Origin of the sequence: Zeimonas arvi (assembly GCF_008039575.1) — a bacterium.
Classification (GTDB): domain Bacteria; phylum Pseudomonadota; class Gammaproteobacteria; order Burkholderiales; family Burkholderiaceae_E; genus Zeimonas; species Zeimonas arvi.
This window is the reverse complement of sequence record NZ_VDUY01000005.1, coordinates 278,584-334,466: the sequence shown is the minus strand read 5'-3', so window position 1 is coordinate 334,466 and position 55,883 is coordinate 278,584. Positions and strand designations below refer to the sequence as shown.

Sequence of the window (55,883 nt, the reverse complement as noted above, 5' to 3'; positions counted from 1 at the left end):
CAGCGACGTGGTCGCGCCACCACTCGAACCCGGCAAGCAGGGTCAGCAGCAAGGCGACTAGCACGGGGATTTCGAACTCGTTCTCGATGAGCTTGCGACGCTGTTCGTCCACCGATTGGCCCGGCAGGCGAAGCGGCTTGTCTTTCAGTGGGGATCGGCTTTCCGAGACCGGCCAACCGAGACCCTCTCCGGATTCGGCGCCGCCTTTCACGGATCCAGGCAGTCCTTGCACGACCTCGCTCATGCTGCGCGCACCCCAAGCTGGTACGAAACACTCTCGCCATCCACCCGCACGATGCGGCGGTTCACGAGCCCGTCGAACAGAGTCCGCACCTCCTCTTCCGCGAGCTGCTTCTGAAACATCGACGAGATCGTGTTCATCAGGGTCCGCACCGTCTTCGGCCTTGCCGCGCCGCGTCGCTGGAGGTCCGTTATGACGGCCGACGTTCGCTCGCAGAGCGGAGCCGCTGCTGGCGCCTTGAGGATCGGGATATCTGCGATGGCAGCCGACCGCGCGGCAAACACTTTCCGACCCTTCAAGTGCGTGATCAGAGGGTCGAAGCCGGAGTCCTTCGAGATCACGTGAAAGAAGACATCGCGTTCCGCCGCCGCAATCAGGCCGATGTGGAAGGCGATGTGGAAATCGAGGGCGTTCCTGCCGCTGCCGGAGATGCGAACGTACTCGGCTCGCGAGCCGAGCCCCTGCATCGCCTCCGCGAAGTCGGTTGCGATCCGCGTCTGGTTGGCGCCGACGAACGCCTTTACCCTGAAGTGCTCGGCGTCGAGCAGCGCGAGGTCCGAGGGCTGGACGCTCTCGAAGTCGATCATCACGTAGTTCGTGCGCAATGGCTTCTCCCGGAGTCAGGCCCGGAGGCGCATACGCTGCCACGCCCCGAAAGCCGAGTGATAGCGGGAGGACCATGTCGCACCAATCATGCACCGACCGACGGCGCCGAAGAACCGATCGTCGCCCTTCCAGCAGCAGTGGCGCCGGCCGGCCACCCGGCACGCGGGCGCCCTTCGCGGTCATCAAAGCCACTTCGCGTCCAGGCAGTCACCGCATCTCGAACAGCTCCTGGTGAAACCGCCCTGCGGGCAAGCCCATCGCCTCGAGGTCGTGTCGCAGCGCCCGGCCGAAGGGCGGCGGCCCGCAGAACCAGACATCGGCGTCGCGCCAATCCGGCACCGCGGAAGCAAGCCTCGCGGCGTCGAGCCGTCCGTCACGTTCGTCCCAGAGCACGTGCAGCGCCACGCCGGCGGCCGCGGCGTCTCGCTCGATCAACGCGATCGCGTGCGGATCGAGCGTGGCCGTCGGGTGGAACAGGTCGATGCGCCGCCCGTCCGGCTTCAGCGCCAGGGCCTTCATCCGCGCGATGAAGGGCGTGATGCCCACGCCGGCGCCGATCCAGACCTGGCGCCCGGCGCTGCTCTCGAAGTCGAAGCGCCCGTAGGGCCCCTCCACGACGACCGGGTCGCCGACGTGCACCCGATCGCGCAGCGTGCGCGTGTAGTCGCCGATGCCCTTGATGACGAAATCGATCCGGCCGTCGCCGGCCCAGGCCGAGGTGATCGTGAACGGATGCGCGCCTTCCTTGCGGTCGAGCGTGAGGAAGGCGAACTGGCCTGCGGCGTGGCCCGGCCAGCGTCCCTGCAGCGCCACCACCAGCTCGACCACGTCGAGCGCGTCGTGGCGGATGACCTTCGCGATCTCGCCGACGACCCGCCGATCGACGCCCACCCGCCGCAGCAGCGCGCGGACCGCGGCGAAGCTGCCGGCCAGCAGCATCGCGCCCAGGGCGATACCGAGCACGCCGGCCCACGACGCATAGGTCAGCAGCACCACGGAGTGGAAGGCCAGCACGAGGTAGGCCAGGCTCAGCCAGCGATGCGTGCGCAGGAAGGTCCGATACGGGAAGCGCTTCCAGAGCGCGAGCACGATCAACACCACGGCGGCGTAGAAGGCCCACTCGCCCATGTCCTCGGCCAGCCCGCGCCACTGGGCCAGCGCCTGCTGCAGGGAGCCTTCGGGCAGCGCAGGCCGGGCCCCGCGCTGCGGACGCTCGACGAGGCCCGCGCCGACCAGCCACTTCGGGCCGTTCGCCAGCAGCCAGTGCGCGATCGCGGCCGCCAGCGCCGCGATGCCCAGCCACTTGTGCAGCCGATACATCTTGTCGAGCCCGCCGAGCCAGGGCTCGAGCGCCACCGGGCGCAAGGCCAGCACCAGCGCAAGGCTCATCGCGCCGATGGCGAGCACGCCGGTGGCCTGCACCAACAGGTTCCGCCAGCCCAGCCAGTTGGCGGGCAGAGTGTCCGCCGCCGGGTCGCCGAGCCACCACAGGAGCAACAGCGCCAACAGGACGGCAGTCAGGGCGAGCTTGATGTTCTTCATCGTTGACGCCTCCGGCGCCTAGCCATGACATGCGGTCCAGTGTCGCCCGCGGCGATCGCAGCCCCCTTGACTGACGTCAGACGGTGGGCGGGCGATCGCCGGCTGCTTCAGCTCACTTCTTCCACTCGACCAGGATCTCGCGATAGCGCGTGGGGCCCACGTTCTTCGCGCTGTGCGTGACCGGCACGCGGGCGCCCTTCGCGGTCTCGGACACCACCTCGAGGTGGCCGTCCTCGAGCTTGAGCTGGTAGACGGTGCCGGTGGGCACGGGCAGCGTGCCGAGGTCCTTGCCCTGGTCGTCGAAGACCTGCAGCGACGAGCCTTCGATGGCGTACCACATGTACTCGTGCTCGTGCGTGTGGATCGGCGTTTGCTCGCCAGGCTCGAGCACGAAGTTCCACACGATCACCTTGTCGTTCTCGAACAGCTTCTCGGTGCCAACACCTGCCATGGTCTTCTCCTCGGGTCGGGGCGAATGCTTCCCGGCTCGGCGCCTGCGCCCCGCCAGGCGCGCCGGTCTCCGTACCGAGTGTACGCAGGCGGTCGTCAACGGCGATTCCGGTTTCGGAGAAATCGAACCGGAACGCGCGGGCTTCGGAACGCGAAGGCGCCCCGGCGCTGCGCAGTTCATTCGCAACGCGAAGCCGCCGCGCGGCTCAGCGCGACGACGCAGCCGCGAGCTCCGGATACTGCTCGAGCTTCTGGTACAGCGTGGCCCGCGCGATGCCCAGGCGCTTCGCGGCCTGCACGCGATTGCCGCCGGTGGCGACGAGCGCGGCGCGGATCGCGGCGCGCTCGAGCTGCGCGATGCGCTCGGGCAGCGGCGCGTCGGATGAGTTGGACGGATCGGACGCATCGGATGCGCCGAATGCTCCGGATGCGCCGAGCACGACTGGCACCTCCGTTGCGATCGCGCGGTCTAGGGCAACGAGCCCAGCGACATCGTTCGCGACAGGTGCCAGGCCAACGCGTGACGCTGCCGACGTCATCTGCGCCGCACCCGGCGCGTCGGCCGGCATCGCCTCCAGCTCCGGCAGGACCTCCCGGAACGCGTCGAGCGTGAGCCGGATGCCGTCCCACAGCGAGCAGGCCCGCTCGAGCACGTTGCGCAGCTCGCGCACGTTGCCTTTCCAGGGCAGGCGCGCCAGCGCGTCGATGGCCTCGCGGTCGATCTCCTTGGGCTGCATCTCGTTGTCGAGCGCGATCTGCTCGAGCAGATGCTCGCACAGCGGCTCGAGGTCCTCGACGCGCTCGCGCAGCGGCGGCAGGCGGATCGGCAGCACGTTGAGCCGGTAGTACAGGTCGGCGCGAAAGCGCCCCTGCTCCACCAGCTGGCCCAGGTCGATGCTGCTGGCGGCGATCACCCTTGCGTCGAAGCGCGTGACCGCGTTCGAGCCCAGCGGCTCGAACTCGCGCTCCTGCAACGCGCGCAGCAGCTTGGCCTGCAGCGCGAGCGGCATGTCGCCGATCTCGTCGAGGAACAAGGTGCCGCCGTCGGCCAGCTTGAACTTGCCCTCGCGGCCGCGCTTGTCGGCGCCGGTGTAGGCGCCGGGCGCCACGCCGAAGAACTCGGCCTCGAGCAGCGTCTCGGGAATCGCGGCCACGTTGACCGCAATGAACGAGTGTCGCGCCCGCGACGAGGCCGAGTGGATGGCCTGCGCGAGCAGCTCCTTGCCGGTGCCGGTTTCGCCCAGCAGCAGCACCGTGGTGTTGAGCACCGCGGCGCGGCGCGCGCGGCTCTTCACGTCGAGTGCGCGCTCGCTGTTGCCCACGAAGTTGGAGAAGGTGTAGCGGGTGCGGCGCTGCCGGGCCAGCTCGCTCTGGGCCTGCGCGAGCTCCGTCTGCAGGCGCGAGAGCTTGCCCATGAGCGGCTTGAGCGACTCGACCCGGTCGTAGAGGATCAGGCCCACCGCGCCGATCACCTCGCCCGATTCGTCGTGCACCGGGAAGCGCGACACGATGTAGGTGCCGGCCTTGTTCTCGAGGATGTCGAGCAGGATCGGCTTGCCGGTGTCGACCACGTGCCGCATCAGCGTGTTGGGCACGATCTCCTCGACCGGCCTGCCGATGATCTCGCCGGGATCGTTGAAGCCCAGGCTCTGGATGTTGCGCTGCCAGCGGTCGTCGATCCAGACGATGCGCGCCGACTTGTCCACCACCAGGATGCCCTCGCACATCTCCGAGAGCTGGTCGAAGAAGGTCTGCGCCGCGAGCCTCAGCAGGCGGTCGGAATCGTGCCAGGCGTCGAGCGTTCGGGGCATCGGGCGATCATAGCGGAAGGCCTTGCGAGCGGCCGGGCGCAGGCGGATCATTGCGCCTTCCGCGATCACGGCGTCCGCCCGGCGCGCCCCGAACCCAGTGACCCGCAGCCTGCTCTCGCCCGAACACCTCGCGCTGATCGAAAGCGGCGTGGGCGTTTCGATCGCCTCGCGCGACGGCGGCATGCTGCCGAACCTGGTGCGCGCGCTCGCCGGCCGGGTGGAGCCCTCGGGCGAGCTGACCGTGTTCCTGTCGGGCAGCGACGGCGCCGGCGTGCTGGCCGACCTGCGCGCCAATGGCGAGATCGCGGTGGTGTTCAGCCGCCCCGCCACCCACCGCACGCTGCAGTTGAAGGGGCGCGGCGTGACCATCGCCCGGGCCCGGCCGGCCGACGCGGTGCTGGTCAGGCAGCGGACCGAGGCGATGGTTGCCGAGCTCGAGTCGCTGGGCTACGACGGGCGCTTCGCGCGCGTGCTGCTGTCGTTCGAGCCAGGCGACCTGGTCGCCGTGCGCTTCCGGCCGGAGAGCGCCTTCGACCAGACGCCCGGGCCGCGGGCCGGCGCGGCGCTCGGCGAGCCGCGCGCAGCGATCGGCGAGAAAGGCGCGGCACCCGGCGGCGCGGGCGCCGCGGCCGGCGGCGCGCCGGATGCCGCGCCGGCAGGCCAGGAGGCGGTCGCGACCCGGATCCCGCCCCGCCCGCCGGCGCGACTCGACGCGATCCGCCAGTGCCTGGAAGGGGCCGCGCCCGCGGTCATCGCCACCTGCGCGCCCGACGGCGCGCCGAACGCGAGCTACCTGTCGCAGGTGCAGTACGTGGACGCGCAGCACATCGCGCTGTCCTTCCAGTTCTTCAACAAGACCCGCGCCAACGTGCTGGCCAACCCGCGCGCGCGGCTGGTGGTCATCGACCCCTGGCGCGGCGCGATGTACCGGCTCACCATCCGCTATCTGCGCACCGAGACGCAGGGGGCGCTGTTCGAGCACATGCGCGCGATGCTCGAGAGCATCGCCTCGCACACCGGCATGGCCGGCGTGTTCAGGCTGCTGGGCGCCGACGTGTACCGGGTGGAAGACATCGAGCTCGCCCACGGCGAGCCGAGCCCGGCGCAGTCGGGCCCGAATCGCCTGGCGGCGCTGCGGATGGCCGCGACGCGCATCGCGGCCTGCAACGACCTGAACACGCTGCTCGACGAGACGCTCGCCGCGCTGCACGAACAGCTCGACATCGCGCACTCGATGATGCTGCTGCTCGACCGCGCCGCGCGTCGGCTCTACACGGTGGCGAGCCGCGGCTACTCCGCGTCGGGCGTGGGTTCGGAAGTGCCGCTCGGCGCCGGGGTGGTGGGCGTGGCGGTGCGCGAAGGCACGCCGATCCGGCTGTCGCGGCTCACCGAGGCCTATGCCTACGGGCGCGCGGTGCGCGAGGCCGCCGCGCGCGAAGGTCTGGACGGCGCTTTCGAGACCGAGATCCCCTTCCCCGGGCTGGTGGCGCCGCGCAGCCAGCTGGCGGTGCCGATCCGGATGGCGGGCGACACGGTGGGCGCCCTGCTGGTCGAGAGCGGCGAGGACATGCGCTTCGGCTACGACGACGAGGACGCGCTGGTCACGCTGGCGGCGCTGCTGGGCCAGACCATGCACGTGCTCCGGCAGCGCGACGAGGGCGAGCCCGCGGCCGTCGCGGCCGTCCCCGATGCCGGCGCGAGCACCGGCGCGACCGGCGCCGATGCCGCGACCGTCGCGGCGGCTTGTCGCGACGAGCCGATCGCCGTCAGCGGCGAGCCAGTCACCGTGCGCCACTACCCGATCGACAACAGCGTGTTCCTCGACGACGACTACCTGATCAAGGGCGTTGCCGGGGCGGTGCTCTGGGCGCTGGTCTCGGACCACGTCACCCAGGGCCGCACCGCGTTCAGCAACCGCGAGTTGCGCCTGGACCCGCGCGTGCGCCTGCCGGACGTCGGCGACAACCTCGAGGCGCGGCTGGTGCTGCTGCAGCGGCGACTGGTGGAGCGCCGCGCCTGCGTGCAGGTCGAGAAGAGCGGCCGCGGGCGCTTCTGCCTGCGGGTCACGCGGCCGCTCAGGCTGCTGCAGGTGCGCTGAGCCGAATCACCAGCGCTCGGCGATGCGCAGGCCGCCCACCGTGGCCGCCACGGCTGCGACAGTCGCATCGGCCGCGCCGTCGGCACCGGCCGAGGGCAGTCCGAGCGCTTCCGACAGCCGCCGCCAGTCTCGCAGCACCAGCCGCTCCCGGGCGATCTCCAGCGCGCCCGCGAAAGCCCCCGGAGGCGCGTTCTCGCGCATGCCCGACAGCATGCCCACGCGGTCCGGATGCGGCAGCGCCGGCAGGAACCAGTGCAGCGCGCGCGCCATCAGCATCGGCGGGATCGACTCGACGATGGCCGCCTCGATCCCCATCAGCGCCTCGTCCGGGTACTCGGCCCACAGCACGGGCATCAGCCGGGTCTCCTCGTAGTGCATGTGCTCGAAGTTCTCGGCCACGAACAGCGCGAGCCGGCGGTACAAGGCCAGCACGGCCATCGGCCGGTCGGCCGCGGTGCAGCGCTCCACGATCGCCGCCTCGCGGCGCAGCGCGGAGATGGCCTGGCCGTGCGAGACGTGCTCCTCGGCATTGCGCTCGGTGACGCCCGGGCGGCGCGCCTCCAGCGCCGGCAGCACGAAGCGGTTCTCGTCCTCGATGTGCAGGTCGCAGAGCTCGAGCAGGTCGCGCAGCTGGCCGATCGCGCCGGCCACTTCGTCGTCGTCGGCCGGATCGGCCCGCCCGACGCGCGCCAGCGTGTCGGTCATGTAGAGGCGCAGCGCCTTGTGCACGCCCGCATAGAGGTCGAAACGCCCGGCCTGCTGGGCATCGGCGAGCGCGGGCTCGATAACAGCCTGGTCCATCTGGGTTGACTCCTTCGTGATTGATGTCAGGGCGTGCTCGCCCTGGATTCGTTCGATCGCGAAGGCCCCTGCCGTCGCGATGAAGGGCAGTCTATGAAGGGCGGCGCGCGGCCGCTCGTAAGAATTGGCTCACGGATTCGTAAGAACTTCTTAAGCTCCGGCAGAATGCGCGGATGCACATCGCCGTCATCGGAACCGGCATCGTCGGCACCTGCACTGCCGCCTGGCTGCAGCGCGACGGCCACCGCATCACTTTCCTCGATCCGCTCGATGCCGGCGAGGCCTGCTCCTTCGGCAACGCGGGTTCGCTGTCGCCGAGCGCCTGCCTGCCGGTCGGCATGCCGGGCGTGTGGAAGAAGGCGCCGGCCTGGCTGCTGGACCCGCTCGGGCCGCTTACCGTGCGCGGGTCCTACCTGCCCGCGGTGCTGCCCTGGCTTTTGCGCTTCGTGAGGCACTCCAAGCCGGCGGAGGTCGTCCGGATCGCCACCGCGCTGCGCGGCCTGCTGGCGCCGATCTTCGAGAGCTACCAGCCGCTGCTCGAGCACGCCGGCGCGCAGGCGCTGGTGCGGCGCACCGGCTGCCTGTACGTCTACTCGTCGCGCGAGGTGGCCGCCCAGTGGAAGTGGGGGATGGACCTGCGCCGCTCGCTCGGCGTGGCGCTGCGCGACGTGGATCGCGACGAGCTCGAGTCGCTCGAGCCCGACCTGAAGGGCGCCTTCCGCTTCGGCATCCTGGCGCCGGAGAACGGCTCGACCGTCGACCCGTCTGCGCTGGTCAAGGCCTTGCACGCCCGCTGCCTGGCCGACGGCGCCGGGCACCTGAAGCGGCGCGTGACGGGCTTCGCATTGCGCGACGGGCTGGTGCAGGCGCTCCGGCTCGACGGTGCCGAGCCGCTCGCGGTCGACGGCGTGGTCGTGGCGGCCGGCGCCTGGTCCGCGCGGCTGGCCGCCCAACTCGGCGCGCGCGTGCCGCTGGAGACCCAGCGCGGCTATCACGTCACGGTGAAGAGCTCGAACCTGGCGCTGCGGCATACGGTGATGGCGGTCGAGCACAACCTGATGGTCAACCCGATGGCGATGGGCCTGCGACTGGCCGGCTCGGTGGAGCTGGCCGGCCTGCGCGCCCCGCCCAACTACGCGCGCGCCGACGTGCTGCTGCGCAAGGGCCGCGAGCTGTTTCCGCACCTGGACGCCAGCGAGACCACGCAGTGGATGGGCCACCGCCCCTGCCTGCCGGACAGCCTGCCGGTGATCGGCAGGGCGCCGCGCGCCGAGAATGCCTGGCTGGGCTTCGGCCATGGCCACGTGGGCATGTGCGGCGGCGCGACCACCGGGCGCGAGATCGCGCACCTGGTGGCGGGCCGCACGCCGCAGGTCGACCTCGCACCCTTCTCGCCGCTTCGTTTCCATTGAAAGGACACCCACGATGAGACTGCTCGCCACGATCGCCGGCTGCATGGCGCTTGCCGCACTGGCACTCACGCCCGCCCCCGCGGCCGCTCAGGCCTGGCCGACCAGGCCGGTGCGCATCGTGGTGCCCTTCCCGCCCGGCGGCAGCACCGACCTGCTGGCGCGGCGCATCGCCGAGAAGCTCGCGGCGCCGCTCGGGCAAGCGGTGATCGTGGAGAACAAGCCCGGCGCCGGCGGCACCGTGGGCGCCGATCACGTGGCCAAGTCGCCGGCCGACGGCCACACCTTGCTGGTGGGGGTGACCGGCCCGAACGCGATCGCGGCCACGCTATACGCGAAGCTTCCCTACGACCCGGCGAAGGACTTCGACCCGGTCACGCTGATCGTCAGCGCGCCCCTGGTGGTGGTGTCCAACGCGAACGTGCCGGGCGCGACGATCGCCGACTTCGTCGCGCATGCGAAGGCCAACCCGGGCAAGCTCACCCACGGCTCGCCGGGCAACGGCACCTCGATGCACCTGACCGGCGAGATGTTCGCGCTGGCCTCCGGCACCAGGCTGAACCACGTGCCCTACAAGGGCAGCGCCGGCCCGCTGCAGGACCTGCTCGGCGGGCAGATCGACGCGATGTTCGGCGACGTGCTGGTGGTGCTGCCCCACGTGAAGGAAGGCAAGCTCAAGGCCTACGCCGTCACGTCGAAGCGGCGCCACCCGATGCTGCCCGAGGTGCCGACGATGGCCGAGTCGGGCTTCGCCGACTTCGAGGCCCTCTCCTGGCAGGGCCTGTTCGCGCCGGCCGGCACGCCCGCGCCGGTGCTCGCGAGGCTCAACGAGGAAGTGGTGAAGATCCTGCAGAGCCCGGACATGCAGGAGTTCTTCGCCTCGCGCGGCTTCGTCGTGGCGGGCAACTCGCCGGCGGAGGCGAAGCGCTTCGTTGCGGCCGAGATCGAGAAATGGGGACGGATCGTGAAGGCGTCGGGGGCGCGGGTGGAGTAGACGGGCCGTCGGAGCAGGCAGGCCCTGCGCGACTGGGCATTCCCGCCACCAAGGTCTATACTGCGTTTAAACATTCACTGCCCATCGGAGGGGCTCATGTCCGAAGCCTTTCTCGACATCAAGAAATGGGGCAACAACCTCGGGGTTCGGCTGCCCGCGAGCGTCGCCAAGGCGGCCGGGCTTCACGTCGACCAGCGGGTTCGAATCAGCGTGGAAGACGGCCGCGTGATCATCGAACCCGCCGAACCGGCAGGGCCCAGTCTCGAGGAGCGTCTCGCGCGCTTCGACCCCGAGCGGCATGGCGGCGAGGCAATGGCCGGCGCTGTCCCGCTGGGCGCCGAGCGCTGGTAAGCGCAGCCGCACCGCGCAGCCATCAGCCGCCCCTCGCCGCCCGCCATGCCTCGCGCACCCGCCGCCGCCAAGGAGCCGCCGCGCGCGGCGCGCTACCCCTGGACGCCGGAGCGGCAGGACGTCGTCTGGATCGACTGCAACCCGCAAGCCGGCCGGGAGATGAAGGACATCCATCCCTTCCTGGTCCTGTCGCCGCGCATCTTCAATGCGAGGACCTCGCTGGTGATCGGCCTGCCGATGACCACTGCCGAGTGGAACGCCGACAATCCGTTCGCGGTGCCGGTCGGCAAGGCGGCCGGGCGCAAGGCCGGCCGCACCAGCTATGTCCTCTGCCACCAGCCCAAGTCCTTCGACTGGCGGGTGCGCGGCGCGAGCCCGCACCCGCTGGGCCGGCTCGACGACCCACTGTTTCGCGAGGTCTGCGAACGGCTCAACCAGATCGTCCAGCTCGCCTGAAGGCGGGCCATCCCGCCCAGGCGCAATCCATCCCCGCAAGCCACGCCCGATGAACGTCCCGCCTTCGTTCGCCAGCCCGTTCGCACCGACTGCACCGACTTCTCCGGCCACCGCCGGAAGCGGGGCCGCCGCCCGCATTCCCGGCCAGCGCCTGCTGCACTCGCCCGGCCCCACGCCGATTCCCGACGAGGTGCTGTCGGCGATGCACCGGCAGTCGATGGACCTGGCCGACCCGCGGCTGGACCGCATCATCGAGGCCTGCGAGACGGGCCTGCTGGCGCTGCTCGACGCGCCCGGCTGCGACGTCTACCAGTACGCCGCCAACGGCCACGGCGCCTGGGAGGCGACCATCGCCAACCTGGTCGCGCCCGGCCGGGCGGTGCTGGTGCCGGGCACCGGCCACTTCTCGGAGTCGTGGGCGATCCAGACCGAGGCGCTGGACCGCAAGGTGGTGCGCGTGCCCTGGCGGCCCGGCTACCCGATCGACCCGCAGGCGGTGGAAGACGCGCTGCGCGCCGACACGGCCGGCGAGATCTCGGCGGTGTTCGTGGTGCACACCGACACCGCCAGCAGCGTGAGCAACGACCTGGGAGCGATCCGCGCGGCCATCGACGCGGCCGGCCATCCGGCGCTGATGGTGGTCGACGTGGTGGCCTCGCTGGGCGCCGCGCCCTACTCGATGAGGGCGCTGCGCGCCGACGTGACCATCGGCGCCTCGCAGAAGGGACTGATGCTGCCGGCGGGGCTGGCCTTCGTGGCGGTGGGCCCCCGGGCCGAGGCGGTGGCGCGGGCCAACCCCACCCCGCGCTTCTACTGGGACTGGCGGCGCCGGCGCGACGCGATCGGCTACCGCAAGTTCTGCGGCACGCCGCCGCAGCAGATGCTGATGGGGCTGGAAGCGTCGCTGGCCTTGCTCTTCCGCGAGGGCGTCGGGCAGGTGCTCGCGCGCCACGCGCGGCTGGCCGGCGCGGTGCACGCCGCGGTGGCTGTGTGGCGCGAGGGCGGCGCGATCGACTTCTTCTGCAAGGTGCCGCCGGCGCGCTCGGTGTCGGTGACCACGATCTCGGTGGCCGAAGGCGCGGACCCCGAGGCGATCCGCAGCCTGGCGCGCGAGCGCTTCCAGGTGGCGGCCGCCGGCGGACTGGGGCCCCTGGCCGGCAAGGCCTTCCGCATCGGACACCTGGGCGACCAGAACGAGGCGACGATCCTGGGCGCGCTGGGCGGCATCGAGGCCGCACTCAGGGCGCTGCGCATTCCGGTGGGCCCGGGCGCGGCGGCGGCAGTCGCCGCCCTCGGCGCCGCTCAGCGCACGTAGAGCACGCGCATTCCCAACTGACGCCCCCCGGCGCGATCGAGCACCCGAACGGTGACCTGCCGGCCCTCGAAGCCGGGCGGCAGGGGCAGCTTGCCCTGCAGATGCCGGTAGCGCTCGAGCTTCACCGGCAACGGGTCGAGCGTGATCGTCTCGGCGCGGCCGCCGCGGCTGCCCGCCACCACCAGCTCGACCACACCCTCGAAGGCCTTGCCGTCCTTCTGGTCGCGGGTCAGCAGCACGTGATAGTCGAGCTGGCCGGCGTCGTTCCCGAAGTTGGCCGCGCGCACCGCCACCGCGCCGCCGCGCGGATCGGGCGGCAGGATCTCGGCGAACAAGGCCAGGTCGCGCTGCAGCGGCGCCACCGACTCGCGCGCCGCAGCGAGCTCGGTCGAGAGTTTCTTGTTCTCGGCCTGGGTCGAGGCGATCTGTCTGGCGGCGGTGTCGGCCGCAGCGCGCGCCTCGGCGGTGGTCTTGTCGAGCTCGGTCTGCAGGCGCTGGCGCTCGGCCTCGAGCTGGGCCGCGTGGGCCTGCAGTCGCTGCGACTCGGCGGGCGTCAGCCGCGGCGGCAGGTAGTTCTCCTCGGCATAGAACAGGCCGCCGGCCCCCAGCACGATGCCCAGCATCAGGATGAGCAGCCAGCGCGGGATCGGGAAGCCGGAGCGGCGACTCGAACCGTAGGGGTCGAAGACGACCGGTTTGTTTCTGCCGAACAATGCCATCGTGGGTGGGTTCCTTGTTGTCGGGGCGCGCAGGGAGGCGAAAGCCTGCCTCGGCGGCAAGCCGGTCGAGTCGCCGGCCTTGACGGATGGCCGAGTTTAGACGCGTGAGGGGGGAAAGGCCAACCGGCCGGGTCGACCTGCCGACGGGTGCAGGTCAGCCCGCGACCGTGCCCCGGGATTGCCCGAGCATCGCCCGCAGCCCCGCCAGTTTCGCCTTCGCCGCGTCCGCGCTGACCATGGCGCCGGCCTTGGGCTGCGCGTCGAGCTGCATCTCGGACAGGAAGCGCGACGGGACCTGCGGGTACTTCTCGCGGCCGCGCTTGCGCTCGCGGCACCAGGTGAGGGTGAGGCTGCGCTGGGCGCGGGTCACCGCCACGTACATCAGGCGGCGCTCTTCCTCGATGCGGGCTGCCTCGCGGCCGGGCCGGCCCTTGCCCTCGTCGCCGCCGGGCTCGTCGGCGCCGGCCGCTTCGGTCTCCTCGCGCGCCAGCCCGCCGTGGTGCGGCAACAGCCCTTCCTCGCAGCCCACGATGAACACGTGCGGGAACTCCAGGCCCTTGGACGCGTGGATGGTGGTGAGCCGCACCGCGTCGGCGTCGGCGTCCTTGCGGTCGAGCTGCGACAACAGGCTCACGGTCTGGGCCAGTTGCAGCAGCGTCGAGCCTTCCTCTTCGGCCCGCTTCTTGAGCCAGTCGACGAAATCGCTCACGTTCTGCCAGCGCCCCGCGGCGACCTTGTCGTCGGCGGTGGCGAACAGGTGGCCGCGATAGTCGATGGCCGAGAGCAGGTCGTCGAGCACCTGCGCGGCCGGCTCGCGCTGCGCGCGCCAGGCGATCCGGTTCACGAACTCGCCGAACTCGCGCAAGGGCTCGAGCTGGCGCGGGGCGATCCGCTGCTCGCAGCCCAGCTCGAACATGGTGGCGAACATCGACTGGTGGCGCTCGCCGGCGTAGGTGCCCAGCGCGGTCAGCGTCGTGGTGCCCACGCCTCGCTTGGGCGTGGTGACCGCGCGAATGAAGGCGGGATCGTCGTCGTCGTTGGCCAGCAGCCGCAGGTAGGCGAGCAGGTCGCGGATCTCCGCGCGCTCGAAGAAGGACTGGCCGCCCGACAAGACGTAGGGAATCTTCTCCTTGCGCAGCGCCTGTTCGACGATCCGCGCCTGATGATTGCCGCGGTACAGGATCGCGTAGTCGGCGTACTTGCCGCGCCGCTCGAACTTGTGCGCCTGCAGGCGCGACACCACGGACTCCGCCTCGGCCTCGTCGCTGTCGCAGGGCACCACGATCACCGGGTCGCCCGGGCCGTGCTCGGACCACAGTTTCTTCTCGTGCAGCTTGGGGTTGTGCGCGATCAGCCGGTTGGCCGCGGTCAGGATGTTCACGCTCGAGCGGTAGTTCTGCTCGAGCTTGATCACCTTCAGCTTCGGGAAGTCGGTGGACAGCCGGTTCAGGTTCTCCAGCGTGGCCCCGCGCCAGCCGTAGATCGACTGATCGTCGTCGCCCACCGCGGTGAACCCGGCGCGCGGGCCCACCAGCAGCTTCAGCAGCTCGTACTGGCAGGCGTTGGTGTCCTGGTACTCGTCGACCAGCAGGTAGCGCAGCTTCTCGCGCCAGGCGCGGGCAACCTCGTCGTGCTCGCGCAGCAGCCTGACCGGCAAGCCGATCAGGTCGTCGAAATCCACCGCCTGGTAGGCGACCAGCGTGGCGGCGTAGTCGCGGTAGGCGCGCGCGACCTGGTGCTCGAGCTCGTCGGCGGCGGTCGCGGCCGCGGCATCGGGGTCGACCAGCGCGTTCTTCCACAGCGAGATCCGGTGCTGGGCGTTGCGCGCGACCTTGCGGTCGGTGGTGCCCAGCGCGGTCTGCAGGATGCCGGCCGCGTCGTCGGCGTCGAGGATCGAGAAGTTGCGCTTGAGGCCCAGCGCCTGGCCATCGCGGCGCAGCATCTGCACGCCCAGCGAGTGGAAGGTGCTGACCAGCGGGCGCTCGGCCTCGGGCAACTTCACCATCCTGCCCAGCCGCTCGGCCATCTCCTGCGCGGCCTTGTTGGTGAAGGTGATCGCGCCGATCGCCCGCGACGGAAAGCCGGCCTCGATCAACCGCACGATCTTCTGGGTGATCACGCGCGTCTTGCCGCTGCCCGCGCCGGCAATCACCAGGCAGGGGCCGTCGAGGTAGCGGATCGCTTCGCGCTGGGCGGGGTTGAGCTGGGCGGACATCGGGGGCTGCAGGAAGGGGTCGGATTCTAACCCGGCGCCCGCATTGGCCGACCCGATTGCTGCGGTGTCCTGCGCCTGCCGGATTGCGGCGCTTATCCTGGATTCGGCGTGCGCTCGCTTCGGCGAGGGCGCCGTCGCCTCTCGCTTGTTCGACCCGACCGACGGGAGCCACCCTTGAGCGCAGCGAAGACGACCCCCGGGCGAGGCCCACACGATGCCGGCGCCGCAAGGCAGACCACGGCCGCAGCCGCGCTGCTCGTCGCTTACGCGGCCATCGCGGCACTGCCGGTCGTGCTGGCCTGGGCCCGCGGGCTGCCGCCCCGGCCCTGGCTCGACGAGCTGTCGTCCGCGCTGGCAATGACCAGCCTGATGGTCCTGGCGGTGGCGTTCGCGCTGTCGGGCCGGATCAGGACGGTGTCGTCGCCGGTGGGGATCGATGCGGCGATGCGGATGCACCAACTGCTCGCCCGTCCGGCGCTGCTCTACCTGCTCGTCCATCCGATGATGTACACGCTGCCGCTGGCCGATCGGCCCTGGGACGACACGCATGCCGCGACCCTCGCGCTCACGCCGGCCGCCACGCTCACCGGGCTGGCGGCCTGGGTGCTGTTGATGCTGCTGGTGCCGGCCGCCATCTTCCGGGATCGAATTCCGTACCGCTACGAGACCTGGCGGCTTTCACACGCGCTGGGCGCGGCAGCGCTGATGGCGCTGGGCATCCACCATGCGCTGGACGCCGGGCGGTATTCGGGCGCGGCCCCGCTGTCCTGGCTCTGGGGGCTGGCGGCGGCGCCCTGCGCGCTGGCGCTGGCCAACGTGTGGCTGTTCCGGCCGATCGCGATGTCGCGCCGGCCATGGCGGGTCTCACGGCTCGAGCGGATCGCGCCGCGCACCTGGACGCTCACGCTGCGGGCCGACGGCCACGACGGCGGCCGCTTCCGCGCCGGGCAGTTCGCCTGGATCAAGACGGGCAGCGCCTGGCGGCTGTCCGACCACCCGTTCTCGATCGCGTCGGCCCCCGCCCGTCTGCCGGAGATCGAGTTCCTGATCAAGGAAGCCGGAGCCTTCACCGCTGCACTGCCCGACACGGTCGCCCCCGGCGCGCGGGTCTTCCTCGACGCACCCTACGGCAACTTCACGCTGGAGGGCCGCGACGGCGAAGGCCTGATGCTGATCGCCGGCGGCGCGGGCCTGGCCCCGGTGATGTCGCTGCTGCGCGAACTGGCCGCGTGCGGCGAGCGCCGGCCCGTCGTGCTGGTGGTGGGCAACCGGATCGCCGAGCAGATCGTCTTCGCGGACGAACTGCGCGAGATGGCCGGCCGGCTGGACCTGATCGTGCACCAGGTGCTCGGCGAGCCGCCGCCCGGCTGGCCGGGCCTCGCCGGCCAGCTCGACCCCGACACGCTGCGCCCGCTGCTGCCCGCGCCGGCGCCCGAGCGCTGGCTCTACTTCGTGTGCGGGCCCACGCCGATGATCGATGCGGTCGAGGATGCGCTCGATCGCGCGGGCGTGCCGCTCGAGCAGATCGTGGCCGAGCGCTTCCGCTACGACAGTGGCAGGCCCGGGCGGCGCGAGCGCAGAATGATGGCGCTGTTCGGCACGGCGGCGGCGGCCAACCTGCTGGTCGCGCTCGCCTTCGCGCTCAGGAGTTGACGATGACCGAACTCGAAGCCCTCCAGAAACGACTGGAGCCGCTCTTTCCCGGCCTGATGGGCGTGAAGCTGGTGGAGGTCTCGCCCGACCGGGTGGTGGCCACGATGGCGGTGCGACCCGACCTGTGCACCTCGGGCGGCATCCTGCACGGGGGCGCCTGCATGGCCTTCGCCGACACGCTGGGCGCGGTCGGCACGGTGGTCAACCTGCCGCCGGGCGCGCGCACGACGACCACCGACTCGAGCACCAAGTTCATCGCCGGCGCGCCGGCGGGCAGCACGGTGACCGGCGAGTCCACCGCCTTTCACAAGGGGCGCAGCACGATGGTCTGGCAGACGCTGGTCAGGAACGAGGCGGGCAAACTCTGCGCGGTGGTCACGCAGACACAGCTGGTGATGGTGGATCGATAGCGTCGATCAGGCTCGGTGCCGGGCACGTCGGACGATGCCCAGGCCGACCAGCGCCACGCCGAGCAGCGCGAGCATGCCGGGCTCGGGGACGGCGAGGAAGCCGCGGATCTCGCCGCCCGGAGCGAAATTCGTGTGGATGTTCAGGTAGGCCTTGCCGGCGGCGAGCCCAGCGGCGAGTGCCGCCTCTGCGCTCGTGAGCATGCCGCCATTGGCTGTGATGAAGCCCGGATTCCAGCTCGACGCGAGCGTCAGGTCGAAGGTCTGGTCGTAGGTGCCACTGGCGACACCCAACGGAAAACCGACGAATGACGGGGTTTGCGTCGCGACGCCGGCGGTGCCCTGGTAGGGGAGCGCGGTGCAGCAATGAATGTGAGCCGCAGTCGTGTTCCCGGTCAGGCCACTGAACGACGCCTCCACCCGCAGCGTGTGCAAAGCGTCGTCGTAGGTGACGGTTGCCGTGCCGGTACCCGCCGAAGGCGCCGCCTCCCCGCTCAAGGATGCGTTGTAGACGATGACCTCGGCCGTGGCGGCCGGGGAAACCAGGAAGAGCGCGGCCGCAGCCAGCGCGATGCCTGCAAAGCGTTCGAACATCGCCTTCTCCTCGTGTGGCGCCGCGCGGACGGCTCGGGGCCGACCGTCGCCGGGTCGCATGCGGGACTCATCAAGCAACATTCGCGCCGACGAGGAAAATCAGGCACTTGCGCGACGGGCGGGGCCGGATTGTAAAGTGCGTCGACATTTCAGGCGCCAGCGCACCAGATCGGGCAGCCGTGGGAACCCTGGCCGGCGCAACGCCGGCGATACCCGGAGCGCCGCTACGAGAGTTGCGCAGTGAACTTGAGTCCCAGCGCACGCGCTACTTTCAGGACGGTATCGAACCTGGGCTTGGCTCCGGGAGTGAGCGCCTTGTAGAGGCTCTCCCTCCCGAGGCCGGCGTCCTTGGCGACCTGGGCCATGCCCTTGGCGCGCGCCACGTCGCCGAGCGCCAGAAGCAGCAGATCGGGGTCGTCGGCCTCCAGGGCAGCAGTCAGGTATTCGGCAATCGCCGCATCGTCATCCAGATAGCGCGCCGCGTCGAAGGACAGGAGCTTTCGGGCAGTCTTCGGCTTGGTCACAGGTCATCCCCAATTTCTGCGGCAATCTTCAGCGCGCGTCGGATGTCCCGCTTCTGAGTGGACTTGTCGCCAGCGTTGAGCAATACAACGATCACCTTGCCGCGCCGAGTGAAGTACAGGCGTCTGCCCCCTACCGCCCGGTGAACCGCGGCGCCCGCTTCTCCAGGTAGTGCGCCACGCCCTCCTTGAAGTCGTCGCTCCCGAAGCTCTCCAGCATCTCGACGTTGCCGACCTCGATCGCCTCGCCCAGCGTCTGGAACTGGGCCTCCCAGATCTGGCGCTTCATCACCGCCACCGAGCGCGGCGACACGCCTTCGACGATCGCGCGCAGGTACTCGCGCGTGGCGGGCATCAGTTCGGCATCGGGCAGCACGCGCTGCACCAGGCCCAGCCGCTGCGCTTCGTCGGCGCCCACCTTGCGCGCCGAGTAGAGCAGGTCCGCCGCCTGCGGCAGGCCGATCAGCCTGGGCAGCAGCCAGCTGATGCCGTGTTCGGCGATCAGGCCGCGCTGCGCAAAGGCGGTGGTGAACATCGCGCCCCGCGCGGCGAAGCGCATGTCGCAGTACAACGCGATCACCAGCCCCAGCCCGGCGCAGGGGCCGTTGATCGCGCCCACGATCGGCTTGGGAATCGTCGGAAACCAACTGTAGGTCTTGCCGAAGTCGGGCAGCGCGCTGCCCTGCGGCGGCACCGCGCGGGCCGCGGGCTCGGCCGACACGCGCTGGGCGCCCTTTTCCTGGATGTCGGACAGCAGGCCCATGTCGGCGCCGGCGCAGAATCCGCGGCCGGCGCCGGTGAGCACGATCGCGCGGACCGCGCCGTCGGCGGCCGCGCGATGCATCGCGTCGTGCACTTCGGCCTGCATCGCGCGGGTCCAGGCGTTGAGCTTGTCGGGACGATTCAGCGTGACGGTGGCGATGCCGTCGGCCACGTCGTAGAGGATGGCTTCGTAGGTCATGGCGGATGGCTGGTAGTGGGCGCGGCTACTATATTGCACGAGCTCGCGAGCCGGCCGCTTCGAATCGATCGAGCGTGCCTGGCCGGAGACGACCCGAACAGGAGACACGAGTCCATGAATCGCCCCGCCTCCGGGCGCCTGCACGACAGGGCCTGGCCCAAACGCGTGCCGCACGACATTCCCCGCCTCGAAACCACGCTCTGGGAAAACCTGGAGATCTCGGCGCGCCGATATCCGGACAAGCCTGCGCTGATCTTCTTCGGACGCCGGATCCCTTATGCGGAGCTGAAGGCGATGGTCGACCGGCTGGCGGGCTGGCTCGAGCGCGACGCCGGCGTGAAGCACGGCGACCGGGTCGTGCTGATGCTGCAGAACTCGCCGCAGTTCGTGATCGGCTTCTACGCGATCATGCGGGTGGGCGCGGCCGTGGTGCCGGCGAACCCGATGAGCCGCGCCGACGAGCTCTCGCACTACATTGCCGACTCGGGCGCGAAGGTGGCGATCTGCGCCGGCGACCTGGCGCCCCACATCGTCCGCGGCAGCGAGCAGCTCGACGAAGGCCAGCGCCTGCGGCACCTGCTGGTGGCGCGCTACGCCGACCTGATGCCCGCCGAGCCCGAGCCCGCGGACCGCCCGCCCGAGGCCTGGAACGACTGGCTGGTCGCCGACCCCGAGCTGCCCGCATGGGGCTCGCGCTGGGCCGATGCGATGGCGCTCGCGCGCGAGCCCGGCCCCTATGCCGGCAGGCCCGACGACCTGGTCGCGCTCGGCTACACCTCGGGCACCACCGGCCGGCCCAAGGGCTGCATGCACACCCACCGCACGATCGGCCACAACACGGTGGCCGGCGCGCTCTGGAGCCACGCCAGCGCGGCCGACGTGGGCTTCGGCGTGGTGCCGATGTTCCACATCACCGGCATGCAATACTCGATGCACGTGCCGATCTGGCTGGGCTCCACCAACGTGGTGCTGCCGCGCTGGGACCGCGAGCTCGCCGGGCGCATCATCTCGCACTACCGGGTCACGACCTGGACGAACATCCCGACGATGATCATCGATCTGCTTGGCAGCCCGAACATCGCGAGCTTCGACCTGAGCAGCCTGGAGCAGATCGGCGGCGGCGGCGCGGCCATGCCGCAGGCGGTGGCCGAGAAGCTCGAGAAGCAGTTCGGCCTGCGCTACATGGAAGGCTACGGGCTCACCGAGACTGCCGCGCCGACCCACTCGAACCCCTCGCAGGCGCCCAAGCTGCAGTGCCTGGGCATTCCCTTCGTGGGCGTGGATTCCCGGGTCGTGGACCCCACGACCCTGAAGGAGCTGCCGCAGGGCGAGACCGGCGAGATCGTGGTGAACGGGCCGCAGGTCTTCGTGGGCTACTGGGAGCGACCGGCCGAGACCGAAGCCGCCTTCTTCGAGCTCGACGGCAAGCGCTTCTTCCGCACCGGCGACCTGGGCCGTGTCGACGAGGACGGCTACTACTTCATCACCGACCGGCTCAAGCGGATGATCAACGCGAGCGGCTACAAGGTGTGGCCGGCCGAGGTCGAGACCATGCTGTTCCGCCACCCCGCGGTGCAGGAGGCCTGCGTGATCGCCGCGCGCGATGCCTACCGCGGCGAAACGGTGAAGGCGGTGATCGTGCTGCGGCACGAGGCGCGCGGACGCACCACCGCCGACGACATCCGCAGCTGGGCGCGCGAACAGATGGCCGCCTACAAGGTGCCGCAGTACGTGGAGTTCGTCGACGCGCTGCCCAAGTCGGGCTCGGGCAAGGTGATGTGGCGCTTGCTGCAGGAGAAGGAGCAGGCATGAAGCGACGCAGCCTCGGGGCAGACCCGGCCGAAGCGCCGCGCGCCGACGCGGACAGCGCGCAGGACCGGCTGGCCGTGCTGATCGACGCCGACAACGCGCACGCGGCGGTGGTCGACGGCCTGCTCGCCGAGATCGCCCGCTACGGCGTGGCGAGCGTCAAGCGGATCTACGGCGACTGGACCCAGCCGCAGCTGGGCAGCTGGAAGAAGGTGCTGCTCGAGCACTCGATCGTGCCGGTGCAGCAGTTCGCCTACACCAAGGGCAAGAACGCCACCGACAGCGCGCTGATCATCGACGCGATGGACCTGATGTACACGCGGCGCTTCGACGGCTTCTGCCTGGTGTCGAGCGACAGCGACTTCACGCGGCTGGCCTCGCGGCTGCGCGAGGAAGGACTGCTGGTGTACGGCTTCGGCGAGCGCAAGACGCCCTCGCCCTTCGTGTCGGCCTGCGATCGCTTCGTCTACACGGAGGTGCTGCGCGGGGCGGCCGGGGGCAAGGCCGCGGCCGGAGCGGGCCAGGCGGGCGTTGCGCCCAAGCGGCCGACGGCAGGCCGCACAGCGGAGGCGCCGAGCGCGAACGGGCAAGCGGCGACGCGCCCCGCGGGGCGCGACGAAAGTCGCGAAGGACCCAGGGCCGAGCCGCAGGCATGGCAGCCGACGCAGCAGGGTCCCGAGGCGAGCAGCGCCGACACTGCGTCGCTCGCGCCGGCGCCGGCCGACGACCCGCTCGCGCTGGTCGGCACGATCGCCAACGCGATCGACGCGGTGTCCGACGAGACCGGCTGGGCCGGCCTGGGCGCCGTCGGGCGGACCATCACCAAGCTCAAGCCGGACTTCGATTCGCGGCTCTACGGTCATCGCAAGTTCAGCGACCTGGTGCGCTCGCTGCCCGAGCGCTTCGAGCTCGACGAGCGAACGACCGGCGCCGGCAAATCCTTGTTCGTGCGGCTTGCGCCTGGGGTGGACACGAAGGCCGGCTCGAAGACCCGCGGCGGCAAGGCGCCGCGCAAGCGCAAGGCCGCAGCGAAGGCCACGGGCTGAGCCGGCGCGACACGCGACCCCACTTATGCGACAAGGAGCGGCGAAAATGTCCAGCTACGGATTCAGCACGACCCTCGACCTGCCTTTCGACGAGTCCGTCCGGAAGGTCACCGAGGCCCTCAAGGCCGAGGGCTTCGGCGTCCTGTCGGACATCGACGTCAGCGCGACGCTGAAGGCCAAGCTCGGTATCGACACGCCGGCCTACCGCATCCTCGGCGCCTGCAATCCACAATTCGCCCACCGCGCGCTGAGCGCCGAACCCGACATCGGCCTGCTGCTGCCCTGCAACGTGATCGTTCGGACCGAGGCCGACGGGCGGACCACGATCGGCTTCATGGACCCGGCTGCCGTGCTGAGCCTGGTCGACGAGCCCGCTGCGCACGAACTCGGCAAGGAGGTGCGTGAACGCCTGCTGCGCGTCTGCGACAGCCCGGCCTGAACCACGCCGCCCGGGAGCACGATCGAATGGAGTTCCGAGACTACTACCAGACGCTGGGCGTGAGCCGGAGCGCGCAGGCCGACGAGATCAAGAAGGCTTACCGCAAGCTGGCCCGGAAGTACCACCCCGATGTCAGCAAGGAACCCGATGCGGCGGAGCGCATGATCGAGCTCAACGAGGCCTATGCCGCGCTGTCGGATCCGGAAAAGCGCGCCGCTTACGATGCGCTGGGCAACCGGTATGGCGCCGGCCAGGAGTTCCAGCCGCCCCCCGACTGGAATGCCGGCTTCGAGTTCACCGACGACGGCCAGGCCAACGCAGGGGCCGAAGACTTCAGCGAGTTCTTCTCGAATCTGTTCGGCCGCGCGCGGCGCGGCGCCGCGGCCGGCGAACACCGGATGCGCGGCGCGGACCATCACGCCCGCATCCTCGTCGATCTGAACGATGCGTATCACGGCGCCACGCGGTCGATCAGCCTGCGCGGCGCCCGTGTCGACGAATCCGGCAGGGTCGTCCAGGAGGAGCGCGTGCTCAATGTCCGGATTCCGAAGGGCATCCGGGAAGGCCAGCAGATCCGGCTCGCCGGCCAGGGCAGTCCCGGCCTGGCCGGGGGATCGGCGGGAGATCTCTACCTGGAGGTGCATTTCACGCCCGATGCGCATTACCGCGTGGAGGGGCGCGACGTTCATGCCACCGTGCCGGTCGCGCCCTGGGAGGCCGCGCTGGGCGCCGAGATCGAGGTGCCGACGCCGTCGGGCCCGGTGCAGGTGACGGTGCCCGCCGGATCGCAGACAGGGCGAAAGCTGCGGCTCAAGGGCCGCGGGATCCCCGGCGATCCGCCTGGCTCGCTGTATCTCGAACTCCAGCTCGTATTGCCTGCGGCCGACACCGAGCGGGCGCGCGAGTTGTACAAGACCATGGCGCGCGAGATGGCCTTCGATCCGCGCCGCGCGACGGGAGGCTGAGCGATGTCAAGAGACGAGATTCTGAGCGGTGTCGTGATCGACGAAGTGACGCTGAGCGTCGAGGAACTCGCCCGCGCCTGCGCGGTCGAGCCGCAATGGGTCGTGATGCGCGTCGAAGCGGGCCTGCTCGGCTGCCGTCGGGTGGGCTCGGACGAGCGCCGCTTCGCCAGCGCCGAGCTGGCGCGCGCCCGGCGCCTTGCCGCGCTCGAGCGGGACTTCGAAGCGAACGAGGAGCTCGCGGCGCTGGCCGCCGACCTGATCGAGGAAGTGCAACGCCTGCGCGAGCAGCTGCGCGCCGCGAACAGGAGTCGCGAATGACCGAACTCTGGCGCCTCGACGCCACCGAACTCGCGCAGGGCATCCGCACCCGGCGCTTCTCCAGCCGCGAGGCCACCGCCGCCTGCCTGGCGCGCTGCGAGGCGGCGAACCCGAAGATCAACGCGGTCGTCGACGTGCTGGCCGAGCAGGCGCTCGCCGCAGCCGACGCGGCCGATCGCGCGGTGCGCGAAGGCACGCCGCTGGGCGTGCTGCACGGCGTGCCGATCACGCTGAAGATCAACGTGGACATGGCGGGGCGGCCCACCAGCAACGGCATCGTGGCGCTGCGCGACGCCACCGCGACCGAGAACGCGCCGGTGGTCGACAACTTCCTGCGCGCCGGCGCGGTGGTGATCGGGCGCACCAACACGCCGGCCTTCTCGATGCGCTGGTTCACCGACAACGCGCTGCACGGCCGCACGCTGAACCCCTGGGACCCGTCGGTCACGCCCGGCGGCTCCAGCGGCGGCGCCTCGGCCGCGGTGGCCGCGGGCATCGGGCCGATCGCGCACGGCAACGACTTCGGCGGCTCGGTGCGCTACCCCGCCTATTGCACCGGCGTCTACGGCCTGCGCCCCTCGTTCGGCCGGGTGCCGGCCTTCCTGCCCAGCGCGAAGGAGGAGCGCGCGCTCAGCGCGCAACTGATGTCGGTGCAGGGGCCGCTTGCGCGCAGCGTGCGCGACCTGCGGCTGGCGCTCGCCGCGATGGCCGTCGGCGACGCGCGCGACCCGTGGTGGGTGCCGGCGCCGCTCGAAGGCCCCGCGCCGGAACGGCCGATCCGCGTGGCCTTCACCGTGTCCGCGGCCGGCGAGCGGGCCCGGCCCGAGGTGGTGGACGCGGTGCGGCGCGCAGCCGGCTGGCTGGCCGACGCCGGCTACGCGGTCGAGGAGGTGGACCCGCCGGACATGGCCGAGGCGGCGAAGCTCTGGGACACGATCGCGCAAGGCGAGGCGCTGCACTTCCTGTCCGATGCGGTGGCGAAGATGGCCGACGAAGGCATGCTGACCGCCTGGCGCTACATGTGCGCGAACACGCCGCGCAACGACGCCTTCGGCCACATGAAGGCGCTGGCGCGCCGCACCACGCTGATCCGCCGCTGGCAACTGTTCATGGCGCGCTACCCGCTCGTGCTCACCCCGGTCTCGGCCGAGGCCCCCTTCCCGCAGGGGCTCGACGTGTCCAGCCAGGCGGGCATGGACCGGGTGCTGCGGGCGCAGGGGCCCCAGTTCTTCGTGCCGCTGCTCGGCCTGCCCGCGCTGTCCGCGCCCACCGGCGTGGTGAACGGCGTGCCGATGGGCGTGCAGCTCACCGGCCAGCGCTTTCGCGAGGACCTGGTGCTGCAGGCGGCGGAGGTGCTCGAGGGGCGCTTCGCGTCGCCGGCGCCGATCGATCCCGCGTGAGCCGGGGGAGCCGGAAAGATGAGCCTCGACCTCTGGCTGGTCTACTGCGCGGCGGCGATCGGGCTGTCGCTCACGCCGGGCCCGAACGGGCTGCTGTCGCTGACCCACGGCGTGCGCTTCGGCGTGCGGCGCACGGTCTTCACCGCGCTGGGCGGGGTCGCCGGTTTCACGCTCCTGATCGGGGCGTCGCTGGCCGGCCTGGGCGCCTTGCTGGCGGCCTCCGAGCAGGCCTTCACCGCGGCGAAGTGGGTCGGCGCCGGCTACCTCGTCTACCTGGGCATCCGGACCTGGCAAGCGCCCGCGATCGCGCTCGTGCCGCAGGGCGGTGGCGGCGCACCCGGCGACTTCGGCCCCCGACGCCTCTTCAGCGAAGGCTTCCTGGTCGCGGTGTCGAACCCGAAGGCCTTGATCTTCTTCGCGGCCTTCCTGCCGCAGTTCATGGAGCCCGGGGCGTCGTGGGCGATGCAGCTCGCGGTGATGGGAGGCACCTTCGCGGTGGTCGAGTTCGTCTACGAACTGATGTTGGCCGGGCTGGCGCAGCGCATCGCGCCCTGGCTCGCGCGCAATGGCCGCTGGTTCAACCGGATCACCGGCCTCACTTTCGTAGGCATCGGCGGCATGCTGGCGGCGACCGAGCGCCACTGAGCGTCGGCCCGGAACAGCAAGGCCGCGCCCGCGAGCGGCGCGAGGAATCGTTCAGATCTCGGCCGGGTCGACGTCCAGCGCCCAGCGCGCGTTGCCGGGCAGCTCGCGCAGCCGCGGCAGCCAGGCGTCGAGGAAGCGGTGAAGCGGCGGCCGGGCGTCGCTCTCGATCAGCAGCTGCGCGCGCTCGCGCCCGGCCAGCCGGCTCATCGCCATCGGCACCGGGTCGAGCAGGGTGACGGCCGCATCGTCGCCGAGCAAGGCCTGGCCCGCGTCGCGCGCCTGCGCGAGGAAGGCCAGTGCGGCGGCCTGCGTCGTTGCCTCGGCGCGCAGCAGAGCCTGGTGGCGCCAGGGCGGCAGGCCCACTTGCTCGCGCTCGGCCAGCTGCAGGTCGGCGAAGCCGTCGTAGTCGTGGCGGGCCAGGTAAGCGAACAGGGGATGCTCGGGAAAGCGGGTCTGCAGCAGCACGCGGCTGGCTCGGGCGTCGCGCCCGGCGCGGCCGGACACCTGCATCAGCGTGGCGAACAGGCGCTCGGGGGCGCGGTAGTCGGCCGCGTAGAGCCCGCCGTCGCAGTCCACCACCACCACCAGCGACAGCCGCCGGAAGTCATGGCCCTTGGCCAGCATCTGGGTGCCGACCAGGACGTCGACCTCGCCCGCGTGGGCGGCGTCGAGCACCTTCTGCGCCGCGCCGCGGCGGCTGGCCACGTCGCGGTCCAGCCGGGCGATGCGGGCACCCGGGAACAGCTCGAGCAGGCCTTCCTCGAGCCGCTGCGTGCCCTGGCCCAGGCCTTTCAGGTCGATGTTGCCGCATTCGGGGCAGGCGCGCGGCACCGGCTGCTCGCCGCCGCAGTGATGGCAGACCAGTCGGTAGCGGGCGGGGCCGCGCGAGGCGCCGACACCCGCGCGCTGCGCGCCGGCGGCGCGATGCAGCACCCGATACGCCGAGCAGTCGGCGCAGCGGCTCAGCCAGCCGCACTGGTCACAGCCGAGCACCGGCGCATAGCCGCGCCGATTGATGAAGACCAGCGCCTGCTCGCCGCGGGCGATCGTGTCGCGGATCGCGGCGACCGCCGCGGGCGCCAGCTCGTGCTGCAGGGTCTTGTGGCGCAGGTCCAGGACTTCGAGCTCGGGCAGCGCGGCATCGCCGATCCGGCCGGGCAAACGGGCCAGCCGGTAGCGGCCCCGGCGCACCGCGAGCCAGCTCTCGAGCGAAGGCGTGGCCGAGCCCAGCAACACCGGCAGGCCGCGCTGCGAGGCGGCCACGATCGCCAGGTCGCGGGCCGAATAGCGCACGCCTTCCTGCTGCTTGTACGAGGGATCGTGCTCCTCGTCGACCACGATCGCGGCCAGCCGGGGCATGGGCGCAAGGACCGCGAGCCGGGTGCCGATGACCACCCGTGCGCGGCCCTCGGCCGCCGCCAGCCAGTGCGCGGCGCGATCGCCGTCGGGCAGGTCGCTGTGCAGGATGGCCGGGCGCTCGGCGGGGAAGCGCGCGGCGACCTGGGCGGCGAGCTGGGGCGTGAGCGCGATTTCCGGCACCAGCAGCAACACCTGGCAGGCGGGATCGCGCGCCAGCACGGTGGCCAGCCAGTGCAGGTAGACCTCGGTCTTGCCGCTGCCGGTCACGCCATGCAGCAAGGTGACGCTGAAGCCGGTGCTCGCTTCCAGGACTGCGAGCGCCTCGCGCTGGGCCGGATTGAGCGCGGGCGGCGCGGGCGGCTCGGGCGGCTCGGGCGGCTCGGGCGGCTCGGCAGGCGACGCAGCCTCGCCGCCGGCACCGAAGCGGGCCCGGGCACGGCCGAAGACCGAAGCTCGGGCCTTGGGCGCCGGCGGCGTGCGCAGCAGCTTGGGCACCGCAGGCAGCGCGACCTCGCCCAGGCCGCGATGGTAATAGTCGGCAGCGAAGCGCAGGAGCTTCAGCCACGGCTCGGGCGCCGGTCGCGCGTCGGGCAGCGGGCCGATGAGGGTCTTGATGCGGGCCGGATCCAGGTCGCTGTGCGTGGCCAGCGCCACGACCAAGCCCACCCGCCTGCCCGTGCCCCAGGGCACCAGCACCCAGCTGCCTGGCGCGATCGCCGGCTGGGCCTGGGGGTCCAGCGCGTAGTCGAACCAGGACGCACCGAGCTGGGACGCGGGTAGGTCCAGCGCGACGCGCGCGTAGCGGTGAATGGTGTCCGGACCCATGCTCGAAGCCATGCGATCAGCGTTGGCCCAGCGCTCGAAGGCCCGGTTTCGGAACGCTCCGGAAGCCGTCCATTCGGCCTAGTACATGAGACAGTACTTTAAGTTCGGACATCAAATACCGGCAGGGCAAACGCTTTTCGGGGTCATGCACAAAAGCTGTGGATAAATCTGTGGGAAATCTATCCGGATCGGCGGCAAATGCTTGATCGGCCGTGGCTTGCGGTGGTTTGCCCTTTTTTTGGTCAAGATCAAGCCCTTATAAATCAATGGCTTACGATGTGCTTGACAGCTCGCGCCAGATTCGGGCGCCGATTCGGGCTTGTGCGCCGCAACTGTGCATAAGTCGCGGGGGGAGCCCGCGCTGGAAGCCAGCAAGGGCGGGCCTTCGCGGCCCGCCAGGCACCGCCGGCCGCTGCCGGTCGGGCGCGAGCGGCGGCCTCGGCCGAACGGCCTAGACCGCGGGCGTGAGCGCGCCGCCACGGCGCTGCTCGCGGCTGTAGCGGTGGACCTCGTCGACCAGCACCGACACGTTGTCCGGCGGCGTGAACTGCGAGATGCCGTGGCCCAGATTGAAGACGTGGCCGGTGCCGGCTCCCGGCGTGCCGAAGGCGTCGAGCACCGCCCGGGCCTCGGCGCGGACCTGCTCGGGCTCGGCCATCAGCGCCATCGGGTCCAGATTGCCCTGGATCGCGCAGCGGGTCCCGACCCGGGCGCGGGCCTGGCCCAGGTTGACGGTCCAGTCGACGCCGACCGCATCGCAGCCGATGTCGGCGATCTGCTCCAGCCACAGGCCGCCGCCCTTGGTGAACACGATGGCGGGCACCGGCACCTTGCGGCTGCCGGCGGCCCTGCCGTCGGCACCGAGGACCGGCTCGTCGCGCTCGCGCACCAGCTGCTCGACCACCTTGCGGGTCCAGGCCAGCGAGAAGCGCTGGAAGGCGCCGTCGGCCAGCGCGCCGCCCCAGGAGTCGAAGATCATGACCGCCTGGGCGCCGGCTTCGATCTGGGCGTTCAGGTAGGCCGCGACCGCCTGGGCATTGACCGCCAGGATCCGCTCGAGCAGATCCGGGCGCTTGTAGAGGAGCGTCTTGATCTGCCGAAAATCCGAGCTGCCGCCGCCCTCGACCATGTAGCAGGCCAGCGTCCAGGGGCTGCCGGAGAAGCCGATCAGCGGCACCCGGCCGTCGAGCGCGCGGCGGATCGTGCGGACGGCGTCGGTCACGTAGCGCAGCTCGGCGCCGGGATCGGGCACCGCAAGCCTGGCCACTGCCGCCTCGTCGCGCACGGTGCGCTCGAACTTCGGGCCCTCGCCTTCGGCGAAATACAGGCCCAGGCCCATCGCGTCGGGCACGGTCAGGATGTCGGAGAACAGGATGGCGGCGTCGAGCGGGTAGCGCTCGAGCGGTTGCAGCGTGACCTCGCAGGCCATTTCGGGCGACTTGCAGAGGTTCAGGAAGCTGCCGGCCCGCTTGCGGGTGGCGTTGTACTCGGGCAGGTAGCGACCGGCCTGGCGCATCAGCCAGACGGGGGTGTGGTCGGTCGGTTCGCGCCGGAGCGCGCGCAGGAAGGTGTCGTTGGCGAGCGGTTTCACGGGCGGATTCTACTCCGGTCGTCGGCCAGGGCCCGCACCGTGGCCGAGCGGAACTCCATGTAGTACAGCACCAGCGTGGTGATGGCGGTGCCGGCCGCGAGCAGCGTCGGGCCGATCAGCCAGAGCAGCAGCGGCATGGCGTAGTAGTAGGCGCGCAGGCCCTGGGTGAAGTTGAGCCCGGCCAGCTCGTTGAGCCGGCCGGCGGTCACGATCAGCGGGTCGTCGGGGAGCTGGTCCTCGCGGCGGGCCGGGAAGGCGCCCACCATGATGTTGACCAGGTTGAACTGGCGCAGCGACCAGGTGAAGCGGAAGAAGGCGTAGACGAAGACGAAGATCAGCACCAGCAGCTTGGACTCGAGCATCTCCTGCGTGAGGCGCTGGGCGAACGGAAGATTGCGCATCACCTCGACCACTTCGGCGCCGCGCTCGACGGTGCCCAGGACGGCCAGCGTGGCGCCGAGCACCAGCAGCGTGGTCGACGAGAAGAAGGTCGCGCTCTGCATCAGGTTGCCGATCAGGCCGACGTCGGTGATGCGCGGGTCGCGGTGGTAGGCCTCGCGCATCCAGACGCGCCTGAAGGCGGCGACCGAGGCCATCAGGTTGGGCTTGCGGTCGCCGACCCGCTCGGCGTAGAAGCCGTAGCCGAGCCACGCGCAGAGCCAGGCGGCGAGCGCGGCCCAATCGGCGGGGGCGAAGACGTACAAGGGTCGGGCTGGCGGGATGCGCTGGGCGCCGTCGGCGCGTCAGTGGTCGTGGTGCGTGTCGTCGAGGAAGCTCTTCGCGGTGAAGAGGTAGTCCTTCAACTCCTTGTCCATGACCTTGTCGCGGCGCCGGATCCACTCGAGCACCATGGCCGCGTGCTCCTTCTCCTCGTCGCGGTTGTGCTCGAGGATCTTCTTGAGCTCGGGGTCCTTGCAGGCGTCGACCCGCTGGTTGTACCAGTCCACTGCCTCGAGTTCCTCCATCAGCGAGGTGATTGCCCGGTGCATGTCGCGGGTCTCGTCGCTGAGCTCGTCGACCGGCTCGTGGTAGCCCTCGTTTGCCATCGCTTGTTCTCCTGTCGGTGGAAGGGGAAGAGAGGCGGTCGCGCCCGCCCGCGCGTGACCGCGAGGCCGGTCAGCGGTGCAGCTCTCCGGCGCGCTCCGGCTGGTAGACGATCGCGACGATCCGGACCGCGAGCGGCTTGCCGCCAGGGCCGGGCCATTCGATGGTGTCGCCCACCTTCAGGCCGAGCAGCGCGCTGCCGACCGGGGCCAGGATCGAGATCCGCTCGCCGCTGCCGTCCGCGTCCTTCGGGTAGACCAGCGTCTGCTCGAAGCTCTCGCCGCTGTCCTGCAGCTGGAAACGGACCGTGGAGTTCATCGTGACGACGTCGGAGGGCATGTCCGCGGGTTCGCGCACGTCCGCGCGGTCCAGCTCGGCCTGCAGGGCGGCCTTGCCCGGGAAGCCGCGCTCCGGGGTGGCGGCCAGCAGGGCCTCGAGCCGGTCCAGGTCGAGGGATGAAACGACGATATTGGGTTTGCTTTGCATGATGGCGATGATACCGGGCGCAAACGCCCGGGTGGCGAAACGGTGGGGAGCCGGAAAACAAGAAGCCCGCGCGATGGCGGGCCCTTGCGGAGCGGCGCGGCGCCGGGCGCTGCCCGGCCCGCGGGGTCACTTCTTGCTGCGGAACTTGCGCAGCGCGGCGATCTGCGCGATGGCGGCGGCCAGTTCGGCCTGGGCCTTCGCGTAGTCGATGTCGCCGCTCTTGTTGGCCAGCGCCTCTTCGGCGGCCTTGCGGGCCTCGACCGCCTTGGCCTCGTCGAGGTCGTGGCCGCGGATCGCGGTGTCGGCCAGCACGGTGACCCGGTTCGGCTGCACCTCGAGGATGCCGCCGGCCACGAAGACGAACTCCTCGTCGGCCTGGCCCGGCACCTTGATGCGCACCGCGCCCGGGCGGATGCGGGTGATCAGCGGGGTGTGCTGCGGATAGATCCCCAGCTCGCCCGCCTCGCCGGGCAGGACCACGAACTCGGCCTTGCCCTCGAAGATCGAGGCTTCCGCGCTGACGACGTCGACGTGAATGGTGCTCATGGAGCGCCTCCTTACTGGAGCGTCTTCGCCTTCTCGAAGGCCTCTTCGATCGTGCCGACCATGTAGAAGGCCTGCTCGGGCAGCGCGTCGCACTCGCCGTTGACGATCATCTGGAAGCCGCGGATGGTGTCCTTCAGCGCGACGATCTTGCCGGGCGAGCCGGTGAAGACTTCCGCCACGTTGAACGGCTGCGACAGGAAGCGCTGGATCTTCCGCGCGCGGGCCACCGCCAGCTTGTCCTCGGGCGAGAGCTCGTCCATGCCGAGAATGGCGATGATGTCGCGCAGCTCCTTGTAGCGCTGCAGCGTGGCCTGGACCTTGCGGGTCGTGTTGTAGTGCTCTTCGCCGATGATGTGCGGGTCGAGCTGGCGGGACGTGGAGTCGAGCGGGTCGACCGCCGGGTAGATGCCCAGCGCGGCGATGTCGCGCGACAGCACGACCGTGGCGTCGAGGTGGCCGAAGGTGGTGGCCGGCGACGGGTCGGTCAGGTCGTCCGCAGGAACGTACACGGCCTGGATCGAGGTGATCGAGCCGGTCTTGGTCGACGTGATCCGCTCCTGCAGGCGACCCATCTCCTCGGCCAGCGTGGGCTGGTAACCCACCGCCGACGGCATCCGGCCCAGCAGCGCCGAGACCTCGGTGCCGGCCAGCGTGTAGCGGTAGATGTTGTCGATGAAGAACAGGATGTCGCGGCCTTCGTCGCGGAACTTCTCGGCCATCGACAGGCCGGTCAGCGCGACGCGCAGGCGGTTGCCCGGGGGCTCGTTCATCTGGCCGAAGACCATCGCGACCTTGTCGAGGACCTTCGACTCTTCCATCTCGTGGTAGAAGTCGTTGCCCTCGCGGGTGCGCTCGCCGACGCCGGCGAACACCGAGTAGCCGCCGTAGCTCTTCGCGATGTTGTTGATCAGCTCCATCATGTTGACGGTCTTGCCGACGCCGGCGCCGCCGAACAGGCCGATCTTGCCGCCCTTGGCGAAGGGGCAGATCAGGTCGATGACCTTGATGCCGGTGGGCAGCAGCTCGACCGAGGGCTTGAGCTCCTCGAAGCTCGGCGCGGGCTGGTGGATCGCGCGACGCTCGTCGGTGGCGATCGGGCCGGCCTCGTCGATCGGGCGACCCAGCACGTCCATGATGCGGCCCAGCGTGGCGGCGCCGACCGGCACCGAGATGGGGGCGCCGGTGCTGGCGACCTTCATGCCGCGACGCAGGCCGTCGGACGAACCCATCGCGATCGTGCGCACGACGCCATCGCCGATCTGCTGCTGGACCTCGAAGGTCAGGCCCTTCTCGGCCAGGCTGTTTTCAGCGCTGTCTTCCAGCACCAGTGCGTCGTAGACCTTGGGCATCGCCTCGCGCGGAAACTGAATGTCCACCACGGCGCCGATGCACTGAACGATTTGACCCTGTGCCATCTTTTGCTCGCCTTGAAAATGTCTGAAATGCGTTCGTGTTCGCGAAAATTCGGTCGGGATGCCGGGAGCGGCCTGCGGATCAGACCGCTGCCGCGCCGCCGACGATCTCGGACAGCTCCTTGGTGATCGCCGCCTGCCGCGCCTTGTTGTAGGACAGCTGGAGATCGTCGATCACCTTCTTGGCGTTGTCCGACGCCGCCTTCATCGCCACCATCCGGGCGCTCTGCTCGGAGGCCATGTTCTCGGCCACCGCCTGGTAGACCAGCGACTCGACGTAGCGCAGCAGCAGCTCGTCGAGCACGGTCTGCGCGTCGGGCTCGTAGATGTAGTCCCATGCGTACTCGGGCGACTCTTCCTGCAGCCGGTCGGCCGACAGCGGAAGCAGCTGCTCGAGCACCGGCTCCTGCTTCATCGTGTTGATGAAGCGGGTGTAGCCGATGTACACCACGTCGATCTCGCCAGCCGCGTAGGCGTCGAGCAGGATCTTGACAGGGCCGATCAGCTTCTCGAGATGCGGCGTGTCGCCGAGCTGCACGACGTGCGAGACGATCCTGGCGCCGATCCGCGACAGGAAGCCGAAGCCCTTGTTGCCGATCGCCGAGGCCTCGACCTGGACGCCCTGCCGCTCGAGCTCGCGCAGCTGGTTGGTGACCAGCCGGAGCACGTTGGTGTTCAGGCCGCCGCACAGGCCCTTGTCGGTGCTCACGACGATGATGCCGGCCTTCTTCACCGTGTCGCGGCGCACGAGGAAGGGATGCTGGTAGTCCGGGTTGGCCCCGGCCAGGTGCGCAGCGATGTTGCGCACCTTGTCGGCATAGGGGCGCGAATGCCGCATCCGGTCCTGCGCCTTGCGCATCTTGGATGCGGCGACCATCTCCATCGCCTTCGTGATCTTGCGCGTGTTCTGGACGCTCTTGATCTTCGTCCGGATCTCTTTACTGCCGGCCATCTCGGTTCCTCGGAAGGACGCTGCGGTTCAACGGGTCCTGGGCGCGAGGCGCTCAGTACGCGCCGTTCTTCTTGAAGTCCTTGACGACTTCGTGAAGCTGCGCCTCGACTTCCTTCGTGAGCTTGGGCGTGTCCTCGATGGTCTTGACCAGCGACGCGAACTTCGAGCGCATGTGCTCGCGCAGCGCGCGCTCGGCGTCCAGCGCCTTGGCCACGTCGATGTCGTCGAAATAGCCGTTGTTCACCGCGAACAGCGTGAGCGCCATCTCCCAGACCTGCAGGGGCTGGTACTGCGGCTGCTTCATCAGCTCGGTGACCAGGCGGCCGCGCTCGAGCTGGCGGCGGGTCGCGTCGTCGAGGTCCGAGGCGAACTGGGCGAAGGCCGCCAGCTCGCGGAACTGGGCCAGCGCGAGACGCACGCCGCCGCCAAGCTTCTTGATGATGTCGGTCTGCGCGGCGCCGCCGACTCGCGACACCGAGATGCCGGCGTTGATCGCGGGACGGATGCCGGCGTTGAACAGGTCGGTTTCCAGGAAGATCTGGCCGTCGGTGATCGAGATGACGTTCGTCGGAACGAAGGCGGACACGTCGCCGGCCTGCGTCTCGATGATCGGCAGCGCGGTCAGCGAGCCGGTCTTGCCCTTGACCTCGCCCTTGGTGAACTTCTCGACGTAATCCTCGTTCACTCGCGCGGCGCGCTCGAGCAGGCGGCTGTGGAGATAGAACACGTCGCCGGGGAAGGCTTCGCGGCCCGGCGGGCGGCGCAGCAGCAGCGAGACCTGGCGATAGGCCACGGCCTGCTTGGAGAGGTCGTCGTAGACGATCAGCGCGTCTTCGCCGCGGTCGCGGAAGTACTCGCCCATCGTGCAGCCCGAGTAGGCGGCGATGTACTGCATCGCGGCCGATTCGGAAGCGGTGGACGCGACCACGATGGTGTAGGCCATCGCGCCGGTTTCCTCGAGCTTGCGCACGACGTTGGCGACGGTGGAGGCCTTCTGGCCGATCGCGACGTAGACGCAGTAGACGCCCTTGCCCTTCTGGTTGATGATCGTGTCGACGGCCACCGCGGTCTTGCCGGTCTGGCGGTCGCCGATGATCAGCTCGCGCTGGCCGCGGCCGATCGGCACCATCGCGTCGATGGCCTTCAGGCCGGTCTGCACCGGCTGCGACACCGACTTGCGCGCGATGACGCCGGGCGCCACTTTCTCGATGACGTCGGTCATCTTCGCGTTGACCGGACCCTTGCCGTCGATGGGCTGGCCCAGCGAGTTCACCACGCGGCCCAGCAGCTCGGGGCCGACCGGCACCTCGAGGATTCGGCCGGTGGCCTTGACGGTCATGCCCTCGGAGATGTGCTCGTAGGCGCCGAGCACCACCGAGCCGACCGAGTCGCGCTCGAGGTTCAGCGCGAGGCCGTAGCTGGCCACGCCGTCCGGGCCCGCCGGGAACTCGATCATCTCGCCCTGCATCACGTCGGACAGGCCGTGGATGCGGCAGATGCCGTCGGTGACGGACACGACCGAACCCTGGTTGCGGGTGTCGGCACCGACTTCCAGGTTCTGGATCTTGCTCTTCAGCAGTTCGCTGATCTCGGCCGGATTCAGTTGCATGAGATTCCCCTGTGTTCCTTAAAGCTTCATCGCGCTGGCCATCTGGGCCAGCTTGCCCCGGACCGAGGCGTCGATCACTTCGTCGCCGATGCGGATCGACACGCCGCCGATCAGATCGGGCTCGACGTGCACCGTGGCCTTCACCTTGCTGGCGTACTTCTGCTCGAGCGTCGCGACGATATCGGCGAGCTGGTCGTCGGCGAGCGGATAGGCCGACGAGACCTGCGCGTCGACCACGCCCTCGTGCGCGTTGCGCAGGGCCTCGAACGCGTCGGCGATCTCGGGGAGGACCGTAAGCCGCTCGTTCCCGGCCAGCACGCGCACGAAGTTGGCCTGCTCGGCGGAGAGCTTGCCCGCGGAGTCGGCGATCAGGCCGGCCACCTGTTCGGTGGTGAGCCTGGGATTGCCGACCAGCTCGCGGGCCACCTCGGTGCCGGCCACGACGGCCAGCCGGCCGAGCGCTTCGGACCACGACGGCAGCGCGTTCAGTTCGCGCGCCAGCTTGAAAGCGGCCTCGGCGTAGGGCCGGGCGATCGTCAGCGACTCGGCCATGTCAGCGCAGCTCGTTCTTCAGGTTGTTCAGAAGCTCGGCATGCCGGCTGGCGTCGATTTCCTTGCGCAGGATGCGCTCGGCACCGGCGACGGCCAGCTGGGCAACCTGCTCGCGCAGCTGCTCGCGCGCCTTCTGGGCCGCAAGCGCCGCTTCTTCCTCGGCCGACTTGCGGGCCGCCGCGACGATCGCGTTGGCTTCCTCGCGGGCCTTGTCGACGATGCCGGCGGCCTGCTTCTCGGCGGAGCCGCGGACTTCGGCCGCGCCCGCACGGGCCGTCTTAAGCTCCTGCTCGACGCGCTTCTCGGCGGCAGCGAGTTCGGACCGGGCCTTGTCGGCGGCCGCGAGGCCTTCGGCGATCCGCCTGGAGCGTTCGTCGAGCGCCTTGGTGATCGGCGGCCACACGAACTTGGCGGTGAACCACCACAGCGCGAGGAAGACGACGATCTGGACGATGAGCGTCGCGTTCAGATTCACGACGGTCCTCCTTCAGTCGGTTGACGGGATCTGCGCTGTTCAGCCAACGAACGGGTTGGCGAAGGCGAACAGCATCGCGATACCGACACCGATCAGGAAGGCGGCGTCGATCAGGCCGGCCAGCAGGAACATCTTGGTCTGCAGCTTGTCCATCAGCTCGGGCTGGCGGGCAGCCGCTTCGATGTACTTGCCACCCATCATGCCGATGCCGAGGCAGGCGCCGAGCGCGCCGAGGCTGATGATCAAACCGCAAGCGAGGGCGACGAGAGCAACGTTGGTCATGATTACTCCTGAGTAGGTAGGTAAGAGTGGTTTGGGAACGATGGAACGAACGGGATCAGTGGCCTTCGTGAGCCTGCCCGATGTAGACGAGCGTGAGCATCATGAAGATGAAGCCCTGAAGCGTGATGATCAGGATGTGGAAGATCGCCCAGCCGAGGCCGGTCAGGAAATGCAGCCCGAAGGTCCACCAGGTGGCAGCGCCGCCGAGCAGTGCGATCAGCATGAACACCAGCTCGCCGGCGAACATGTTCCCGAACAGTCGCATCCCGAGCGAGACGGTCTTGGCCGCGTACTCGATCAGGTTGAGGATGAAGTTGAACGGCGCCACGAAGACGTTCGCGCCGAAGGGCGCCGAGAACAGCTCCTTGACGAAGCCGCCCGGGTGCTTGACCTTGATGCCGTAGTAGATCGACGCGCCCAGCACGACGATGGACATCGACAGCGTGCCGTTCAGGTCGGCGGTGGGCACGACCCGCATGTAGTGGATGCCGACCATCTCGCCGAGGCGCGGCAGCAGGTCGACCGGCAGCAGGTCCATCGCGTTCATCAGGACGATCCAGACGAAGGCGGTGAGCGCGAGCGGCGCGATCATCCGGATGTCGCCGTGGACGATGCTGCGGGCCTGCTCGTGGACGAACTCGACCAGCGACTCGACCGCGCCGACGAAGCGGCCCGGGGCGCCCACCTGCACCATGCGCGCCGCGCGGTACATGAAGAAGCACATCAGGGCACCGAGCGCCACCGACCAGAAGACGGTGTCGATGTTGATGATCGAGAAATCGACGATGTTCTTCTGGGCCGAACCCGAAGTGTTCAGGTGCGCCAGATGGTGGACGATGTATTCGGACGCGGTGGGTGCGTTGGCGCCTGCAGCCATGTCGGTTACCGGATCTCTGTTATTGGCGGTTGAGGCCTGGTTGCGTCGGATTCGATTCCTGCCCTTTGCCGGAGCCATCGGCCGCGCCTTCGGCGGGCTTCCCGCGAACCACCAGGGGCAGCAGGAACGGCGCCTTCAGCGCCGCGATCAGCCCGGCGAGCAGCGGCGGCCATTGCAGCTGCGGCAGGGAGGTCGCGGCCCAGACGAGCAGCGCGACGGTCAGGCCGATCTTGACGATCTCGCCCAGGAAGAAGACCACCGGATAAGACTCCGACGATCGCCCCCGGTTCGTGGCCAGACGCAACGCGAACAGCGCGTTCGGGACGATGGCCGCTGCGCCGCCGAACACCAGGGACAGGGCGACTTCCATCCCCCAGACCCCGCCGGCGACAAGGGCCAGCACGGCAACGACGACGACTTGCAGACCGACCGCGGTGAACATCTTGCTAGGCTTGCAGCGGTTTGCAGCGGACAAAGACTGTCGATTCTAGCCTGCCGGCGGAAAACGGGTCAAGCCGGAATACCGCGCCGCAACAACACCCGCGCGTGAAAGAATGCTTCGAGGATCGCGACAACCGATCGAACCCGGGATTTCGAGATGCTGCCTGTGCCTTCTGCCTGCCGCAACGGCGCCCCGCTCGCGTCGGTTCGTTCTCGCGCGCTTTCCGCCGCGCTGGCGCTCGCCCTGTGGGTGGGCGGGGCGCTCGGCGGGCCCGGGATCACCGCCGGGGAGCTTGGGCCGGAGCCTTCGCTACCCCCCGATCTGCAGCGTCCCATGGAGCCGGAGCAGGCGCCCCGGGCAGCGCCATCGGCGCCGGCCGACCCCGTGCCCCAGGCGGCGCCGGCCGTCGACCTGCGCCAGTTCGTCGGCAGCGTGGTCCAGATCCGGACCACCGCGGTGCGCGACGGGGAGACTGTCGCTTCCCTCGGCCTGCGGCGCAGCGGCTCCGGCGTGATCATCGGCCCGTCCACCGTGCTGACGATCGGCTACCTGCTGCTGGAGGCCGACGAGGTGGAGGTGGTCACCGCATCGGGCCGCAGGATCCCGGCGAGCGTGGCGGCCCAGGATCCGGCAAGCGGCTTCGGCATCGTGCGCACCGCCTTGCCGCTCGACGGCGCGCCGCTCGAGCTCGGCGACTCGGACGCGGTGGCCGAGGGCGCGCAGGTGCTCACGCTCGGCCATGGCGAGCCGATCGCCACCGAGCTGGTCGTGCTGTCGCGCAAGCCCTTCTCGGGAACCTGGGAGTACCTGCTCGAGAGGCCGCTGTTCACCTTTCCGCCGGTGAACAACTGGAGCGGGGCGGCGCTGATCGCCCCGGACGGCAGGCTGGTCGGGATCGGGTCGCTGATCGTCAACGACGCGGCGCCGCCGGGACGCAATGCGGTGCCCGGCAATCTCTTCGTGCCGGTGGGGCTGATCAAGCCGGTGCTCGACACCCTGCTCGCCGAAGGCAAGCGCCCGGGCCCGGCCCGGCCCTGGCTCGGCGTGTCGACCGAGTCGGTGCGCGGCAACCTGATGGTGGCGCGGGTCACGCCGGGCGGGCCGGCCGAACAGGCCGGGCTCGCGCCCGGCGATGTGATCGTGGGCGTCGGCGAGGAGGCGGTCGGCGGCCAGGCGGACTTCTACCGCAAGCTCTGGAAGGCCGGACCGGCGGGCGCCGAGATCCCCCTGCGAGTGCTCAAGGGTGGCGCGATCCGGGAACTGAAGGTGCGTTCGGTCGACAGGGGGGACTTCCTGCGCAAGCCGCACGGGGTCTGAGTCGGTCAGTCCTCGGCCGCCACGCCCAGGCGTTCCAGCAGGCCCTGGAACTGCTCCAGGCTGCCGAAGCCGATCGTGAGGCTGCCGCGCCCGCGCGCGTTGGCCTTGATCGTGACCGGCGCGGCCAGCGTGTCGGCCAGCCGCTCCTGCAGTCGCGCGAGGTCGCGGCCGCCTTCGGGCGTCGCGCGGCGGCCGGGCCTGGCCTCGTCGCCTTCCAGCGCGCGCTGCACCAGGCGTTCGGCTTCGCGAACCGAGAGCCTGCGCTCCACCAGCTCGTGCGCCACCATGATCTGCCGGGCGCGGTCCAGCGCGAGCAGCGCGCGCGCGTGGCCCATGTCCAGGTCGCCGGCCAGGAGCATCGTCTGCACCGGTTCGGCCAGGTTCAGCAGGCGCAGCAGGTTGGACGTGGCGCTGCGCGAACGGCCGATCGCGTCGGCGGCCTTCTCGTGCGAGAAGCCGAACTCGTCGATGAGGCGGCGAATGGCCTGCGCCTCTTCGAGCGGATTCAGGTCCTCGCGCTGGATGTTCTCGATCAGGGCCAGCTGCAGCGCCTGCTCGTCGGGCACTTCGCGCACGATCACCGGCACGTCGGAAAGGCCCGCCAGGCCTGCCGCCCGGAAGCGGCGCTCGCCGGCGATGATCTCCCAGCGGTCGGCGCCCGCCGGGCGCACGACGATCGGCTGCATCAGCCCGTGCTCGCGGATCGAGGCCGCGAGCTCCTGCAGCGCGGTTTCGTCCATCCGCGTGCGCGGCTGGTAGCGCCCGGCCTGCAGCTGGTCCAGGCGCAGCGCGTTGATCGCCTCGCCTTGCGCAGCGGGGCGCTCGGGCGAGGTGTCGGCGCCGAGCAGCGCCTCGAGGCCGCGGCCGAGGCCCTTCTGTTTCTTGATCATCGGGTGGCTCCGGGTTCGTTGGATTCGCGATCGTCGGGTCGCGCCGGGTCGGCCCCGTTGCGCGGCGGCGTCGCGGCGTCGCGCCGCAGGCCGTCGGAGACCGGCTCGAGCTTGCTCATCCGCTCGATCAGCTCGGCGCCGAACGCCATGTAGGCCTTCGCCCCCTTGGACTGCGGATCGAAGACCACGCCCGGCAGCCCGTAGCTGGGTGCCTCGGCCAGGCGCACGTTGCGGGGGATGATCGTGCCGAAGACCTTGTCGCCGAAGTGCTGCTCGAGCTGGGCCGAAACCTGCTGGGACAGCGTGACGCGGGGATCGAACATGACCCGCAGCAGGCCGATGATCTTCAGCTCGGTATTGAAGTTCGCGTGGATCTTCTTGATCGTGTTGACCAGGTCCGACAGGCCCTCCAGCGCGAAGTACTCGCACTGCATCGGGATGATCACGCCGTGCGCCGCGCAGAAGCCGTTCAGGGTGAGCAGGGACAGCGAAGGCGGGCAGTCGATCAGGACGAAGTCGTACTGGTCGTCGACCGCGGCCAGCGCGTCCTTCAGGCGGGTTTCGCGCTCGTCGAAATCGACCAGCTCGACCTCGGCGCCCGCGAGTTCCCGGTTGGCCGGCAGCACCGCGTAGTCCGAGCCTGGCGCCTGGCGGGTGGCCTCGACCACATCGGACAGGCCGATCAGCACCTGGTAGACGGTGCGCTTCAGGCTGCGCTTGTCGATGCCGCTGCCCATCGTGGCATTGCCCTGCGGATCCAGGTCGACCAGCAGGGTCCGCTGGCCGAGGCGCGCGAGGGCCGCGGCAAGATTCACCGAAGTGGTGGTCTTGCCGACGCCACCCTTCTGGTTGGCGATGACGAATATCCTGGCCATGGACGGGGGCTCGCGTGCGTGTCGTGTCGGTGGCGTCGGCGAAGGCCGGCGTCAGTGGTCGGCGGGCCTGTCGCGGCCCGCGTGCGCCCGGGCTTCCGGATGCGTGTCGCTGCGTGCGCGCGTGCCGGGGTCAGCGCGGCGCTCGAGCAGCAGCAAGTGCCGCTCCGCGTCGAGCAGCGGCACCTGAAGCGGCAGGATTTCCGCGACCGACCAACCGCCGCCCAAGGCCGCGATCTCGTCGCGGGGAACCCCCCCCTTCATCGCGGCCACGATTGTAGACGGCCCCACCAGGGCGTCGATGCCGGAGACGAAGTCGGGCAGCGAGGCGAAGGCCCGGCACAGGATCAGGTCGGGCGCCAGGTCGGGTCCGGGCTCGAGTGCCTCGATACGACTGGCGTGAACTTCCACGTGTGCAAGTGCTAACTCCACGACACACTGGCGAAGAAAGGCGGCCTTCTTTCCGACCGGCTCGACCAGGTGGATGCGGGTGCGCGGCCAGACGATCGCCAGCACGATGCCGGGCAGGCCGCCGCCGCTGCCGACGTCGACCACGCAGCGGTACGGAGCGACGGGGCCCGGTGCTTCGCCCGATGCGCTGTCACGCGCTGCGCCGGTGCCCTCTCCGCCGTGGCCCGGGGCGGCTCCGCGGGTGGCCAGCGGTGCCACGATGGCCAGGCTGTCGAGCAGATGCTGGATCAGCATGGCGCGCGGCTCGCGCACCGCCGTCAGGTTGTAGACCGCATTCCACTTGGAGAGCAGCGCCAGGTAGTCGAGCAGCTTGCCGGTGGCGGCATCGGGCAAGTCGAGGTGCAGCCGGGCCAGACCGGCGGCGAGCTCGCGTTCGAGTGCGCCCCGATCGAGGGAGGTCGACGGCGCACGGCGAACGCGAGCGGAGCGAGACGAGGACAAGTCAGGCAACCTTTTCGCCGGCGGCGGTCTGGCGGCGCTTCTTCAGGTGCACCAGCAGCAGCGAGATGGCGGCCGGCGTGATGCCGGAAATGCGCGCCGCCTGCCCGACGGTTTCGGGCCGATGCTGGGACAGCTTCTGGCGCACCTCGACCGACAGGCCGCGGACGGCCGAATAGTCGAAATCGGGCGGCAAGGGCAACTGCTCGTTGTGCGCGTGTCGGGCGATCTCGGCTTGCTGGCGCTGGATATAGCCCGCGTACTTGAGCTGGATCTCGACTTGTTCGGCCACCTGAGGATCTTCGGCACCGGGCCCGCCCAATGCCACGATCGCTCCGTAGGAGACGTCCGGGCGACGAAGCAGGTCGGCCAGCGAATGCTCGCGCTCGATCGGCTGGCCGATCGTCTCGATCGCCCGCTCAGGCGGCAGGCTTCGTGGATTGACCCAGGTCGCGCGCAGGCGCTGAAGCTCGGCGTCGATCGCCTCGCGCTTGCGCGCGAAGGCCTCCCAGCGGCGGTCGTCGACACAACCCAGGTTGCGTCCGATCGGCGTGAGCCGCAGGTCGGCGTTGTCCTCGCGAAGGCTGAGCCGGTACTCGGCGCGGCTGGTGAACATCCGGTACGGCTCGGAAACGCCGCGGGTGACCAGGTCGTCGACCAGAACCCCCAGGTAGGCCTCGTCCCGGCTGGGAAACCAGGTCTCCCTGCCCTGCACTTTCAAGCTCGCGTTGATGCCCGCCAGGAGGCCCTGCGCCGCGGCCTCCTCGTAGCCGGTGGTGCCGTTGATCTGGCCCGCGAAGAACAGCCCCTCGATCGCGCGAGTCTCGAGCGAGCGCCTCAGCCCCCGGGGATCGAAGTAGTCGTACTCGATCGCATAGCCGGGCCGAAGGATGTGGGCCTTCTCGAGCCCTGGAATCGAGTGGACCAGATCGAGCTGGACATCGAAAGGCAGGCTCGTGGAGATGCCGTTCGGATAGAACTCGTTCGTCGTCAGGCCCTCGGGCTCGAGGAAGATCTGGTGCGAGGACTTCGACGCGAACCGGTGGATCTTGTCCTCGATGGACGGGCAGTAGCGCGGCCCGACCCCCTCGATGACGCCGGTGTACATGGGGCTGCGATCCAGGCCACCCCGGATGATCCCGTGGGTGATCTCGGTGGTATGCGTGATCCAGCACGGCAGCTGCCTGGGGTGGCTGGCCGGATCACCCAGGAAGGAAAAGACCGGCACCGGATCCAGGTCGCCCGGCTGCGCCTCGCACTGTGCGAAATCGATCGTGCGACCGTCGATGCGCGGCGGGGTGCCGGTCTTCAGGCGGCCTTGCGGAAGCTTCAGGGCCTTGAGACGCTCCGCCAGGGAGATCGAAGGCGGATCGCCCGCACGACCGGCGGAGTGGTGAGCCAGGCCCACGTGGATCAAGCCGTTCAGGAAGGTGCCGGTGGTCAGCACGACAGCCCTCGCCCGGAAGCGGAGGCCGAGCTGGGTCACCGCGCCGACGACACGATCGCCCTCCACCATCAGGTCGTCGACCGCCTGCTGGAAAAGCCAGAGATTGGCCTGATTCTCCAGACGGCGGCGAATCGCCTGACGATACAGCACCCGGTCGGCCTGCGCGCGCGTGGCGCGAACCGCCGGACCCTTGCTGGAATTCAGGATCCGGAACTGGATGCCTGCCTCGTCGGTGGCCTCGGCCATCGCGCCACCCAGAGCATCGATTTCTTTCACGAGATGTCCCTTGCCGATTCCGCCGATCGACGGATTGCAGGACATCTGTCCGAGCGTCTCAATGCTGTGCGTGAGCAGAAGCGTGCGGGTTCCCATCCGTGCCGAGGCAAGCGCCGCCTCGGTGCCGGCGTGGCCGCCACCCACGACGATGACGTCGAACTGTTCTGGGAAATCCATCGGGAACCTCTAGCCCTCGGGCATGCGCAGCAATGATGCCGGGAGGCGAGATTATAGGAGCTGGCGGGCATTGGCCCAAGTAGAACGAATGGCCGATATCCGTTCCGGCCGGACGGCTTGCCCTCCATGGCGATAGAGGAACCGGCCCATTGCCTGTCCTCGGATTGAGCGAGAGTGTTTCACGTGAAACAAGCACCGATCCTCGTCGGGGTCACCGAACTTCGCCCAGAGAGCACGGCGCGGAGTCGTGGCCGAGCTCGGCGCTCGGCCAAGATTTACCGACGGAGCGCCGCACCTGAGGGGCGACCGACGCGGCCAAAGCCACGAGAGTCCGCGCGGCGACCGGGTTCTGGGCAGTCCCTCGCCCGATCCCATGCCCCTGTTCCACGTGAAACAATCTCGAGCGCCGAAAGAGAATGGCGCGAGGTCGCGTATCTTCAGCGCCCCTTCAGCGCCCCGCAAGCACAGGTCCCCCGCCAGGGCGACCCGTGCTTTACCGAGAATCTGGCCGAAGTCAATGAAGTTTGCCGGGACGCGTGCTAGTTTGAACCTGTCGGGCCGAACCCGATTGCCTGGAGGCTTCAAATGAAGACGAACGTAGGCGGCATCGATCGCATCCTTCGGATTGCGGTGGGCGTGATCCTGATCGCGCTGACGCTGATGGGCACTATTGGTGCCTGGGGATGGCTCGGACTCATCCTGCTAGCAACGGGAATCTTCCGGACCTGCCCGCTCTATAGCCTGCTCGGGATGAACACCTGCCCGATGGACAAGGGCGGTGCCCGCTGAAGGGTGCCCGCTGAAGGGCGAGCGCTGAAGCGAGCGCCCCCGAGGATACTCGGACCCGCGCAGGGCCTGCGCGCAAGCGCGCCCCGACCAACGACGCTCGGGCCTCGCGAGCAAACCACACGGGCGAGGCAGCGCTGACGCCCGGGGGCCGGCTCCTTCCCCCGCGCCGTGCTACCCGGCGTGGTCGCCACGGGCGTGCCGCCCGTCCCTGATTCGCGGCCGCACCGACCCCGCTCGCGGCCTCCGAGCACCTTGGCCCGGAGACACGCCGCCCCACGCCCCATGCCGCCTGCCAAGCGCGCCGGAATCGAGACGGCGCCCGCAGGCTTCCCGAGCTGCGAGCCCGGATCCGCCCGGGATGCCCGGCGTCTCGGTGCCGCCCCACGCCCGCCTGCTCAGCGCGCGGCGTCCAGCGCCCGCCTCACCCGCTCGCCGATCGCCAGCGATGCCGTCAGGCCCGGTGACTCGATCCCGAAGAGGTTGACCAGGCCGCCGACTCGGTGAGTCTCGGGGCCATCGATGCGGAAGTCGGCAGCGGCCTGCCCTGCGGGAATCAGCTTCGGCCGAATGCCGGCGTAAGAGGCGTGCAAGGTGCCGTCCGGCAGGCCGGGCCAATAGGTCCGGATCTCTTCATAGAAGCCGGCGCATCTCGATGGATCCACGTCGTAGTCGATGGCCTCGATCCATTCGACATCGGGACCGAAGCGGCCCTGGCCGCCCAGGTCTATCGTCAGGTGGACGCCGAGGCCGGCCTCGTTGGGGATCGGGTAGATCAGGCGACTGAACGGGCACCGGGCCGCCAGGGCGAAGTAGTTGCCCTTGGCGTAGTACAGGGGCGGAACGTGGTCCGCACCCAGCCCCTCGAGCGCCGCCGCCACCGCATTGGCCCCAAGGCCCGCGGCATTGACCAGCTCGCGGCAAGCGAGCTGCATCGTGTCACCCTCCGACTCGACTTCGAGCTCGAAGCCCTCCGGCGTCACCCTGCCCCGCCGCACCCGACTGCAACGCGCGAGCATCGCGCCATGGTCTTCGGCTTCGCCCTGCAGGGCCAGCATCAAGCCATGGCTGTCGATGATCCCGGTGCTCGGCGACAACAGCGCGTGCGCGCAACTCAAGGCCGGCTCCATGGTCATCGCCTCGGCCCCGCTCAGCCAGCGCAGGTTCTCGACGCCCGCCGCACGCGCCCGCTTGTCGATCCGTTCGAGGCCCTCACGCTGGGCGTCGCTGGCCGCCACGATCAACTTGCCGCAGTTGCGATAGGCAACGCCCCGTTCGTCACAATAGGCGTAGAGGCGCTCTCGCCCCTCGACGCAAAGCTCGGCCTTCAGCGATCCAGGCTCATAGTAGATGCCCGCATGGATCACTTCGCTGTTGCGCGAACTGGTCTCGGTCCCGATCGCATCCGCTGCTTCGAGGATCACCACCTCCCTGCCCGTCAGCGCCAGCGCTCGGGCGATCGCCAGACCAACCACGCCAGCGCCCACGACTACCGTTTGAACCGTATCCATTGCGTCGTTCGTTGTAGGGCACCACCGCGTCGCGATGCCCGTCAGGATTGTTTCACGTGAAACCGCCGCCTCTGAAAACAGGGACCTGGGCCGCTTCCGCTCAGCCCCCGGCTCAGCCCCTTCTGTCTTCGAGCATCATCGCGGCAGCCTTCTCCGCGATCATCAGCGTGGGTGCGTTGGTGTTTCCCGAGGTGATCGTCGGCATGACCGAGGCATCGGCGATCCGCAGCCCCGGAACCTTGTGACAACGCAGACGATGGTCGACCACGGCCATTGGGTCCGAGGCGGGGCCCATCTTGCAGGTCCCCACGGGATGAAAGATCGTGGTGCCGACCTTGCCCGCCGCCTGCGCTAGCTCCTCATCCGTCTGGTAGTCGGGGCCTGGCAGGTACTCGGCCGGCGCATAGCGCTTCAGGGCGTCCGCAGCCACGATCCGGCGCGTGAGCCGGATCGAATCCGCCGCGACCTTCCGGTCTTCCTCGGTGGCAAGATAGTTCGGCATGATCCGCGGGGCGGCCAGAGGATCCGCGGATCCAAGCCTGACCTGCCCCCGGGACGTCGGCCGAAGATTGCAGACCGAGGCGGTGAAGGCCGGGAAGCTGTGCAGGGGCTCCCCGAACTTGTCCAGCGAAAGCGGCTGAACGTGATACTCCACGTTCGCGTTCGCCTGCGACGCATCCGATCGCGCGAAGGCCCCCAGCTGACTGGGCGACATCGTCATCGGCCCCCGACGGAACAGCAGATACTGGAGCCCCATCTGCGCCTTGCCGATCAGGCTGTTCGCCTGATGGTTCAGCGTATGCGCATTGCTGACCCGGTAGATCAGGCGCAGTTGCAGATGATCCTGCAGGTTCTCCCCCACGCCCGGCAGATCGACCACCGGCGTGACGCCTGCCACGGCGACTGCCTCGCCCGAGCCAATCCCCGACAGCTGCAGGATCTGTGCGGTGCCGATGGCGCCCGCGGCCATGACCACCTCATGCGAACAGAGGAAGGACTTACTTTCACCGGATGCGCCGCCCAAGCGACACTCCACGCCAGAAATCCGACCCGATCCATCCTCGCGCCGAAGCAGGCGCAGCACCTGGGCACCGGTCACGACCTTCAGGTTCGGCCGCCCGCTCACCGGATGCAGGAAGGCCTTCGATGCGTTCCATCGCACACCCTTGCGCTGGTTCACCTCGAAGTAGCCGCAGCCGGAGTTGTCGCCTCGGTTGAAGTCCTCGGTGGGCGGGATGCCGGTCTCGGCGGCCGCCTGCTGGAAGGCATCGAGCAACTCCCAGCTCAGCCGTTGCCGCTCGACCCGCCACTCGCCGCCGTGGCCGTGCAGCGAATCCTGCCCGCCGCCGTCCAGCCCGTGCCAGTTCTCGTGCTTCAGGAAGTACGGGAGGATGTCGTCCCAGCCCCAGCCAGGATTGCCGGCCGCGGCCCAGCCGTCGTAGTCGCCGCGCTGGCCGCGCATGTAGATCATGCCGTTGATCGACGAGCAGCCGCCGAGCACCTTGCCGCGCGGATAGCCGATGCTCCGGCCGCCCAGGCCCGGCTCGGGCTCGGTCTTGTACAGCCAGTCCGTGCGCGGGTTGCCGATGCAGTACAGGTAGCCCACCGGGATGTGGACCCAGATGTAGTCGTCGCGTCCGCCGGCCTCGAGCAGCAGCACCCGCACCGACGGGTCCGCGGACAGTCTGTTGGCCAGCAGGCAGCCGGCCGTGCCGGCGCCCACGATGATGTAGTCGAACTGTTCGCTCATTCGCCAAATCCCGTCGAGACCGCGTCAACCGGAAGACCGGCGCCGCGCGCCCTCGTCAATCCATCATGATCACCTGCCGGATCGACTCGCCGCGCGCGAGCCGATCGAGCGCGCCGTTGATGTCGTCCAGCCGGATCCGCTCCGACAGCAGCTTGTCCACCGGCAGCAGGCCCGCCTTGTACATCGCGATGAAGCGCGGAATGTCGCGCGAGGGCACGCAGGAGCCCACGTAGCTCCCCTTCACCGTGCGCTCCTCGGCGATCAGCGTGACCGCCTGCATCTCCCACTTGTGGGCGGGATTGGGCAGGCCCGCGGTCACCGTGGTGCCACCACGCGCGGTGATCCGGTAGGCCAGCTCCAGCGCCTTCACGCTGCCGGCCATCTCGAAGGCGTAGTCCACGCCGCCGCCGGTGGCGGCCTTGATCCTGTCGATCACCGCCGGGTCGCCCGCGTTGAAGCACTGGGTGGCGCCGAGCTCGCGCGCCTTGTCCAGCTTGGCGTCGAGCATGTCGACCGCGATCACTTCGACTGCGCCGACCGCCTTGGCCGCCAGCAGCGAGGAGAAACCCACGCCGCCGAGCCCCACCACCGCCACCTTGGTGCCCGCCTCGACCTTGGCGGTGTTGACGACCGCGCCCGCCCCGGTGATGACCGCGCAGCCGAACAGCGCCGCCTCGTCCCAAGGCAGCGTGGGGTCGATCTTCACCGCGGAGCGGCGCGACACCACCGCGTACTCGGCGAAGGCCGCACAGCCCAGGTGATGGTTCAAGGTGCCGCCCGGCTTGCCGTCGATGCCGGTACCCGCCACTGCGCGCAGGCGCTTGTAGCCGCCCAGCAGCGACCCGGCGGCGTTCGACTCGCCGCCCGGCACGCACAGCGCCGGTCGACCGCTCGCGCAGCTCGGGCAGGTGCCGCAATTGGGGCGAAAGATCAGCGCGACGTGGTCGCCCACCGCCAGGTCGGTGACGCCGTCGCCGAGCTCCAGCACCTCAGCCGCAGCCTCATGGCCCGGCACGATCGGCATCGGCCAGGGCCGGTCGCCGTTGATCGCCGACAGGTCCGAATGGCAGAGACCCGCCGCGCGAATCCTCACCAGGATCTCGCCCCGCCCCGGCGGCGCCACCTCGACCTCCTCGATCGACAGCGGGCGGCTGTCGGCATAAGGCATGGGCAGGCTCATCTCGCGCAGCACTGCGGCCCGGAACTTCATCGTCTACTCCCCCAAACTCGTTGTCGGAAACTTGCCTTCGATGGCCAATCGCCGTTCCTCGACTGGCCGGCCTGCATGACGGGCACGCCGCCCGGCAGCGCCAGGCGCGCTGCCGAACCCTGCCGAACCGCAGTGCGATCGAGACGTGTGAAGAGATCGCAGCGAGCGGCGCGAGATCGAGCCGCGCAGCCGATCCGTTCACGCGTCGTCAGAGACCGGCCAGGCAGAGATACTTGATCTCCATGTACTCGTCCAGACCGTACTTCGACCCTTCTCGGCCCAGCCCCGACTGCTTGACCCCGCCGAAGGGCGAGACCTCGTTCGACAGGATGCCACTGTTCACGCAGACCATCCCCGACTCGAGCGACTCGGCCACGCGGAACACGCGGCCCACGTCGCGCGAGTAGAAGTAGGAGGCCAGTCCGAACTCGGTGTCGTTGGCCATCGCGATCGCCTCGTCCTCGGTCTTGAACCGGAACAGCGGCGCCACCGGGCCGAAGGTTTCCTCGCGCGCCACGCGCATCTGCGGCGTCACGCCGGCCAGCACGGTGGGCTCGAAGAAGAGCCCGCCCAACGCATGGCGCTTGCCGCCGGTGACCACGCGCGCGCCCTTGCCCACCGCGTCGGCGATGTGCGCCTCGACCTTCTCGATGGCGGCCGGTTCGATCAGCGGCCCCACGGTCACGCCCGGCTCGGTGCCCGCGCCCACCTCGAGCTGCGCGACCTTCGCGGCGAGCTTCTCGGCGAAGGCGTCGTAGACGCCATCCTGCACGAGCAGCCGGTTCGCGCACACGCAGGTCTGGCCTGCGTTGCGGTACTTCGACGCGATCGCGCCTTCGACCGCCGCGTCGAGATCGGCATCGTCGAAGACGATGAAGGGCGCGTTGCCGCCGAGCTCGAGCGACAGCTTCTTGATCGTATCGGCCGACTGGCGCAGCAGGATGCGCCCGACCTCGGTGGAGCCGGTGAAGGACACCTTGCGAACGATGGGGCTGGTGCACAGCTCCAGGCCGATCTCCGGCGCCTTGCCGGCGTCGCCGATCACGATGTTGAATACGCCGGGCGGAAAGCCCGCCTGCTCGGCCAGCTCGACCAGCGCGAGCGCCGACAAGGGCGTGGCCTCGGCCGGCTTGGCCACCACGGTGCAGCCGGCGGCGAAGGCCGGCGCGCACTTGCGGGTGATCATCGCGATCGGGAAGTTCCACGGCGTGATCGCCGCGCACACCCCGATACCCTGCTTGAGCGCGAACAGCCGACGGTCGGCCTGGGTGGTGGGGATCACGTCGCCGTACGCGCGCTTGCCCTCTTCCGCGAACCACTCGATGAACGAGGCGCCGTAGGCGACCTCGCCGCGCGACTCCGCCAGCGGCTTGCCCTGCTCGGAGGTCATCAGCAGCGCCAGGTCCTCGGTGTGCGCGATGATCAGGTCGAACCAGCGGCGCATGATCGTGGCCCGCTCCTTGGCGGTCTTCGCACGCCAGGCGGGCAGCGCCCGGCTGGCCGCGTCGATCGCGCGGCGGGTCTCGGTCGCGCCCATGTCCGCGACCTCGACCAGCGTGGCGCCGGTGGCCGGGTTGGTCACCGCGAAGCGGCGGCCCGCGTCGGCGTCGACCCACTTGCCGTCGATGTAGCCCTTCGCCTTGAGCAGCGACATGTCCTTCAGTTGCAGCGTCATGTCTTCCTCACTTCATCGTCGGCATCACGAACTCCGCCCCGGCGCGGATGCCGGCCGGCCAGCGCTGCGTGACGGCCTTGTAGCGCGTGTAGAAGCGCACGCCCTCGGGCCCGTGCATGTGGTGGTCGCCGAACAGCGAGGCCTTCCAGCCGCCGAAGGAATGGAAGGCCATCGGCACCGGGATCGGCACGTTGATGCCCACCATGCCGATCTGCACGCGGGTGGCGAACTCGCGGGCCGCGTCACCGTCGCGGGTGAAGATCGCGCAACCGTTGCCGAACTCGTGGTCGTTGATCAGCTTCAGCGCTTCCTCGAAGCCCGTCGCGCGCACGATGCCCAGCACCGGCCCGAAGATCTCCTCGTTGTAGATCTTCATGCCGGGCTTCACGCCGTCGAACAGGCAGCCGCCAAGGAAGAAGCCCTTCTCGGCGCCCGCCACCTTCAGGTCGCGGCCGTCCACCACCAGCTTCGCGCCCTCGGCCACGCCTGCGTCGACGTAGCCGCGCACCTTGGCCAGGTGCGCGCCGGTGACGAGCGGGCCCATCTCGGCCGTCTTGTCCATGCCCGGGGCCACCTTGATCCTGGGCACGCGCTCGGCGAGCCGCTCGATCAGCCGGTCGGCCACGTCGCCGACCGCGACCGCGATCGACACCGCCATGCAGCGCTCGCCGGCCGAGCCGTAGGCCGCGCCGATCAGCGCGTCCACCGCCTGGTCGAGGTCGGCATCGGGCATGACCACCATGTGGTTCTTCGCGCCGCCCAGCGCCTGCACCCGCTTGCCGTGACGGCTGGCGGTCTCGTGGATGTACTTCGCGATCGGCGTGGAGCCCACGAAGCTGACCGCCGCCACCTGCGGATGGGTGAGCAGCGCGTCGACCGCTTCCTTGTCGCCGTTGACCACGTTGAACACGCCGTCGGGCAGGCCCGCTTCCTTCAGCAGCCGGGCCATCAGCAGCGAGGCGGAGGGGTCGCGCTCCGAGGGCTTCAGGATGAAGGTGTTGCCGGTCGCCAGGGCGATCGGGAACATCCACATCGGCACCATCACCGGGAAGTTGAACGGGGTGATGCCGGCGCACACGCCCAGCGGCTGGCGGATCGAGTACATGTCGACGCCGGTGCCCACCTGCTCGCTGTACTCGCCCTTGAGCAGTTGCGGGATGCCGCAGGCGAACTCGACGACCTCCAGGCCGCGGGTGATCTCGCCCAGCGCGTCGCTGTAGACCTTGCCGTGCTCGGCCACGATGCACCTGGCCAGCTCGTCGACGTTGCGTTCGACCAGCTCCTTGAACTTGAACATCACCCGCGCGCGGCGCAGCGGCGGCGTGGCGGCCCAGCCGGGGAAGGCAGCGGCGGCCGAACGCACCGCGGCGTCGACCTGGGCGGCCGGGGCCAGCGCCACTTCGCGGCCGACCTCGCCGGTGGCCGGGTTGTAGACCGGCGCGCGGCGCGAGCCTGTCTCGGGGCCGACGGCCTGGCCGTCGATCCAGTGCCCCAGGGTGGCGGCACTGGTCAGGTTGGTGTCGGAGCTGCCCATGTCTGGATCCTCGAATGCGGTTGGAGTTGACAAGCCTCGCCTGGAGTCGCTATCGTTCGACAGACTGTTCAGTATATTGAACGCGCGTTCAGCGTCAAGAACAGCGCGAAGTTTAATCCGGTCCCGCACGATGTCAACCGAAATCCCGGATACGAAGGCCCCCGGCTCGGGCGCCGATGCCCCCGACACCCCCCTGGTGCCGGCGGTCGAGCGCGCCACCCGCGTGCTCGACCACCTCGCGGCGGCCGCGCGCCCGCAGCCGCTCGCCGAACTGGCGAAGTCGCTGGCCCTGCCCAAGAGCAGCCTGCACGGCCTGCTGCTTACGCTGACCGCGCTCGGCCTGGCCATGCGCGACGACCGCGGCGAGTACGCGCTCGGCCCCAAGGCCCTGCACTGGGCGCAGGCCTTCGAGCGCCAGTCCAGCGTGATCGCGGCCTTCAACGAGGCCTCGCAGGCCTTCGCCGCGCTGCGCGAGGAAACCATCATGCTGGCCGTGCTCGACGGCGAGGACGTCCTCTACCTGGCCTGCCGCCCGGGCAGCCGCGCGCTGGGCGTGAACTTCCGCGTCGGCGGCCGCTTTCCGGCCTGCTTCACTTCGTCGGGCAAGGCCATGCTGGCCACCCTGCCCGCCGAACGGGTCGACGGCCTGGTCGCGCGGGCCTTGCCCGGCCGGCTGACCCGCCACAGCGTTGCCGACCGCACCGCGCTCGAGCGGCAGCTCCTCGCCGCACGCGCCAGCGGCTACGCGGTCGACGACGAAGAGACCGCCGAAGGCATGCACTGCTTCGGCGCCCCGGTGTTCGCGGCCGGCCGCAGCGAGGCCGTGGCGGCGGTGGCGGTCAGCCTGATCAAGGCTTCGACCACCCCCGAGCGCGAGGCCGAGGTGGTGGCCGCGATCACCGCGCTGGCCGCCGACGTGTCGCGGCGGCTCGGCGCCGCCCCGCAAGGCGACGCGCCCGGCCCCAAGCCCGCGTCCGGAGCCCGAGCACTTTCCCGCCGCCCCGTTTCGGCGGCATCATGACGATCCGACCGGCGCCCCGCTGCGAGCGTCCGACCCCCGCATTCCACCGACAGGCATCGACATGGACCTCGGCACCCCCTCCGCGACCACCCCGGCCTCCCTCGCGATCGACGGCGACCGCCTCTGGAACAGCCTGATGGAACTGGCCAGGATCGGCGCAACGCCCAAGGGCGGCGTCGCCCGGCTCGCCCTCACCGATCTGGACCGGCGGGGCCGCGACCTGGTCTGCGGCTGGCTGCGCGAGGCCGGCTGCACGCTGCGCGTGGACGGCATCGGCAACGTCTACGCGATCCGCCCCGACCGCCACGGCCGCATCGACGCGCCGGCGGTGGCGGTGGGCAGCCACATCGACACCCAGCCCAACGGCGGCAAGTTCGACGGCAACTACGGCGTGCTGGCCGGCCTCGAGGTGCTGCGCACGCTGAACGACCACGGCGTTCAGACCGATCGCCCCTTCGTGGTCGCGATCTGGACCAACGAGGAAGGCAGCCGCTTCACCCCGGTGATGATGGGCTCGGGCGTCTACGCCGGAGCCTTCACGCTCGAGCACTGCCTCGCCCAGCGCGACCGCGACGGCGTCAGCGCCGGCGAGGCCCTGGCGGCGATCGGCTATGCAGGCAGGGACGACCCGCCCGCGCTCGCCGCCTATCTGGAGCCCCACATCGAGCAAGGCCCCGTGCTCGAGCGCGAGGGCATCACCATCGGCGCGGTGGAAACCGCGCTGGGCCAGCGCTGGTTCGACGTCACCGTCACCGGCCAGGACGCCCACGCCGGCCCCACTCCGATCGAAATGCGCCGCGACGCGCTGCTCGCCGCCTCGAAGCTGGTCATCGAGGTCCGCCGGATCGCCGCGCAGTACCCCGACTACGCCCGCGGGACCGTCGGCCAGATGCAGGTGATCCCCAACTCGCGCAACGTGATCCCCGGCAAGGTGGTGTTCAGCGTGGACTTCCGCAACGCCAGCGAGACCACGCTGACGGCGATGGCCGAGGACCTGCGCGCGACCGCGTCACGGGTGGCGGCCGAGGACAAGGTCGAGGTCCAGGTCGAACAGGTGGTGCACTTCCCGCCCTGCGCCTTCGACCCGGCCCTGGTCGCCGCGGTCGAGCGCGGCGCGAAGTCCGCCGGGTACAGCGTGCGCCGCATCGCCAGCGGCGCCGGCCACGACGCGGTCTACGTCGCGCGCAAGTGCCCCACCGCGATGATCTTCGTGCCCTGCGAAGGCGGCATCAGCCACAACGAGATCGAGAACGCCGCGCCGGCCGACCTGGCCGCCGGCTGCCAGGTCCTGCTGCGCGCGGTGCTCGAACAGGTCGGCGCCGCCTGAACGCGGCCGCCTTCCCGGTCGGGGGCGCCATGGCGGACTCCATCGCCAGCCCGATCGCAGGCCCGATCGCCGTCACCCTCGGCGACCCGAACGGCATCGGCCCCGAGATCGTCCTGAAGGCCTGCGCGGCCCCGGCGCTCGCGCCGGCGCTGCGCGAGCGCCTGCTGGTGGTCGGCGACCCGGCGCTGCTGGCGCGCGAGGCGGCCCGCCTGAGCCTGCCGATGCCGCCCCGGATCGAGCCGCTGGCCTGCACCACAGAAGGCGCGGCGACGGCCGTCGAGAGCGCCGCCGCGACGGCCGGAACGGCCGCCCGCACTGCCCCGCTCGCCGAATTCCTGCCCGGCCGCATCGACGCCCGCGCCGGCCACGCCGCCTGGCGCTTCGTCGTGCACGCCGCGCGGATGGCGCTGGCCGGCCAGGCCGCGGCCGTGGTGACCGCGCCGCTGTCCAAGGAAGCGATGCACGCCGCCGGCCACGACTACCCCGGGCACACCGAGCTGCTGGCCGAGCTGGCCGACGGAGCCGACGTCCGGATGATGCTGGCCAACGACGAGCTGCGCACGGTGCTGGTGTCGATTCACCTCTCGCTTCGCGAAGCCATCGAGCGCGTCACACGCCAAAATGTTCTTTCCACGATAGCAATCACTCACACCGCACTTCTGCGAGCCGGTATCGCCCGGCCCCGGATCGCGGTCGCCGGCCTGAACCCGCATGCCGGCGAGTCCGGCGCCTTCGGCCGCGAGGAGCTCGAGGCCATCGCCCCTGCGGTGGCCGACGCCCGCGCGCGAGGCATCGACGCGAGCGGCCCCTTCGCACCCGACACCGTCTTCATGCGGGCGCGCGGCTTCCGCAAATTCGACGCGGTGGTCGCCATGTATCACGACCAGGGGCTCATCCCGGTCAAGTACCTGGGCCTCGAAGAGGGCGTGAACATCACGATCGGTCTGCCCTTCGTGCGCACCA

The 55,883-nt window shown here is 70.2% G+C and carries 53 protein-coding genes and 1 pseudogene (2 of these 54 only partly in view); 20 read left to right on the top strand and 34 right to left on the bottom strand.

Annotated elements, in window-relative coordinates:
* The 5 genes from FHP08_RS18475 to FHP08_RS13995 all read right to left on the bottom strand — a co-directional run.
* Positions 1–244, bottom strand: the 5' portion of a protein-coding gene (locus FHP08_RS18475) for a nuclease-related domain-containing protein (protein WP_187272304.1). Its footprint begins 611 nt before the window's first position; 244 of the gene's 855 nt are visible here — the first part of the coding sequence; its start codon is at positions 242–244; its stop codon lies beyond the left edge, outside the window.
* On the bottom strand, positions 241–846 hold the full coding sequence (locus FHP08_RS18470; protein WP_187272303.1) for a PIN domain-containing protein: 606 nt from the start codon (positions 844–846) through the stop codon (positions 241–243). Before FHP08_RS18470 ends, FHP08_RS18475 begins: the two co-directional genes overlap by 4 nt.
* Positions 847–1,054: 208 nt before the next feature.
* Positions 1,055–2,389, bottom strand: a complete 1,335-nt coding sequence (locus tag FHP08_RS14005) for a ferredoxin reductase family protein (RefSeq protein WP_147705090.1) — start codon at positions 2,387–2,389, stop codon at positions 1,055–1,057.
* A gap of 112 nt (positions 2,390–2,501) precedes the next feature.
* Positions 2,502–2,840: a cupin domain-containing protein gene (locus FHP08_RS14000; RefSeq protein ID WP_147705089.1), complete on the bottom strand. Its 339-nt coding sequence runs from the start codon at positions 2,838–2,840 to the stop codon at positions 2,502–2,504.
* Between the two features lie 205 nt (positions 2,841–3,045).
* Positions 3,046–4,650, bottom strand: coding sequence for a sigma-54 interaction domain-containing protein (locus FHP08_RS13995; RefSeq protein ID WP_147705088.1), 1,605 nt, complete (start codon positions 4,648–4,650; stop codon positions 3,046–3,048).
* A 97-nt stretch (positions 4,651–4,747) separates the two neighbouring features.
* Here FHP08_RS13995 and FHP08_RS13990 point away from each other — a divergent pair, with 97 nt between their 5' ends.
* Positions 4,748–6,748, top strand: a complete 2,001-nt coding sequence (locus FHP08_RS13990) for a pyridoxamine 5'-phosphate oxidase family protein (RefSeq protein WP_323808901.1) — start codon at positions 4,748–4,750, stop codon at positions 6,746–6,748.
* A 6-nt stretch (positions 6,749–6,754) separates the two neighbouring features.
* On the opposite strand, the gene FHP08_RS13985 is transcribed toward FHP08_RS13990, so the two are convergent.
* A complete protein-coding gene (locus FHP08_RS13985) occupies positions 6,755–7,549 on the bottom strand; it encodes a hemerythrin domain-containing protein (RefSeq protein WP_147705087.1) in 795 nt (264 codons plus the stop codon).
* A 173-nt stretch (positions 7,550–7,722) separates the two neighbouring features.
* Here FHP08_RS13985 and FHP08_RS13980 point away from each other — a divergent pair, with 173 nt between their 5' ends.
* From FHP08_RS13980 to FHP08_RS13960, 5 genes are all read left to right on the top strand, one after another.
* Positions 7,723–8,961, top strand: coding sequence for an NAD(P)/FAD-dependent oxidoreductase (locus FHP08_RS13980; protein WP_147705086.1), 1,239 nt, complete (start codon positions 7,723–7,725; stop codon positions 8,959–8,961).
* Between the two features lie 13 nt (positions 8,962–8,974).
* Positions 8,975–9,952, top strand: a complete 978-nt coding sequence (locus tag FHP08_RS13975) for a Bug family tripartite tricarboxylate transporter substrate binding protein (protein ID WP_147705085.1) — start codon at positions 8,975–8,977, stop codon at positions 9,950–9,952.
* Positions 9,953–10,048: 96 nt separating this feature from the next.
* A complete protein-coding gene (locus FHP08_RS13970; RefSeq protein WP_147705084.1) occupies positions 10,049–10,303 on the top strand; it encodes an AbrB/MazE/SpoVT family DNA-binding domain-containing protein in 255 nt (84 codons plus the stop codon).
* A gap of 45 nt (positions 10,304–10,348) precedes the next feature.
* Positions 10,349–10,759, top strand: a complete 411-nt coding sequence (locus FHP08_RS13965; protein WP_147705083.1) for a type II toxin-antitoxin system PemK/MazF family toxin — start codon at positions 10,349–10,351, stop codon at positions 10,757–10,759.
* Between the two features lie 49 nt (positions 10,760–10,808).
* Positions 10,809–12,074: a pyridoxal-phosphate-dependent aminotransferase family protein gene (locus FHP08_RS13960; RefSeq protein WP_147705082.1), complete on the top strand. Its 1,266-nt coding sequence runs from the start codon at positions 10,809–10,811 to the stop codon at positions 12,072–12,074.
* Here the strand turns inward: FHP08_RS13960 and FHP08_RS13955 are convergent.
* Both FHP08_RS13955 and FHP08_RS13950 read right to left on the bottom strand, forming a co-directional pair.
* Positions 12,062–12,793: a DUF6776 family protein gene (locus FHP08_RS13955; protein WP_147705081.1), complete on the bottom strand. Its 732-nt coding sequence runs from the start codon at positions 12,791–12,793 to the stop codon at positions 12,062–12,064. The two genes, FHP08_RS13960 and FHP08_RS13955, sit on opposite strands and share 13 nt — an antisense overlap.
* Before the next feature lie 154 nt (positions 12,794–12,947).
* A complete protein-coding gene (locus FHP08_RS13950) occupies positions 12,948–15,008 on the bottom strand; it encodes a UvrD-helicase domain-containing protein (RefSeq protein WP_147705080.1) in 2,061 nt (686 codons plus the stop codon).
* A 174-nt stretch (positions 15,009–15,182) separates the two neighbouring features.
* On the opposite strand from FHP08_RS13950, the gene FHP08_RS13945 reads away from it, so the two are divergent.
* Together FHP08_RS13945 and FHP08_RS13940 are read left to right on the top strand one after the other, a co-directional pair.
* Positions 15,183–16,661, top strand: coding sequence for a ferredoxin reductase family protein (locus tag FHP08_RS13945; RefSeq protein ID WP_147705079.1), 1,479 nt, complete (start codon positions 15,183–15,185; stop codon positions 16,659–16,661).
* Between the two features lie 2 nt (positions 16,662–16,663).
* Positions 16,664–17,071: a PaaI family thioesterase gene (locus FHP08_RS13940; RefSeq protein WP_147705078.1), complete on the top strand. Its 408-nt coding sequence runs from the start codon at positions 16,664–16,666 to the stop codon at positions 17,069–17,071.
* Positions 17,072–17,077: 6 nt separating this feature from the next.
* Here the strand turns inward: FHP08_RS13940 and FHP08_RS13935 are convergent, their stop codons facing one another.
* The 3 genes from FHP08_RS13935 to FHP08_RS13925 form a co-directional block, all read right to left on the bottom strand.
* Positions 17,078–17,662, bottom strand: coding sequence for a CHRD domain-containing protein (locus FHP08_RS13935; RefSeq protein WP_147705077.1), 585 nt, complete (start codon positions 17,660–17,662; stop codon positions 17,078–17,080).
* Between the two features lie 224 nt (positions 17,663–17,886).
* Positions 17,887–18,186, bottom strand: coding sequence for an addiction module antidote protein (locus tag FHP08_RS13930; protein ID WP_147705076.1), 300 nt, complete (start codon positions 18,184–18,186; stop codon positions 17,887–17,889).
* Positions 18,187–18,316: 130 nt separating this feature from the next.
* The gene (locus FHP08_RS13925) at positions 18,317–19,144 is read right to left on the bottom strand and encodes an enoyl-CoA hydratase (protein ID WP_147705075.1); all 828 of its coding nucleotides are present in this window, start codon (positions 19,142–19,144) and stop codon (positions 18,317–18,319) included.
* A gap of 114 nt (positions 19,145–19,258) precedes the next feature.
* Between FHP08_RS13925 and FHP08_RS13920 the strand changes: the two genes are divergently transcribed.
* The 7 genes from FHP08_RS13920 to FHP08_RS13890 are packed head-to-tail and all read left to right on the top strand — an operon-like array spanning position 19,259 to position 25,766.
* Positions 19,259–20,956 (top strand): long-chain fatty acid--CoA ligase, encoded by a 1,698-nt coding sequence (locus FHP08_RS13920; protein ID WP_147705074.1) that lies wholly within the window; start codon positions 19,259–19,261, stop codon positions 20,954–20,956.
* Complete coding sequence (locus FHP08_RS13915) at positions 20,953–21,999, top strand: NYN domain-containing protein (protein ID WP_147705073.1); 1,047 nt, start codon at positions 20,953–20,955, stop codon at positions 21,997–21,999. Before FHP08_RS13920 ends, FHP08_RS13915 begins: the two co-directional genes overlap by 4 nt.
* Positions 22,000–22,045: 46 nt before the next feature.
* On the top strand, positions 22,046–22,438 hold the full coding sequence (locus tag FHP08_RS13910; protein ID WP_147705072.1) for a DUF302 domain-containing protein: 393 nt from the start codon (positions 22,046–22,048) through the stop codon (positions 22,436–22,438).
* Between the two features lie 26 nt (positions 22,439–22,464).
* Entirely contained in the window at positions 22,465–23,403 is a 939-nt protein-coding gene (locus FHP08_RS13905; protein WP_147705071.1) for a DnaJ C-terminal domain-containing protein, read from the top strand.
* 33 nt (positions 23,404–23,436) lie between these two features.
* On the top strand, positions 23,437–23,721 hold the full coding sequence (locus FHP08_RS13900; RefSeq protein ID WP_225879140.1) for a chaperone modulator CbpM: 285 nt from the start codon (positions 23,437–23,439) through the stop codon (positions 23,719–23,721).
* A complete protein-coding gene (locus FHP08_RS13895; RefSeq protein WP_147705069.1) occupies positions 23,718–25,121 on the top strand; it encodes an amidase family protein in 1,404 nt (467 codons plus the stop codon). The genes FHP08_RS13900 and FHP08_RS13895 overlap by 4 nt, the downstream gene beginning before the upstream one ends.
* An 18-nt stretch (positions 25,122–25,139) precedes the next feature.
* Positions 25,140–25,766 (top strand): LysE family translocator, encoded by a 627-nt coding sequence (locus FHP08_RS13890; protein WP_147705068.1) that lies wholly within the window; start codon positions 25,140–25,142, stop codon positions 25,764–25,766.
* A gap of 51 nt (positions 25,767–25,817) precedes the next feature.
* On the opposite strand, the gene FHP08_RS13885 is transcribed toward FHP08_RS13890, so the two are convergent.
* From FHP08_RS13885 to FHP08_RS13820, 14 genes are all read right to left on the bottom strand, one after another.
* A complete protein-coding gene (locus FHP08_RS13885; RefSeq protein ID WP_147705067.1) occupies positions 25,818–27,950 on the bottom strand; it encodes a primosomal protein N' in 2,133 nt (710 codons plus the stop codon).
* 451 nt (positions 27,951–28,401) lie between these two features.
* Entirely contained in the window at positions 28,402–29,541 is a 1,140-nt protein-coding gene (gene hemE / locus FHP08_RS13880) for a uroporphyrinogen decarboxylase (protein WP_147705066.1), read from the bottom strand.
* On the bottom strand, positions 29,538–30,245 hold the full coding sequence (locus FHP08_RS13875) for a DUF599 domain-containing protein (protein ID WP_187272302.1): 708 nt from the start codon (positions 30,243–30,245) through the stop codon (positions 29,538–29,540). The genes hemE and FHP08_RS13875 overlap by 4 nt, the downstream gene beginning before the upstream one ends.
* Positions 30,246–30,284: 39 nt before the next feature.
* On the bottom strand, positions 30,285–30,587 hold the full coding sequence (locus FHP08_RS13870) for an encapsulin-associated ferritin-like protein (RefSeq protein WP_147705064.1): 303 nt from the start codon (positions 30,585–30,587) through the stop codon (positions 30,285–30,287).
* 70 nt (positions 30,588–30,657) lie between these two features.
* Entirely contained in the window at positions 30,658–31,071 is a 414-nt protein-coding gene (gene rnk / locus FHP08_RS13865; protein ID WP_147705063.1) for a nucleoside diphosphate kinase regulator, read from the bottom strand.
* Positions 31,072–31,197: 126 nt separating this feature from the next.
* Entirely contained in the window at positions 31,198–31,617 is a 420-nt protein-coding gene (locus FHP08_RS13860) for a F0F1 ATP synthase subunit epsilon (protein WP_147705062.1), read from the bottom strand.
* Positions 31,618–31,628: 11 nt separating this feature from the next.
* Entirely contained in the window at positions 31,629–33,032 is a 1,404-nt protein-coding gene (gene atpD, locus FHP08_RS13855) for a F0F1 ATP synthase subunit beta (RefSeq protein WP_147705061.1), read from the bottom strand.
* A gap of 79 nt (positions 33,033–33,111) precedes the next feature.
* Positions 33,112–33,981, bottom strand: a complete 870-nt coding sequence (gene atpG / locus FHP08_RS13850) for a F0F1 ATP synthase subunit gamma (protein WP_147705060.1) — start codon at positions 33,979–33,981, stop codon at positions 33,112–33,114.
* 52 nt (positions 33,982–34,033) lie between these two features.
* Positions 34,034–35,590 (bottom strand): F0F1 ATP synthase subunit alpha, encoded by a 1,557-nt coding sequence (gene atpA / locus FHP08_RS13845; protein WP_147705059.1) that lies wholly within the window; start codon positions 35,588–35,590, stop codon positions 34,034–34,036.
* A gap of 18 nt (positions 35,591–35,608) precedes the next feature.
* Complete coding sequence (locus tag FHP08_RS13840) at positions 35,609–36,142, bottom strand: F0F1 ATP synthase subunit delta (protein WP_147705058.1); 534 nt, start codon at positions 36,140–36,142, stop codon at positions 35,609–35,611.
* 1 nt (position 36,143) lies between these two features.
* Positions 36,144–36,617: a F0F1 ATP synthase subunit B gene (locus tag FHP08_RS13835; RefSeq protein ID WP_147705057.1), complete on the bottom strand. Its 474-nt coding sequence runs from the start codon at positions 36,615–36,617 to the stop codon at positions 36,144–36,146.
* A gap of 39 nt (positions 36,618–36,656) precedes the next feature.
* A complete protein-coding gene (atpE, locus tag FHP08_RS13830) occupies positions 36,657–36,899 on the bottom strand; it encodes a F0F1 ATP synthase subunit C (protein WP_147705056.1) in 243 nt (80 codons plus the stop codon).
* Between the two features lie 55 nt (positions 36,900–36,954).
* Positions 36,955–37,776 (bottom strand): F0F1 ATP synthase subunit A, encoded by an 822-nt coding sequence (gene atpB / locus FHP08_RS13825; RefSeq protein ID WP_147705055.1) that lies wholly within the window; start codon positions 37,774–37,776, stop codon positions 36,955–36,957.
* Positions 37,777–37,795: 19 nt separating this feature from the next.
* Positions 37,796–38,218 (bottom strand): ATP synthase subunit I, encoded by a 423-nt coding sequence (locus tag FHP08_RS13820; RefSeq protein WP_147705054.1) that lies wholly within the window; start codon positions 38,216–38,218, stop codon positions 37,796–37,798.
* A gap of 333 nt (positions 38,219–38,551) precedes the next feature.
* On the opposite strand from FHP08_RS13820, the gene FHP08_RS13815 reads away from it, so the two are divergent.
* Complete coding sequence (locus FHP08_RS13815) at positions 38,552–39,535, top strand: S1C family serine protease (protein WP_147705053.1); 984 nt, start codon at positions 38,552–38,554, stop codon at positions 39,533–39,535.
* A 5-nt stretch (positions 39,536–39,540) separates the two neighbouring features.
* Here FHP08_RS13815 and FHP08_RS13810 read toward each other — a convergent pair whose 3' ends face one another.
* From FHP08_RS13810 to mnmG, 4 genes and pseudogenes are all read right to left on the bottom strand, one after another.
* Positions 39,541–40,425 (bottom strand): ParB/RepB/Spo0J family partition protein, encoded by an 885-nt coding sequence (locus FHP08_RS13810; protein ID WP_147705052.1) that lies wholly within the window; start codon positions 40,423–40,425, stop codon positions 39,541–39,543.
* Positions 40,426–40,532: 107 nt separating this feature from the next.
* A pseudogene (locus FHP08_RS13805) lies at positions 40,533–41,300 on the bottom strand (ParA family protein); the annotation flags it as partial.
* Positions 41,301–41,351: 51 nt separating this feature from the next.
* Positions 41,352–42,209, bottom strand: a complete 858-nt coding sequence (locus FHP08_RS13800) for a 16S rRNA (guanine(527)-N(7))-methyltransferase RsmG (RefSeq protein ID WP_147705050.1) — start codon at positions 42,207–42,209, stop codon at positions 41,352–41,354.
* A 1-nt stretch (position 42,210) separates the two neighbouring features.
* On the bottom strand, positions 42,211–44,106 hold the full coding sequence (gene mnmG, locus FHP08_RS13795) for a tRNA uridine-5-carboxymethylaminomethyl(34) synthesis enzyme MnmG (RefSeq protein WP_147705049.1): 1,896 nt from the start codon (positions 44,104–44,106) through the stop codon (positions 42,211–42,213).
* 585 nt (positions 44,107–44,691) lie between these two features.
* Here mnmG and FHP08_RS13790 point away from each other — a divergent pair.
* Complete coding sequence (locus FHP08_RS13790; protein ID WP_147705048.1) at positions 44,692–44,895, top strand: YgaP family membrane protein; 204 nt, start codon at positions 44,692–44,694, stop codon at positions 44,893–44,895.
* 395 nt (positions 44,896–45,290) lie between these two features.
* Here FHP08_RS13790 and FHP08_RS13785 read toward each other — a convergent pair whose 3' ends face one another.
* The 5 genes from FHP08_RS13785 to FHP08_RS13765 all read right to left on the bottom strand — a co-directional run bounded on the left by FHP08_RS13785 (position 45,291) and on the right by FHP08_RS13765 (position 52,572).
* Positions 45,291–46,403 carry an NAD(P)/FAD-dependent oxidoreductase gene (locus FHP08_RS13785; RefSeq protein WP_147705047.1) on the bottom strand — a complete coding sequence of 371 codons (1,113 nt, stop codon included), beginning with the start codon at positions 46,401–46,403 and terminating at the stop codon, positions 45,291–45,293.
* A 112-nt stretch (positions 46,404–46,515) separates the two neighbouring features.
* Positions 46,516–48,153 (bottom strand): GMC family oxidoreductase, encoded by a 1,638-nt coding sequence (locus tag FHP08_RS13780; RefSeq protein WP_147705046.1) that lies wholly within the window; start codon positions 48,151–48,153, stop codon positions 46,516–46,518.
* A 55-nt stretch (positions 48,154–48,208) separates the two neighbouring features.
* Positions 48,209–49,363 (bottom strand): zinc-dependent alcohol dehydrogenase family protein, encoded by a 1,155-nt coding sequence (locus tag FHP08_RS13775; protein ID WP_147705045.1) that lies wholly within the window; start codon positions 49,361–49,363, stop codon positions 48,209–48,211.
* A gap of 208 nt (positions 49,364–49,571) precedes the next feature.
* On the bottom strand, positions 49,572–51,038 hold the full coding sequence (locus FHP08_RS13770) for an NAD-dependent succinate-semialdehyde dehydrogenase (protein WP_187272301.1): 1,467 nt from the start codon (positions 51,036–51,038) through the stop codon (positions 49,572–49,574).
* A gap of 7 nt (positions 51,039–51,045) precedes the next feature.
* Positions 51,046–52,572, bottom strand: a complete 1,527-nt coding sequence (locus FHP08_RS13765) for a CoA-acylating methylmalonate-semialdehyde dehydrogenase (protein ID WP_147705044.1) — start codon at positions 52,570–52,572, stop codon at positions 51,046–51,048.
* A gap of 130 nt (positions 52,573–52,702) precedes the next feature.
* On the opposite strand from FHP08_RS13765, the gene FHP08_RS13760 reads away from it, so the two are divergent.
* The 3 genes from FHP08_RS13760 to pdxA form a co-directional block, all read left to right on the top strand.
* Positions 52,703–53,593, top strand: a complete 891-nt coding sequence (locus tag FHP08_RS13760) for an IclR family transcriptional regulator (protein ID WP_187272300.1) — start codon at positions 52,703–52,705, stop codon at positions 53,591–53,593.
* Positions 53,594–53,654: 61 nt separating this feature from the next.
* Positions 53,655–54,920, top strand: coding sequence for a Zn-dependent hydrolase (locus FHP08_RS13755; protein ID WP_147705042.1), 1,266 nt, complete (start codon positions 53,655–53,657; stop codon positions 54,918–54,920).
* A 29-nt stretch (positions 54,921–54,949) separates the two neighbouring features.
* Positions 54,950–55,883: the 5' portion of a 4-hydroxythreonine-4-phosphate dehydrogenase PdxA gene (gene pdxA, locus FHP08_RS13750; protein ID WP_147705041.1), read on the top strand. The gene runs 170 nt beyond the window's last position; 934 of the gene's 1,104 nt are visible here — the first part of the coding sequence; it begins with the start codon at positions 54,950–54,952; its stop codon lies beyond the right edge, outside the window.

Bases quoted from the DNA above. Each gene is read 5' to 3' on its own strand.
- FHP08_RS14005 (WP_147705090.1), bottom strand. From the start codon at position 2,389: ATGAAGAACATCAAGCTCGCCCTGACTGCCGTCCTGTTGGCGCTGTTG.
- FHP08_RS14000 (WP_147705089.1), bottom strand. From the start codon at position 2,840: ATGGCAGGTGTTGGCACCGAGAAGCTGTTCGAGAACGACAAGGTGATC.
- FHP08_RS13995 (WP_147705088.1), bottom strand. From the start codon at position 4,650: ATGCCCCGAACGCTCGACGCCTGGCACGATTCCGACCGCCTGCTGAGG.
- FHP08_RS13985 (WP_147705087.1), bottom strand. From the start codon at position 7,549: ATGGACCAGGCTGTTATCGAGCCCGCGCTCGCCGATGCCCAGCAGGCC.
- FHP08_RS13980 (WP_147705086.1), top strand. From the start codon at position 7,723: ATGCACATCGCCGTCATCGGAACCGGCATCGTCGGCACCTGCACTGCC.
- FHP08_RS13975 (WP_147705085.1), top strand. From the start codon at position 8,975: ATGAGACTGCTCGCCACGATCGCCGGCTGCATGGCGCTTGCCGCACTG.
- FHP08_RS13970 (WP_147705084.1), top strand. From the start codon at position 10,049: ATGTCCGAAGCCTTTCTCGACATCAAGAAATGGGGCAACAACCTCGGG.
- FHP08_RS13965 (WP_147705083.1), top strand. From the start codon at position 10,349: ATGCCTCGCGCACCCGCCGCCGCCAAGGAGCCGCCGCGCGCGGCGCGC.
- FHP08_RS13960 (WP_147705082.1), top strand. From the start codon at position 10,809: ATGAACGTCCCGCCTTCGTTCGCCAGCCCGTTCGCACCGACTGCACCG.
- FHP08_RS13955 (WP_147705081.1), bottom strand. From the start codon at position 12,793: ATGGCATTGTTCGGCAGAAACAAACCGGTCGTCTTCGACCCCTACGGT.
- FHP08_RS13950 (WP_147705080.1), bottom strand. From the start codon at position 15,008: ATGTCCGCCCAGCTCAACCCCGCCCAGCGCGAAGCGATCCGCTACCTC.
- FHP08_RS13940 (WP_147705078.1), top strand. From the start codon at position 16,664: ATGACCGAACTCGAAGCCCTCCAGAAACGACTGGAGCCGCTCTTTCCC.
- FHP08_RS13935 (WP_147705077.1), bottom strand. From the start codon at position 17,662: ATGTTCGAACGCTTTGCAGGCATCGCGCTGGCTGCGGCCGCGCTCTTC.
- FHP08_RS13925 (WP_147705075.1), bottom strand. From the start codon at position 19,144: ATGACCTACGAAGCCATCCTCTACGACGTGGCCGACGGCATCGCCACC.
- FHP08_RS13920 (WP_147705074.1), top strand. From the start codon at position 19,259: ATGAATCGCCCCGCCTCCGGGCGCCTGCACGACAGGGCCTGGCCCAAA.
- FHP08_RS13915 (WP_147705073.1), top strand. From the start codon at position 20,953: ATGAAGCGACGCAGCCTCGGGGCAGACCCGGCCGAAGCGCCGCGCGCC.
- FHP08_RS13910 (WP_147705072.1), top strand. From the start codon at position 22,046: ATGTCCAGCTACGGATTCAGCACGACCCTCGACCTGCCTTTCGACGAG.
- FHP08_RS13905 (WP_147705071.1), top strand. From the start codon at position 22,465: ATGGAGTTCCGAGACTACTACCAGACGCTGGGCGTGAGCCGGAGCGCG.
- FHP08_RS13895 (WP_147705069.1), top strand. From the start codon at position 23,718: ATGACCGAACTCTGGCGCCTCGACGCCACCGAACTCGCGCAGGGCATC.
- FHP08_RS13890 (WP_147705068.1), top strand. From the start codon at position 25,140: ATGAGCCTCGACCTCTGGCTGGTCTACTGCGCGGCGGCGATCGGGCTG.
- FHP08_RS13885 (WP_147705067.1), bottom strand. From the start codon at position 27,950: ATGGGTCCGGACACCATTCACCGCTACGCGCGCGTCGCGCTGGACCTA.
- FHP08_RS13870 (WP_147705064.1), bottom strand. From the start codon at position 30,587: ATGGCAAACGAGGGCTACCACGAGCCGGTCGACGAGCTCAGCGACGAG.
- rnk (WP_147705063.1), bottom strand. From the start codon at position 31,071: ATGCAAAGCAAACCCAATATCGTCGTTTCATCCCTCGACCTGGACCGG.
- FHP08_RS13860 (WP_147705062.1), bottom strand. From the start codon at position 31,617: ATGAGCACCATTCACGTCGACGTCGTCAGCGCGGAAGCCTCGATCTTC.
- atpD (WP_147705061.1), bottom strand. From the start codon at position 33,032: ATGGCACAGGGTCAAATCGTTCAGTGCATCGGCGCCGTGGTGGACATT.
- atpG (WP_147705060.1), bottom strand. From the start codon at position 33,981: ATGGCCGGCAGTAAAGAGATCCGGACGAAGATCAAGAGCGTCCAGAAC.
- atpA (WP_147705059.1), bottom strand. From the start codon at position 35,590: ATGCAACTGAATCCGGCCGAGATCAGCGAACTGCTGAAGAGCAAGATC.
- FHP08_RS13840 (WP_147705058.1), bottom strand. From the start codon at position 36,142: ATGGCCGAGTCGCTGACGATCGCCCGGCCCTACGCCGAGGCCGCTTTC.
- atpE (WP_147705056.1), bottom strand. From the start codon at position 36,899: ATGACCAACGTTGCTCTCGTCGCCCTCGCTTGCGGTTTGATCATCAGC.
- atpB (WP_147705055.1), bottom strand. From the start codon at position 37,776: ATGGCTGCAGGCGCCAACGCACCCACCGCGTCCGAATACATCGTCCAC.
- FHP08_RS13820 (WP_147705054.1), bottom strand. From the start codon at position 38,218: ATGTTCACCGCGGTCGGTCTGCAAGTCGTCGTCGTTGCCGTGCTGGCC.
- FHP08_RS13815 (WP_147705053.1), top strand. From the start codon at position 38,552: ATGGAGCCGGAGCAGGCGCCCCGGGCAGCGCCATCGGCGCCGGCCGAC.
- FHP08_RS13810 (WP_147705052.1), bottom strand. From the start codon at position 40,425: ATGATCAAGAAACAGAAGGGCCTCGGCCGCGGCCTCGAGGCGCTGCTC.
- mnmG (WP_147705049.1), bottom strand. From the start codon at position 44,106: ATGGATTTCCCAGAACAGTTCGACGTCATCGTCGTGGGTGGCGGCCAC.
- FHP08_RS13790 (WP_147705048.1), top strand. From the start codon at position 44,692: ATGAAGACGAACGTAGGCGGCATCGATCGCATCCTTCGGATTGCGGTG.
- FHP08_RS13785 (WP_147705047.1), bottom strand. From the start codon at position 46,403: ATGGATACGGTTCAAACGGTAGTCGTGGGCGCTGGCGTGGTTGGTCTG.
- FHP08_RS13780 (WP_147705046.1), bottom strand. From the start codon at position 48,153: ATGAGCGAACAGTTCGACTACATCATCGTGGGCGCCGGCACGGCCGGC.
- FHP08_RS13775 (WP_147705045.1), bottom strand. From the start codon at position 49,363: ATGAAGTTCCGGGCCGCAGTGCTGCGCGAGATGAGCCTGCCCATGCCT.
- FHP08_RS13770 (WP_187272301.1), bottom strand. From the start codon at position 51,038: ATGACGCTGCAACTGAAGGACATGTCGCTGCTCAAGGCGAAGGGCTAC.
- FHP08_RS13765 (WP_147705044.1), bottom strand. From the start codon at position 52,572: ATGGGCAGCTCCGACACCAACCTGACCAGTGCCGCCACCCTGGGGCAC.
- FHP08_RS13760 (WP_187272300.1), top strand. From the start codon at position 52,703: ATGTCAACCGAAATCCCGGATACGAAGGCCCCCGGCTCGGGCGCCGAT.
- FHP08_RS13755 (WP_147705042.1), top strand. From the start codon at position 53,655: ATGGACCTCGGCACCCCCTCCGCGACCACCCCGGCCTCCCTCGCGATC.